This window comes from Propionimicrobium sp. BV2F7 (assembly GCF_000510445.1).
Lineage (GTDB): Bacteria > Actinomycetota > Actinomycetes > Propionibacteriales > Propionibacteriaceae > Propionimicrobium > Propionimicrobium lymphophilum.
The window spans coordinates 402,491-460,161 of record NZ_AZIS01000004.1 but is presented as its reverse complement, the minus strand read 5'-3'; the positions used below and the strand labels follow the sequence as shown (position 1 = coordinate 460,161).

The following is a 57,671-nucleotide window of genomic DNA, read 5'->3' as shown; positions in this document are numbered from 1 at the left end:
CCAGGTGGGAAGCGGATTGGGCGCATACACGCTGCTCATCCTCGCGCTGGCGAAGGCCGGCGATCTGATCGTCGCACCCAAAGACTGCTACGGCGGCACCTGGCGCCTGCTCGACCACCTGGCCAACCGAGGCGACCTGCGAAACGAATTCATCGACACCGCTAACATCGACGAGGTTCGCGAGGCCTGCCAGAAGAACCCGCGGATGGTCTTCGTCGAAACCCCGTCCAACCCGCTTCTCGGCATCACCGATATCGAAGAGGTGACGAAGATCGCCCACGAGGCTGGGGCGCTGGTTGTCGTCGACAACACCTTCTGTTCGCCGCTGCTTCAGCACCCGATCGAGCTCGGCGCGGACATCGTCGTGCACTCCACTACAAAGTTCATCAACGGCCACTCCGACGCCGTCGGCGGTGCCGTTATCGCGGCCGACGAAGAAATTGGCGCCCAGCTTAAGCATTGGGCGAACGTGGCCGGCCTCACCGCGGGCCCGTTCGACTCCTGGCTAACGCTTCGCGGCCTGCGCACGCTATCCACCAGGCTGCGCGCGAACCAAGAAAACGCGAAGGCGCTCGTCGAGCTTCTGGTCTCGCACCCCGCCGTCGAAAATGTCTACTACCCCGGCCTCGAATCGCATCCTGGCCACGATATCGCGAAAAAGCAGATGGAGGGCCCCGGTTCGCTGCTCAGCTTCGACCTGGCCGGAGGGCTGCCGGCTGCGGAACGTCTCGTTGACGGCCTAAAGGTGTTCAACCTGGCGCAGTCGCTGGGTGGAATCGAATCGCTGATCTCGATTTCGGCGCTGATGACGCACAACGGCATGACTCCCGAAGCCCGTGCCGCCGCCGGCCTGAAGGACGGCCTGCTGCGCATTTCTGCCGGCATCGAACCGACGCAAGACCTGCTGGCCGATCTTCGCGCAGGCCTAGATCGCGCCAGTGAAATCGACTGACAGAATTCGGCGCAGTTTTCGCCTAATGTAGATCTAGCTAATACCGACTTTGGAAAGTATTAAGATGCCTCGTTTTCTATCAGCAAAACCCGATTCGCGTCTGCTGCCGCTGCCCTGGCACCTGCCGCTAGTGGAATGGCCGACCGAGCATCTAGTTGCGCTGCCCCGAGGCATTTCCCGACACACAGTGCGATTCATCAGGGTCGGCGACGACGTCTACGCGGCTAAAGAGGTCATTGAACACCTGGCAATCCACGAATACCGGCTGCTGCACGACCTGAGCCGCCTGGGCAAGCCAGCGGTTCAGCCGATCGGCGTCGTAACAGGACGAAAGGATGCCAATGGCGACCCGCTCGACCCGATTTTGCTGACCAAACATCTGGAATTCGCGCTGCCCTATCGCTCGCTGTTCATCCCCGGCACAAGGCGCGAGACCGTTCTTCGTTTGCTGGACGCGATGGTCGTGCTGATCGCCAAACTGCACCTATCCGGCTTCATGTGGGGCGACATCTCGCTGTCAAACGTCTTGTTCCGGCGTGACGCGGGCGAATTCGCAGCTTACCTCGTCGACGCCGAAACCGGCGAACTACACGACGAACTCAGCGAGGGCCAGCGTCTGCACGACATCGAGATCGGACGCATCAATGTATTCGGCGATTTCAACGACCTGGCCGCCGGCGGGCAACTGGACAGCTCCTGGGACCCGCTAGAGCTGGTCGATATCGTCAACGAACGCTACACCGAGCTGTGGAACGAGCTGACCGGTGTCGAAGAATTCAGCGGAAGCGAGCTAGACCGCATAGAAAACCGCGTCCGACGCCTCAACGCGCTGGGCTTCGACGTCGCCGAACTGGACATCGACACCTCCTCAGACGGCCAAAAAATCAGGATCCAGCCGAAGGTCGTGGACGAAGGCCACCACTCCCGTCGCTTGCTGCGCCTGACAGGCCTGGATGCCCAGGAAAACCAGGCACGACGCCTGCTCAACGACCTAGACACCTACCGCGCCTACCACTCGCGAGATAATAAAGACACCGACGAATCCGTCATCGCGCACGAGTGGCTGACCAAATGCTTCGAGCCTGTGATCAAGAGCGTCCCCGAAAAATACAGTCTCAAGCGCGATCCCGCGCAGCTGTACCACGAGGTACTCGACTACCGCTGGTATAAATCGCAGAACGAAAGCCGCAATGTGCCGCTTAAAGAGGCCGTTGAGGGCTACATCAACGACGTCTTGGTAAACCTGCCGGACGAGAAGATGACCGACACGATACCTCCCGAGAGTGCCGAACCCATCAACCCTTACGACCCGTCGCTGGGCTACAAGGACGGCGAAGACGATCTGCCACCCGTCGAAGACCCGTGGGAGAAGGGCCTAGAGGACGTCGACCTGAACGAACTCAACTTCTTCGACATCGACAAGCTGCGCGCGCAGGCCGAAGGCAACTAGCGCCTGCGCCACAGGCAATAACCGAGGCCGACGGCACCCACCGCCAGCCCAGCCAGCGCGGAGTGCACCTGCCAGGCGGGTGCACTGGTCAGCAACAAAACAGCCAGCAAAACCAGGCATGCAACCAGCCCGACGACAAAACAATTAACCCCGTCGGCATCGACCGGTTCAACCTGAGCCTGCTGAAGACGCGGATGCTTTTCGTCAATTGCCATGTCTTAATTCTATGTGAACTCACAGAATGCATAGGATTAGCGCGTGACTGCATCCACAAACACACAAGCCGTCTCCGGCTTCGACAAGTACTTCGAGATCACCAAACGTGGCTCGGACACGAAGAGCGAAGTCCGTGGTGGCTTAGTTACCTTCTTCTCAATGGCCTACATTCTGGCCCTCAACCCGCTAATCCTGGGCACCGCAGCCGATAAAGACGGCCTGCTGATCTCCGGCGAACCTAAATTCACCGATGCAGCCCAGACCATCGTCGACACCGCTGCCGTTGGCCACTCCATCGGCATGGTGGCCGTCGTAACCGCGCTGCTCGCAGGCGTACTGACCGTCCTGATGGGTGTCATCGGACGCTACCCGATGGGCATGGCCGCCGGCCTCGGCCTAAACGCCATGGCCGCATACGTCATCGCCCCCACCATGACCTGGCCGCAGACCATGGGCTTAATCGCCTGGGAAGGCATCATCATTACGCTGCTGATGCTCACCGGTTTCCGCGAGGCGGTTTTCCGCGCCGTCCCGAAATCGCTTCGCACAGCCATCAGTGTCGGCATTGGCCTGTTTATCACGGTCGTCGCATTCAGCAACGCCGGCGTTATCCGCAAGGGCGCCGCCCTGACGACGCTCGGCGTCGACGGCACGCTCATGGGCTGGCCGATCGTCATCTTCTTCGTCACCTTGCTGCTGCTCATCTTCTTGTACCAGCGCAGGGTGAAGGCCGCCATGCTCATCTCGATCGCGGTCGGCACCGTGCTGGCCATCATCGTCGAATACGCAGCTAGCGTCGGCCCACGCACAGACGATGAGCCCACCGGCTGGTCGCTTAACATGCCCGCACCGCCCAGCCTCGACTCGTTCACCACACCCGACTTCGGGCTGCTTGGCCGCGTCGACCTGATCGGCGGTTTCGCTCGCGACGGCCAATTCACCTCGGTCTCCATCCTGACCGGCGTGATGCTAGTGTTTAGCCTGCTACTCGCCGACTTCTTCGACACCGTCGGCACCGTCGTCGCCGTTGGTAGCGAAGGCGGCCTGCTGGACGAAAACGGCGAGCCCCCGCACCTGCGCGAGATCCTGCTCGTCGACTCCGTATCCGCACTGTTCGGCGGCCTCGGCTCAGCATCGTCCAACACGAGCTTCGTCGAATCGACCGCAGGCGTCAGCGCCGGAGCTCGCACCGGTTTCGCATCGGTCATCACCGGCGGCGCATTCCTGCTTTGCATCTTCCTGACGCCAGTCATCAACATGGTTCCGTCCGAGGCAGTCGCCCCGGTCCTGGTTCTGGTGGGCTTCATGATGCTTTCGCAAATCAGCGAAATCGACTTCACCGACATCGAGATGGCGCTGCCCGCGTTCTTCACGATCGTCATGATGCCCTTCGCCTACTCCATCACCGACGGCATCGGCATGGGCTTCATCGCATTCGTGCTGATGAAGACCTTCGCAGGCAAGGCAAGGCAGCTACACCCGCTGATGTGGGTCGTCTCCGCCCTGTTCTTGATCTACTTCCTGCAGGGCTTGATCGCCACAGCGATCGGTTAACTCAAAAACTGTTGGGGTGTCGGGTTTCCGGCACCCCACTTTTGCGTTTACGAGAACCAAAAGGTTCGTACCCGAGCTTTTCTGCACCCGCTAAAAATTCTCTAGTTAGCGGGAACCAAAACATTCGACTACGAACTTTTTCGTTCCCGCTAATACGTCAGAAATTAAAAGGAACCAAAAGGTTCGACTACGAGCCTTTTGGTTCCCGTTATTCGTCAAGCTGGAGTTACATCCGCTCCAACACCCAGTCGAGGCAGTTGATTAGAGCTTCGACATCGGACGGGTCCACCGCGGCAAACGTGCCGACTCGGATCTGGTTGCGGCCAAGCGAACGGTAAGAGTTGATGTCTACGATGCCGTTGTCGCGCATGATGGCCAGCAGATCATCGGCCTTGATGCGCTCGTCCAAATCTAGGGTGACGGTCACCTGTGAACGGATCAACGGGTCGGAAACAAACGGTGTGACCAGCTCGTGCTTCTCCGCCCAGTCGTAGAGCAGCTGGCTGGACTTGGCAGTGCGGTCTGTGGCGAACTTCAACCCGCCATTCTCCAGCATCCACTCCAGCTGCCCCTCAATTAGCAGAAGGTTAGCGATGGACGGGGTGTTCAGCGTCTGGTGCTTTTCGGAATTGTTGATGGCCTTGACCATGTCTAGGCTGGCCGGCACCCATTCGCGGGTCTCCTGCACCTTCCGGGCGCGCTCGATGGCCGCCGGCGAGCAGATCGCGAACCACAGGCCGCCGTCGCCGCCCAGGTTCTTCTGCGGGCTGAAATAGTAGACGTCGGTCTGAGAAACGTCGACGGGGATGCCACCGGCAGCGCTGGTCGCGTCGGTCAGGTAAAGGACGTCCTCGAAACCGCCGATTCGCTGAACCGGAGCGGCGACACCAGTGGAGGTCTCGTTCTGGGCCCAGGCGACGACGTCAACATCGTCACGCTTAGGCAGCGCGAGCTCACCGTTCTCTGCCTTGTTGATGGATGGCTCTTCGAGGAAGGGGGCGCCAGCGGCCTCCTTCGCGAACTTGGCGCCGAACTCGCCGAAGACGCCGTGCGCGGAGCGCTGAATGATCAGGGAAAAGACCGCAACGTCCCAGAACGTCGTGGCACCACCGTTGCCCAAAACGACCTGATAGCCGTTCGGTGCGTCAAATAACTCGGTGAACATTTCCTGCACGTGGGCGACGAGATCCCGAACCGGCTTCGCGCGGTGAGACGTGCCCATGATGTCGTTGCGGGTGCCGAGCTTGGCGAGCACATCCGGGTGTATGCGTGCCGGGCCGGAGCCGAAGCGTCCGTCGACAGGTAAAAGTTCCTTGGGGATCTGCATGTCTTTACCTTTCGGTTGCCTGGGTCGGGTTGAAGGTGAGCCAGTCCGACGAAGTCTCGAACATTGCCGCCTGGGTGGGCTTCTCTTCCACGAGCTGCACGGGCTCATCGTAGTCGCGCTCAACCCGTTTGCTGGGTTCCACCTTTTTCGGTGCCGCGTCGAACGCCTGCATCACGAACTGTTCCAGAGCCGTGTTACCCGATTTGTGTTTGCGAACCTCTGCCATGCTTTCACCTGCTTTTAAGACTTTTGTCCTATTCAACCAGTTCGCGACAAGAATTGACATCTTCCGGCTCCTCAGGTTTCTGGTTTGACCGCGGTCGGAAGATCAGTTTTGAGTGGGATTTTGGTCACCAATTGGGACAGCCTTGGCGGCAGCGTCGTCGGGCGGCAAAATATGCTAGGTCAGGATTTTGGAGGGCACATGAGTAAAAAAGAACACACCACGCTCGAGCGTCGGTTGACCAGCGGCCAAGTGGCCATGATTGGCCTTTCGGGCGCGCTCGGCACCGGTCTTTTCTTGGGGTCCGGCTCGGTTATCGCGCTGGGCGGCCCGGCCACCGTCATCAGCTACGTTCTGGCTGGCCTCTGCGCACTGTCGATCGTCTGGGCGCTAGCGGAGATGGTGACGGTTCACCCCGTCCCGGGTGGCGTTGGACGAGTTGCTGGCAGCTATCTTGGGCCCTTCGGCGGTTATCTCACGCACTGGAATTTCGCGATTGAAATGCTGATCGCAGTCGGGGCCGAGGTGACGGCGTCGGCGACGTACCTGCACTTCTGGTTCCCCAACCTGCACCTGGGCATCGGCACAATCCTCTGTTCGCTTTTCGTGATTGGCCTGAACATGGCCACCGTGCGCCTCTACGGCACGAGCGAATACTGGTTCTCGATGATTAAGGTTACCGCGATCGTCGTGTTCATCCTTCTCGGTCTTTATCTAATCTTCTTCGGTTCCTCCGCCGATCACGCCACCGGATTCGGCAACCTGACTGCAGACGGGGGCTTCTTCGCCACCGGTTTCGGCGGTGTGCTCGCGGCCGCCTGCATGGCCGTGTTCTCCTTCGGCGGTATAGAGAATGTTTCGATCGGTGCGGCCGAGTCCGAGCATCCCGAGCGTGACGTGCCCCGCGCGGCCCACACCATGATTTGGCGTCTGCTGATCTTCTACGTGCTTGCAATCCTGGTTGTGCTCGCGCTGCAGCCGTGGACGGAAACCGCGCAGGGTGGCGGCACCGTCAATGAATCGCCGTTCGTGCGAGTCCTGGAGATGACGGGTGTGCCCGCCGCCGCGCACATCATGAACGCGATTCTTTTGGTGGCCGCGCTTTCGGCTGCGAACGGCTGCCTGTATGCGTCGAGCCGCATGATTCACTCACTCGGCGAGCAGCGCATGGCTCCCCGCTTCACCGCGCGAACCTCCACCCATGGCGCTCCCCGCGGAGCCGTCCTTATCGCGGCTGCGGGCATGGCGATCGCCTCCATCCTGGCACTGACAAGCCCCGACAAGGCGTTCATGTACCTGTATGGCTGTGCGACCGTTGGCATTCTTGTGACGTGGGTCATGGTGATGATTACGCACCTGAAGTTCCGCAGGGACCGCAAGCAGGCGGGCCTCGGCATTCCGAAGGCGCATCTGCTTGGCGCGCCCGTCGTGAACTACCTGATCATCGCAGTCTCCATCGCAATTTTCATCGCACTGCGCTGGCTGCTGCCACCGGTTTGGACGGCCGGCATCCCGTACATCATCCTGCTGTGCCTTTCGTACCTGCTTGTCAGGAACCGGCATTCGGGCATACCGCGCGGAGACCTGCTGGGGCAGTCCGTTCAGCAAGAGAAGAGCCAAAAGGCATAGTCGAAAACCCATATAGATGAAAGGTAGCGTCCCCTGAAATTTTTGGGGGACGCTACCTTTTTCTTGAGTTTTTACAGCAGCATCTGGTTCATCGTCAACGACGGGAATTCCTCGGCAGGTGCGTCGATCACCTTAGCGGGCACGCCCGTCACCGTGGTGTGAGCCTCGACGTCGCGCAGCACGACGGAACCAGCACCGATCTTCGCGCAGTCGCCCACGGTTATATTGCCCAGCACCTTTGCGCCGGCGCCGATCATCACGCCCTTGCCGATCTTCGGGTGACGGTCGCCGTCCTCCTTGCCGGTGCCGCCGAGAGTCACCTCGTGCAGCATCGAGAAGTTGTCGCCGACGACCGCGGTCTCGCCGATGACGACGCTGGTGGCGTGGTCGAACATGATGCCGCGCCCGATTTTTGCGCCGGGGTGGATGTCGACGGCGAAAACCTCGCTGATGCGCGACTGCAGGAACAACGCCAGCGGCTTGTGGCCAAGCTCCCAATAGTGATGGGCGATTCGGTAACTTTGAATGGACTGGAAACCCTTGAAATACAGGAGCGGCTGCGTGTAGCCGAGAGTTGCCGGGTCTCGGGTGACTACCGCCTGCAGATCGCAGAGCACGGCGTCGCGAATATCCGGGTCGATCAAGGCATCGTCGATCAAACATTCCAGCGCCGAGGCCGTCATGGCGTGATTGGCAAGCTTGCCAGCAAGCAGGGAACTCAGCGTGGACTCCAAGCTGGGGTGGCGCAAGATGGCCTCGTTCAGGAAACCAGCTAGTGCTGGCTCGGCCTCGGCATCTCGCTTAGCTTCCAGCCTAACCTGAGCCCAGATTTGATCGTTTGGAACAGTCTTCACATCACTAGGCTACCCGCCAACGGAATGAAGTAACTCTCAGCAGGCGCACAGGCACAAAGTTACTTGTCAACACGCATTTGCGAGCAGGCCAGATGTGCCAGACTGTTTTCATGAAGATCCTCGTCGACACTGACCCAGGAGTTGATGACGCCTTCGCGTTGCTCTTCGCCCTGGCGAACCCAAATCTAGAAGTGATAGGGGTCACGACGGTTGGCGGAAACGCTTTCCTAGACGACGTGACCCGAAACGCATCCGGTCTGCTGGCCCTGGCAAAGCGCTACTACGATTTCACTATTCCGGACCTGCATATGGGGCTGCAATCCCACAGACGCGGGAACGCCGAATCCGTCCACGGCATCGGCGGCCTGGGCGGGGTTCATCTGCACACCGATTTCCCGGTCGGAAATGACGCGATAGGTTTCATCGTAGAAACCTTGAGGGCCAATCCCGGCGAGATCCGCCTGGTCACGCTGGGCCCGCTGACGAATATCGCGGCCGCGCTCGAAGTGGAGCCCGAGCTGCCGAGACTTGCTGCCGGAATCAGCATTATGGGCGGTGCGGAACGTGGCGGAAACTCCGGTAACGATGCCGAATTCAACATCTGGCAGGATCCTGCTGCAGCGGAAAAGGTTTTTGACGCCGCTTGGACATCGTTCTCGATGTGTGGGCTGGACGCAACCGCGTGTACGACTTTCACGCCCGAATTGCGCGAGCTGTGCTTCCAGGTTGGCCGCGAGGGCAACGAGATCGGCACGCTGTTGCACGACATCACCCGCGACTACATCAACCGCGACTGGACCGCGAACCAGGTGCTCGGCTGCCGGGTGCACGACCTGCTTCCCGTTGCGCTTCTCGTCGACGAAACCATCGCAAAATCGGTAAAGGCGCGAGTACGGGTGCAAGTTGGCGGCCCGTTCGACGGGCGAACTATCGTCACCCGGGGCACCGGGGACGTGAACGTCTACACGGACAGCACTGACAATAAGAAGCTGATGAACCTGCTGATGCTTACGCTGTTTCCCCGGCTAAAAAGATTTCTCTAGCTTTCGCTGCTTCGGCTCAACCAGGGAAAGCAGACCGTCTTCGAAACGGTAGTAGCGTCCACACATTGCCTTGATCAGATCGAGGTCGTGCGAAATAAGCATTACGGTAAGCCCGTGCTCTTCATTGAGTCGCCTAACCAGGCCCATGATCTGTGCCTGCACCGAAAGATCCAACATGGAACTGGCCTCGTCCAGCAGAAGGCACGATGGTTCCATCAGGAGGCACCTTGCCAGGGCTAGCCGCTGCAACTGGCCGCCGCTGAGCTGGTGCGGATAGCGTTCGAGCAGAGCTGACTCAAGCCCAACCTCGACGAGCTTCTGCTCAATGAGTTCTTTCCTGTCCTCGTAAATATTGAACAGATGCAGCGGCTCGTACATGCTCCGCTCAATCAGCCACCTGGGGTTGAAAGCATTTCTGGGATCTTGAAAGACCATCTGGACATCCCGGTGCATTTCACGTCTTGCTCGCGGGCTCAAGCTTTTGATGTCCTGACCCAGATATTTTATTTTGCCCTGCGACCAGTCCGTTAGCTGAAAAAACATCCTGAACAGGGTGGATTTGCCGCAGCCGCTCGGCCCGTAGAGACCCAGGATTTCGCCCTTGTGTAGCTCTAGGTCTATATCGGTGAAAACGACCCTTGGTTTAGATGTCAATAGAGACGGATAGGACTTCGTGACTCCCTCATAGCTCAGCAATACTTCAGACATAGCACCTGCCGATCGTCTAAATTCACAAATTCGCTCCAATTGACACACTCCGGCCTTGCATGTGGGCAGCGGGGTTCGAATGGGCAGCCCGACGGGCGCGTATAGAAACTCGGAGACTCACCCGCGATGGCTTTCAATCCTCGGCTCGGTAGAGCGTCTAACAGCCCTTGCGAATAGGGGTGGGCGGGTGCGTCGAAGAAGCTATCCGCATCTGCCATCTCCACGATCTTTGAACCGTAGAAAACCCACACCTGGTCGGCTATTTCTTTAGCAAGTTTGACGTCGTGGGTGATGACCAGCAGGGTCTTACCGGACCTAGCCAGTGCGAGGATCAGGTCTTTGATGCTTTCTGTGTTCACCGGATCTAGGCCCTTGGTGGGCTCGTCAAGAATCAGGAATGACGGGTCCAGACCGATGCCAGTGGCGATTAGAGCGCGCTGAGCCATTCCGCCGCTCAACTCGAAGGAGTAGTTTTCTGCCACCGCCTCGCAAAGGTTGGCTTTGCGCAATTGCTCGTTCGCGAATGCCCGCTTCTGTTTCCACTTGATTCTGCGCTTGTGGAAGGGCGCTTCGGATACGAGTTCTTTGATCTTGAAGCTGGGGTTCAGGGCTGAAATCGCGTTTTGGGCGACCCACCCGATTTGCTCGCCGCGCACAGAATCGTATTGCGTATCGGAAAGCCCGATTAGCTCCCGCCCATCGAAGACGATACTTCCCTCGGCCTTAGCATTCACAGGCAACAGACCCACAATCGCAGAACCGAGCACGGATTTGCCACTTCCCGATTCGCCGACGATAGCGGTCACTTTGTTACGTTCAACACTCGCGCTGACGTCTGTGACTGCATAGCCCTTGCCGGTGCGGGTTTTAAAAGTGACGTTCAGATTAGATATTTCTAGCAGCGCGCTCATCGGCCCACCTGCATTTCATCGTTCTGGTAGACATCCCAGCGATCCCGCAAGATTTCGCCGAGACGAATCGCGAAAAATGCAGCCAACAGCATCATCAATGCAGGGGCGATCAAGGCATAAGGCTGCACCCCGAAATACTGCCTGGCGTCCTGCACCATAACGCCCCAATCCGGAGTGGGCGGCTGCAACCCGACGCCGATGAAGCTCAAGGAACTGATGGTCAAAATCATTCTTCCCATCCGGTTCATTGCGAGCACAACCAGAGTCGGAAATGCCAGAGGCAGCACGTGCCTGCTGACCAGATAGAAGGAGCCGGGCAAATAGAGTCGAGCCGCGTCGACGAACTGCCTGTCCTTGTAGCTTCTGACCTGAGAACGGACGAGTCGAGAAACGCCCGACCACCCGGTTAGCACCATGGCGATGAAGATCGATAAATTGCTGGCACCCAAAACACCGACGATCGCGATCGCGATGCTCAGACCAGGCAACCCCTGGAAAATACTCATGAGCACCTGGACGCCAGCATCAGCCCACTTACCGAACCAGCCCGCCACTGAACCGAAGAAGACGCCGACGACCATGCTGATCAAGGTGGCTGCGAAGCTGATGCTCAAGGCACCCCTGCCGCCATAAATTACTCGGGAGGCGACGTCTCTTCCCAGACTGTCCGTGCCCAGCCAATGGGCAGCACTAGGCAGTTCATTGCGCAGCGACATCTGCGTCTCGACCGGATCCAAAGGCGCGATCAGTGGAGCCGCGATACTCATCACGGCCAACAAAACCAAGACCGCAATGGAGATAATTAGTTTCCTGTTGCCTCTCAATTCAGCCTCCTCAGCTGGGGCTGAACGATCATCTGCAGAATATCGGCTAGCAGGAACACGATCAGGCAGATTATGCCCATCACCAAGACGTAGGCCTGAACCGCCGGATAATCATGAGAATTAATGGACTTGAGCACCCACTGCCCTAACCCTGGAAGAGCGAAAATAGATTCCGCTATGGTGGAGCCGCCCAAAATCCCAACGAAATAGTTACCCCACAAGCTAACGATGCTCGCGAAGGCGTTGGGGATGGCGTGCTTAGCCACCGAAAACTTGTATGAAAAACCCTTCGACCTGGCCATCTCGAAGTATTCCTCACCCAACACCGACAGCAGATCAGAGCGAAAAACCCTGGTGATCATCATCGTCGAACTGAGCGATATGGAGACGGCGGGGAGGATTAAAGATGAAAAACCCGAGAAACCGCTAGTCGGCAGCAGCCTGAGCCCCTCGGCAAAAATGAGCATCAGGATGATCGCCACCAGGAAGCCAGGAATAGCCGAAAACAGGCTTGTGATGCCCAGAAAAATTCGGTCTAGCAAGCTGTCCTTGTGGAGCGCGAGCAAATAACCCAGCGGCAGGGAGATCAACACCAGAATGGCCATGGCCAGCAGCGAAAGCTGCAGCGTCACGGGAATCCTGAGAAGTAGATCGTGCTCAATAGAGCGGCTCGTCATGAACGAGACACCAATATTCCCCCGCAACAGTTGACCAACCCAAAGGATGTACTGCTCGAAGAACGAACGGTCCAGACCAAGCTCGCGACGAACCATAGCGAGCTGTTCGTCGCTTGGTGCGTCCACTCCGTCCGAAGCCAAGATCGCGTAGGCCGGATCTCCTGGGGCAATATGCCCCAGGAGAAAGCTAAGCAGTGTGATACCGAAAAGCGTGAGCAGTCCGGTCACCGCATAGCGGCCAGCGATTCGAAGAATCTTGGACATTAAGCGAGGTACATCTTCGAGAGCGTAACGCCGTAAGACGTAGCCTCATAGCCCTTAAGATCCTTGCTGTGCACAACCAGGTAACTGTCATGGTACAGCGGGATGGTCGGCAGGGTCTCAATAGCGAGCTCCTGCAGTTCCTTGTAGATTTCGATCCTCTTGTTCTCGTCCAGCTCCGCAGCCGCCTTGCTCAGCAGCTCGGTGGCCTCCGGGTTGTCGTAGCGGCCGCCATTATCAGGACCCATGAAGACCTTGAGCATGGTAATCGGCTCGCCGTCAGGCATGCCCTGGGTGTGGAACGAAAGATCGAAGTTGCCTTCCTTGCGGCGCTTCATCTGCTCGGAGCCCTCGAGAATGGTGATCTCGACGTCGATGCCAAGCTCCTTCAGCGCGGACTGAACGTATTCGGCCTGTTCCTTGTAGGGGTAGCGGTCGATGCCGTACTGCGGCACCAACAGTTCGAGTGAGATTCGGTTGTCGCCGAGAACCTCAGCTGCCAGCTTCTTAGCTTCTTCAGGATCGTACTTCGGCTTGTCCTGCTTGTAGCCCAGCTCGCTAGCATTCAGCGGGTTGGAGGTTGCCACCGCGAAGCCGTGGTAGAACTCGTCGACAATCATCTGACGGTCGATAGCCAAAGACATTGCCTTAACCAGACGGGGATCGTTGAGGTATTCCTTCGACTGGTTCACCTGCATGAAGTGGGTGATGGTCGACGGCTTGTACGAAGCCTCGAACTTGCCGGAATCGACGAGTTCCTTAGCCTGCGAGGGCCAGATGGCGCCGATGTCAAGAACGCCCTGGATCTCGCCGGACCTCAGCGCGGCAGCGCGGGTATCGGAGCTAGGCATGGAAAGAACTTTGACGGACTTCGTCTTGGCCTTTTCACCCCAGTAGTCTTCATTGGCCTCGAGAATCGTGTATTGATCCTGCTGGTGCTCGGTGATCTTGAAGGGGCCGGTCCCCTGAACGACGGTGGCGAAATCGCCGTTTTCGTCCAAGCATTTGGGACTAACCATCGGGCTACCGAAGTTCGTCAGACGCTGAATAGCGGTGGGCGAAGGCTCGCTGAAGACCAGCTTGACGGTGTTATCGTCGACCTTTTCGGTGTGGTCGAGGCCAGGGTAGGTCTTCTTGGCGTCAATGGTGTAGAACGGCGATTTCTTGGGGCTGTGCTTCACAACGCGCTCGATATTGGCGATCACAGCGTCAGCATTAAACGGCTCACCATCGTGGAATTTGACGTTCTCACGCAGCTTGATTGTCCATTCTTTACCATCTGGGGACATTTCCCAGCTGGTTGCAAGGGACGGAGCTGCGTGGCCGTCCTCGCCAAGGAGCACGAGTGGCTCCCAAACCTGCATGATCAGGCTGGTGTAATAGCCGTCCTTTTCACCGGGGGTTAGATCACGGGGAGCAGCGAGGACTACCTGCTTGTCACTCTGACCGGCATCACTTTCAGCGGAGGTTTTGGCACCAGTGCCACATCCGGTAAGAGCCAGCAGAACGGCCATCGCCGCGGCCAGCATCTTTAAGATACGTTTCACCTTTTCTCCTAGTTTTTTGAGATGAGCTTGCGGCTATGCGGCAAAACGCGAATGAAATACAGCCATCCTCGTGGCCGCAAAGCACTTCTTCAGTTAGAGAGGTATCTGACTTAGCTCATCGCATCACAGTTACGGGATAGTTCGGGGTTCTCACCCGATTCCCTCTTGGCAAGGAAGCCTATATTTATTCCACAGGATTTGCCACCGTGTAGGGCATTTTCGGGGCGGATCGAAGTTTGATTTAGCCGACCGGCGCTGTCTTCGATTCGTCCAGGACGATGCACACTTCGTCGCCTGGGCACAGGGTGGCGGCACGGTCAATGAATCGCCGTTCGTGCGAGTCCTGGAGCTGACCGGTGTGCCCGCCGCACACATCATGAACGCGATCTTTTTGGTGGCGGCTCTGTCCGCAGCGAACGGCTGCGTGTAGCCGAGAGTGGCCGGGTCACGGGTGACTACCGCCTGCAGATCGCAGAGCACGGCGTCACGAATATCCGGGTCAATCAAGGCATCGTCGATCAAACATTCCAGCGCCGAGGCCGTCATCGCTTGATTGGCAAGCTTGCCAGCAAGCAGAGAACTCAGCGCGGACTCCAAGCTGGGGTGGCGCAAGATGGCCTCGTGCAGGAAACCAGCTAGTGCTGGCTCGGCATCGCGGTTGGCCTCTACCCGAACCTGAGCCCAGATTTGATCGTTTGGAACAGTCTTCAAACCACCAGGCTACCCGCACATCAAGAAATTTAACGCTGTGTTTTAACCCCAAAATGGTTACGGTCACCTGCCTCTTTTATACCAAACTGATTTTCGCAAAGGCGCTATTCATGGCGCTCATCCTGAACCACTGCTGAGCGGCTATTTTCAGCTATCCGGTAACTAAAAAAGCAGCCTAGCGGCATCAAATTTCTTTTGACGATGCTGCTAGGCTGCGTTAATTTAACCAGTTGCTTTAGTCTTTACGTCTGCGGGCCACCACATAGCTGGCGCCAGCAGCAGCAATCAGCAAAGCAGCTGCATTAGCATTGCCCTCTGCCCCGGTGTTAGGCACACCACGCTTTGCTTTATGCTTCTTGTCTGCCATCTTCTCGGAAGTCTGGTTAGCAGAATCCTGCTTATCAGTTTCTTTGTTTCCTTCAGATTTTTTGCTTCCTTCAGGTTGTCCAGCATTCTGTGGACCCTTGGCAGCGTTAAGCTGTGCCTCCAACACGCCGAGCTTTACTCGAGCGTCTTTCAACTCAGCCTGGAAAGTGTCTAGGTCTTGCTTAGCCTTTTGGACTGCTTCAGTCTTCTCAGCAAGAGTTTTTTCAGCTTGCTGCAGTTCTGGTGAAGCTGGCAGAGCGTCCATTAGCGCCTGGAGCCTGGCTGAAGCATTTTTCACAATAGCTTCAGCATCTTTCAGATCTGCTTCAGCTCCGTCTACCTTAGCGGTGGCAGCAGCTAATTTCTGGGCTGCTTGCGGATCTTTTGCAGCAATACCATCGTATTCCTGCTGGGCTTTGGTAAAGTTCTTTTCAGTTTCTTGCTTTAGCTGATTTGCCTTGTCCAGGTTGGCTTTAGCAGCTTTAGCCACCTGATCAGCAGTCTCAACCGCCTTAACCAGTTCGTTAGCCTTAGCTACCTCTTGACGTGCTGTGTTAAGCTCATTGTTCTTTTGTGAAACTTCCTGATTTGCCTTTATCGCAGCGGCATTCGCAGATGTAACCTTTGGCTTCAGCTCATCACGCTTTTGTTCTGCCGCGACTAGCTGCTCTCGGACAGCTTCAGTTTCAGTAGTAAGATCTTGCTGAATTTTCTTCGCATCTTCCAAAGCCTGTTCTGCTTGCCTTACCTGCGCAGCGAAATTGATTACTTCAGTGGAAAATTTGTTGTATTCAGCCTTGACAGTTGCCTCATGCTCTTTAGCTTTGGCAAGTTTCTGATTGGCGGCTTCCATAGCTGCCTTTGCAGTCTCGGTCTTGCCAGCATCACTACCCTGCTTTGCAGCTTCATATTCCTGCTTAAGCTGATTTGCCTCAGCTTCAGCATCCTTAACATCCTGCTGAGCTTTTTTCAGCTCAGTATCTTTTTCCTGGATTTTGGCTGGCAGTTGCTGCTGCTTGGCCTTGAGCTCCTGATACTTTTCACTAGCCTGGATGGTATTTTTGCTTGCTTCTGAAACCTTATCCTTTTTGGTTTCGAATTCAGCATTAAGCTTTCGAGCCTCTTCATTTGCGTCTTCATAGTCTTTCGCAATTTTGTCGGCCGTTTCTTGAGCTTGCTGAGCTTCGTTCTGTTTCTGCGCTAACTCTTTTTCAAGGTCAGTAACCTTTTGTTGTAGCGCAGCAACGTCTGCCTTAGCCGCAGCATCTTTAGCCTTGGTTAAATTAGCGTCAGCTTCATTAGCTAGCTTGGTTTTTTCGGTGACGCTATTCTTAGCTGCTTCATCAGCTTTTTGAGCAGCGCTTAGCTTTTCCTGGGCTGCTTTAAGCTGCTGCTCGTTAGCACCAAGCTCATCCTTAATTTTTGCCAGATCAGCCTTAGCCGAAGCCAATTTCTTGGCTGCATCATCGCGCTGAGTGGTAGCTGCGTTAAGTGCCTCGGCAGCTTCCTTATACTTAGGATCATTCTTTTGGGCATCAATAGCAGCTTTTTTCTTCGCTGCTAACGCATCCTGCGCATCCTTTTCAGCCTGCTTGGCCTCTTCATAGCTTTGCTTAGCTTGAGCAACTTTCTGCTCCAGCTGAGCAACCTTCGCGCTTTGCTGGTCGCGAGCTGCTTGGGCATTTTCGACAGCGTCGTTTGAAGCCATAGCCAAAGTGTTTGAAGTATTTTGCATGGATTCGACAGCCAAAACACTGGGAGCCGACTGGGCAACTAGGGTTAGGGCGGCTGTAACCGAGACAGCGGACGCCAGTGCAGCACGCCTAGACATTGGATTCACTTTTGTCTCCTAAAAAGATTCAAAATAAATGGGAAAGCAACTGTGGATTGCTGGTAAGAAATTACAGAAAAATAAAAATTACCGTCAACCGAAATGAGCGATATCTGCCATTTTCTAAGGAAACACCCAGAAAATCTAAGGTCCAAGTAAAAGCTAAGACTCAGTCTGTTTTACAGCCGTTAAGGCGTCACTGGGGCGGTCTTAGAAAGATCAAAACTTAATGTCACTTGCGCACCGACTTGTAGTGCTTCCGCCTGTCTAGAAAGCGGTGTTAGCGCATCAACAAGTTGGCCATCAGGCAGCATTACTTGCACCCCGATATCGCCACGACGAACATTAACTGCGCAAACTTTGACCCTCATCCCACCATCAGCTAATTGGAAAGCTCCGGGGGCACACGCTATTAAATGGCCAAAGTTATCTAGCGAATCCGCCAGACCCCAATCACGTATGTCACTTGGTTTAAGGAAAGCCCCGTAACCCAAAAATTCTGCGACCTGTCTAGTACCCGGATTAGTCCAAACTTGAGCTGGTGTGCCAAGGGCTAAAAGCCGTCCGCCGATCAACACGGCGATACGGTCCGCCACCGCGAATGCCTCGTCCTGGTCGTGAGTGACGTAAAGGGCAGCGGTCTTCGACGCGGTGAGGATCTCGCGCAAATCACCGCTCAACCGCTCGCGCAAGGAACGATCTAGCGCGGATAACGGCTCGTCCAACCCCAGGAGTTTGGGCTTCGGGGCGAGCGACCTAGCCAAGGCGACTCGCTGAGCCTCGCCGCCAGACAGCTGGGTGATCTGGCGGTCTGCATAGCCCGAAAGGCCAACCAGGTCGAGGAGTTCGGCGACGCGTTTCTCGCGGGTTTGGGCGTCCACACCGGCGGCCCGCAGCCCGTATGCGACGTTTCCGGCGACATTCTGATAGCCGAACAGCTGTCCCTCCTGGAACATCAAACCAAAACCGCGCTTGTGCGTGGGCACACGGGAAAGATCGACCCCGTCCCAAGAGATCGCACCGTCCGCGATCGGCTCCAACCCGAGCACAGCGCGCAGCAACGACGACTTGCCCGAACCGCTGGGCCCGAGCAGGGCGACCACTTCGCCGGGGGCGACGCTAATGCTCACCCGGTCAACCGCGATCTTCTCGCCGTACTTCACGACGGCCTGGCTGATATCAAGTCCGCTCATCATCCCTCACATCATCGTCGAACCCGGCGGCCGGAACCGCTCAACAAGAACCATGATCGCCGCGGTAACAACCGCCAACAGCACAGACGCAGCCATCGCCATGCCCTGCTCGGTCGGGCTTGGACGCGACGCCAGCGCAAAAATCGCCACTGGCAGGGTCGCAGTTTGGGGCCTTGCCAAGAACGAGGTGGCGCCGAACTCGCCCATCGAAATGGCCAGCGCGAAACCGGCCGACACCAGACCGCAGCGAAGCAGGTATGGGCCGTCGATCGTGGTCAACACTCGCTCGGGGCTGGCACCGAGAGCCCGCGCGGCCTCCCGCTGACGGGGATCTATCGCGCGCAGAGTCGGCAACATCGTGCGGGCAACCATCGGGATCGCCACCACCGCCTGCGCGATCGGAACCAGCCACCTGCTCGTCGCCATCCGGAAGGGCGGCCCAGAGAGCGTAACCAAAAAACCGAAACCGACAGTGACCGCTGAGACGCCCAGCGGCAGCATGAAGATCGCGTCCAATACCTTGCTGCCGAGCCGTCCCATCCGGCTCTTCGGCCGCCTGGAAAGGACGACAGAAAGCGTACCGCCGACGGCCAGCGCGATCAGGGCCGCAACAATCGCCGTCTGCAGCGAGATGCCCAACGACGCGAACACGCTGGTGTGCAAGGCTTTAGTGGCATGGGGGTCCGCCAGGGCGGTGTAGTTTTGCAGCGTCCAACGTCCGGAGCGGCGAAGCGACCTCGCGATCAGCCCCACCATCGGGGTGGCGAGCAGAAAGACTACAGTCGCTGCGGTGACTAGGATTGCCGGCAGATCAATCAGCTTCGGGGCGCGAGTTGTGCCCGCGACAAGCTTCTGCCCTCTTTCAACGCGCCCGCGCAGCCGCTCGGAAATGATCAGTGCAACCACGACGATCGCGATCTGCAGGATGCTCAACACGGCTGCCGCCCGATAATCCATGTAGGCGACCGTTTCGTTGTATATCTCGGCCTCCAGCGTCGTCGCGCCGGGCCCGCCGAGCACCTGGACCAGCGCGTAGCTGGACGCGCAGAACAAAAAGATCAAGCTGGCCGCTGAGCAGATCGCCGGCACCAGCCTGGGCAGCGTCACCGTCAGAAACACCCTGGCGGGACCAGCACCCAGCGCAGCCGCTGCCTGCTCGGCTCGAGGGTCCAGGCCAGCCCACATCGGCCCGACGACGCGCACCACCAGCGAATAGTTGAAGAACGTCATCGCGATGATCACCAGGGTCTTCGTTCCCATCAGGCCCCAGCTCTCCAGCGGCGCGCCCGGCCCAAACAGAGACGTGAACCCCACAGCCACCGCCATCACCGGCAGCACGAACGGGATTGAGACAAAAGCGCGCAGCCCGTTCTGGCCGGGGATCCGCAGCCGATACAAGACGTATGCGCCCGGCAGTCCCAAAAACAGCGAGCCGAGGGTGCCGCCGAACGCCATGCCGACGGTCATTGCCGTGACCTCCCACAACCGTGGGCGGCCAAGGATTTCCCCTAGCCCGTCGCCGGAATCTCCCAAGAAACCCATCGAGACCATCCGTCCCACGGGCCACATGAAAAAGATTCCCAAGAATGCGAGCGGGGCGAGCACCGCCAAGGTGACGACGAGCACCCGCCCAGCGTTGAGTAGACGGTCCGGACGTGCGCAAGCCGCGATCGAGCGATTAAAACGCACGTTTCTTCTCCACTTATCTACTCACTTTCAGACCGGCTTAGGGCTATCGGCCCATCGTGTCTGCCCAAGTCTTGAGCCATTCGGTGCGGTTGTCGGCGACCTTCTTGGCGTCAAGGCTCAGCGCGTTTTCCACCTCAGGGCCATACTTGGCGAGAGCCTCCGGGAGCTTCGCTGCCGGGTTGACCGGGTACATGTAGTTGGCCTCAGAAATGATCTCCTGAGCCTCGGTGGTCACCAGGTACTCGATCAGCGCCTTAGCGCCGTCAACGTTCTTCGCACCCTTCAGCAGGCCCATATATTCGACGGCGTCGTAGCAGCTACCGGCGAGGGTCTTCATGTTGTAGATCTCGTTGCCGGCCTCGTCCTCGCCTGTGGGGTAGGCGGAGCTGGAAGCGAATCCGGCCATCATCGGCTTCGTGCCGCCCTCGTTGGAGGAGAACTTGGCGAACGCCTCGGTCCAGCCGTCGGCGATCTCAACGCCGTTATCCTTCAACGCACTCCAGTAGCTGGTCCAATCTTCGCCCTGAGCCGCGATCGTGGCGGTCATGAAGCCCATGCCCGGCGTCGACTTGCGCGGGTCCTCGACGATCAACATGTCCTTGTATTCGGGCTTAGTAAGGTCGGCCAGCGACGTAGGCGCAGTGATGTTCTTGTCCTTCAGCCATTTTTCGTCGTAGTTGATGCAGTACTGCGAGCGGTCGAACGGAACCAGATGGTCGGCGTCCGCAAGCGAATACTTTTCCACGCCCTCGGGCAGCTTGACGCCGGAATCGTCAAACACGCCCTTCTCGTACGCGGTCAGCGCGGTGTTGTTGTCCATACCAACGGCCACGTCACCCAGCGGGTTGTCCTTGGAAACCACCAGCTTGTTGGTGAGTTCGGCGGAGTCGCCGCCCTCAATCACGTTCAGCTTGTAACCGGTCGCAGCCTCGAAACCCGGCTGGATGTCCTTAGCCGGGAAAGAATCGTATGCGACAAGCGTCACCTCTTTGGTGGCCTGCGCAGCGGACTGCTCGGCGCCGGTTTCCGAAGCGCCGCAGCCGCTCATGACGAAAGCGGTACACACCGCCAGCCCAGCGGCGACAAGTTTGAATGATTTTCCTGCTAGAAACAAGACTTCCTCCGTTTCATCGCAGAGGGCCACGAAATTGTGGCAGAGCTCGACTACCTCCGCCGGCATTACCCGGTTCAGGTTCGAGGGTCTGCGGACTTTCCGCACTCTCAGCCTTAACGGCTCCCCTGTCGTACCAATGCATCTTAGCCACATTCGACACACAGTTGCCCACATGGCCTGGCTGCTGTGGCTGTTTCGTGACAATTCGTGCGCATTTTTTTGACGCAGCGCGATACTGGAAGGTGATGAGTTTTATTGAGCCTCAGAATTCGCCAGGGCCGCTGATCGTGCAGTCCGACCGCACGCTGCTGCTCGAAATCAACCACCCCGACGCTCCCGCCTGCCGCGGCGACATCGCCCAGTTCGCGGAGCTCGAAAGAGCACCCGAGTACGTCCACACTTACCGCATCACGCCACTAGGGCTGTGGAATGCGCGCGCCGCTGGTCTAGACGCCGAGCAGGTGGTGCACGCGCTGCTCACCTGGTCGCGCTACCCCGTGCCCGCTCACCTGCTCATCGAAATCACCGACACCATGAGCCGCTACGGCGTGCTCACCATTGAACAGCACCCCACCCAAGGCTTGATCCTGGCGTCCAAAAACGCAGGCGTGCTGAAAGAGATCGTAGAAAACCCCAAAACCGACGGGCAGCTGGGCGCGCAGATCGACGACACCACCGTCATCGTGCACCCGTCCGAGCGCGGCGAACTGAAGCACACGCTGCTTAAGCTGGGTTGGCCGGCCGAGGATCTGGCCGGGTACGTGGACGGTGAGGCCCACCCCATTAGCCTTCTGGAGGACGGCTGGCAGGTTCGCGACTACCAACGGGAGGCCGCCGATAGCTTCTGGGCGGGCGGTTCCGGAGTCGTCGTGCTGCCGTGCGGGGCGGGAAAAACCATCGTCGGTGCGGCTGCGATGGACCTGGCCAAAGCCACCACGCTAATTCTTTGCACCAACACCATCGCCGCCAGGCAGTGGCGCGACGAACTGATTGCGCGCACAACACTGACCCCCGACGAGATCGGCGAATACTCCGGCTCGCTCAAGCAGATTCGTCCGGTCACCATCGCCACCTACCAAGTGCTCACCACAAAGCGCGACGGCGTCCACCACCACATGGAGCTTTTCGGCGCCCGCGACTGGGGCCTGATCATCTACGACGAGGTGCACCTGCTGCCCGCGCCCGTTTTCAGGATGGTCGCCGACCTGCAGGCCAGGCGACGTCTCGGGCTCACCGCAACCCTGGTTCGCGAGGACGGCCACGAGGCCGACGTCTTCAGCCTCATCGGGCCGAAACGCTACGCGGCGCCCTGGCGCGAAATCGAGAAACAGGGCTACATCGCCCCTGCCGACTGCGTCGAGGTGCGGGTGGACCTAGACCCCGACGAAAAGATGCTCTACGCCACCTCCGAGAAGGACGTGCGCTACCGGCTGGCAGCCAACGCGAACGCTAAAACCCACGCGGTGCAAGACCTGCTTGCGCTGCACGAGGGCGAGCCGACGCTCGTCATCGGACAATACCTAGACCAGCTCGAGGCGCTGGCGGACAAGATCGGAGCCCAGCTCATCACCGGCAAAACCCCAAACAAGCTGCGCGAGGAATATTACGCACAGTTCCGCACCGGCCAGATCAACCTGCTGGTGGTCAGCAAAGTGGCCAACTTCTCCATCGACCTGCCCGCTGCTCAAGTGGCCATCCAAGTATCCGGCACGTTCGGGTCCCGCCAAGAGGAAGCCCAACGGCTGGGCCGGCTGCTTCGTCCCAACCCGGAGGAGCCCGAGAAGGTGGCTCACTTCTACAACGTCGTCACCCGCGACACATCCGACGCCGAATTCGCCGCCCACCGCCAGCGCTTCCTGACAGAACAGGGCTACTCGTACCGCATCGTGATGGCGGATCAGATTTTCCAGCAAAACAACTAGTTGCTGGTTACCCTTTTTCCCTTGGCAACAAAAGGTAACCAGCAGCAACCGCGCGGCATTTGGATTAGCTTCTATTACATTAGGCGGCGCCGATGACGGCGTCTTCTGGTCTCGACTATGACAGTCGGCAAGGAGTAAGTGCAATGGCGCAAAAATCGGTTGCCGAGGCTAAACCGGCAAATAAAGGCGGCAAGGGCGTCGCAGGCAAAAGACTTTCGGGCGGAACAGTCCTGGCATATTCGCTTGGCGACGTAGCCAACAACCTTTCGTTCCTGATGACGTCAATGTTCCTCATGATCTTCATGACGGACATCGCGGGCATCAGCGCGGGAATCGCGGGAACCATTTACCTGATCACCAAAGTGTGGGCAGGCATCTGCGACCTGACCGCTGGCCAAGTGGTCGACAGGCCGCGAACCAGATGGGGCACGCTGCGGCCGTGGCTGCTCTGGGTGTCCGGGCCGCTAGCACTAGTTTTCGTGCTGCTGTTCAGCGTCCCCTACGGTTGGGCACCTGACGGCAGCGCCCGCGTAGTTGCGTGGGTTCTGCTCTTCGACTGCGCCTTCCAGCTGTGCTACTCGTTTACCAACATTCCCTACGGCTCGCTGTCCGCCGCCATGACGCAGGACCCCGTCGACCGGTCCAGGCTCTCGGGCGCGCGCTCGATCGCCTCCTCAGCCACGGGCGTCATCCTGTCCCTGGTCGTCGCACCGCAGTTCCAGGACACCGCTGCCGACGGCATCCGCCAGAAATTCACGATAATCATGGCGGCGATCGCCGTCGTAGCGATCATCCTCTACCTGATCTGCTTCGCAAAGAGCAAAGAAGTCGTGCCGCGCTCCACCGGCAAGATGTCCATGAAGCGCACCTTCAAGATGGTCGGCCAGAACAAGCCGCTCCTGATTCTGTGTTCTGGCGCGTTCTTCGTCCTCGCCGCAATGTTCACGATGAACGCGGTCGGCATGTACTACGCACGAGAAATACTTGGCAGCGCCGGCTACTGGGTATTCCTGATGCTCTCGCAGACCGTCGGCACAATCATCGTTGCGTCGATCGTGCCCACCATCACGGTTCGTTTCGGCAAGCGAAACGGCTACCTGTGCTGCGCGGTTTTGACGGCCATCTCGTTCGTGCTCATCTTCTTCGTGCCCAACGGTGGCCTACCCATCGCGATCATCGCCTGGTTCCTGTTCGGTTTCGCATCCGGTGGCACCAACGCGCTGATGTTCTCCATGCAGGCCGACACCGTCGACTATGGCGAATGGAAGTCCGGCGTCCGCGCGGAGGGCGGCTCCTACTCCGTGCTGTCGTTCATCCGTAAGTGCGGCCAGGGCCTCGGCGGCTGGGCTGGTGCGTTCGTCATCGGCCTGTTCGGCTACAACAAGACCGGAGCAGACATTGAGCAAGTGCAGCTGGGCATCAGAGTGGCGATCGGCCTGCTGCCCGCAGCGTTAGCGCTGATCGCGGTGATTATCATGCTGCGCTACCCGCTTTCCGCCGACTTGCACGCGCAGATCGTCAGCGAACTCAACGAGCGACGCACCCAGTCCGCGGTCTCTGAGGCTGCGGGTGTCGAAACCGAGGCCGTCGTCGTCGAAAAAGAGGTTGGTGACGGACGCACCACACTGCTACGCAAGGCAGGCACCGGGGCTCCCCCAATCGTGACGCTCTTCGGGCTACGTGGTTCGGGCGCCACCGACATCGGCCCGATGGTTGCGAAGGAATTGGGCGTGCCGTTCGTCCAGCAGGCGTTCAGCTCCGAACAGCTCGCCAAGGTGGACGCTTCCGCGCTCATCTCGGACTCCGGCTTCGACCGCTGGCTGCGAAAGATCAGCTACACGGGCACGCAGGATTCGTTGCTTTCTGCGGCCGCAGACCAGGCATACGACCACACCATGGCCAGCAACAACACGCAGACCGTGCTCAAGGCGGTGTCGAACGGCGGTGTCCTGCTGGGACGCAACGGCGCGCTGGTGCTCGGCAAGGTGGTCGGCGCAATGCACATCCGGCTCGTCGCTCCGATCGGCAAACGCATCGAGCGGGTCTCGCAGCAGACCGGACTGCCCGCGTATGAGGCTCAAGAACAGTGCGAGGCTGAAGACCGCATCCGCGCCGAAATGTCCCACAAGCTGTACCAGTGGGACCCGAACTCCGACGAGTACTACGACATGGTGATAAACACCGCAACCGTCACATACGAGCAGGTCGCCCGCATGATCGCCAGGTTCTACCTCAGCAAGTACCCCGACGCGAAGCCGACCATCGAGGCGGCGACCTCCGGGGTCTCGCCTGCCATTAAAGAGGAGGAAGACTTCGAAGACCGCAAATAACCAATAGCTAGATATCGCCGGTCACATGCCCTAGTGGCCGGCGATATTTTGTGCCCCGATTGTTCTAGACTGCGATGCATGAGAGGCGAAAAAGTGGTGGAACCGAGCCTGCGCCCCATAAAACGACGCAAGGCCGCAAGGGTCCTGGTCGTTGCCGAGGGCACCGTCCTTTTGGAGTCCGATTCTGACCCGGGCATTCCCGGCAGCGGCTGGTACGTGACCCCGGGTGGCGGCATCGACGAAGGCGAGGACGCAGTCACTGCCGCCGTTCGCGAGATGAAGGAGGAGACCGGGCTGGACGTCGAGCCGGGCCAGCTACTCGGGCCCATCGCCAGGCGACTCGTCAAGCACGGCTACTCCGACCGGATCCTGATCCAGGAAGAGTTCTTCTACCGCCTAGACCTCGAGGCGAAATTCACCCCCTCCGACGCCGGCTTCACCGCGGACGAAAAGGAGTCCGTTAAAGGTTTCGCCTGGCTTAGCCCCGACGAGATCGCCCGCAACGAGGTATGGCCGGCACGTTTGCTGGAGCTCTTCGATACCGACCCGTCCACAGACGACGTCCTAGACCTAGGCGAAGAAGAAGAATCCACCATCCCGGTTTAGATCCGGCTCCCATATCGGACATCAACAGATCAGTGGGAACCAAAATGTCCGTACTCGAGCTTTTCTGCAGTCGTTAATAATTCTCTAGTTAGCGGGAACCAAAACATTCGACTACGAACTTTTCTGTTCCCGCTAATGCGTCGGAAATTAAAAAGAACCAAAAGGTTCGACTACGAGCTTTTTGGTTCCCGTTATTTTCGACTACGTGTTGGTTGGCCTTGGGTGCTCTTGGTTTGTGGCTGGTCTGAGTGCTAGCGGCTGGTGGTTGGCTTGTCTGGGTTTCGTCGGTTGTGGGATTCGGGTCTTTGCGTCACTGGCAACGTGTCTCCGCTCCTCATCCAAGCGCTTTGGCGCTTGGATATCGTCGCTCCCGCCACGCCTTGATGTTCCTTCAAAGACCCGAACTCCCACAACCTCATACCTTTAGGTGGTCATCCGAATTATTGCGTCGAAAAGGGCTCGTCTACGAGCCAAATCTGCCGCAATAATGTCGCGACCACTTAATAAGCGAGGCTGGTGGAGCTGGGGCGGCGAGCATCGAGGCGTGGCGAGAGTGATAGCTCGTTAATCGCGAAAGCGATGAGAGCTGAGCGAAGACACGGCGACTCGCTCGACAACCCAACCCAGGCCAGCAGCAGACCTCGAGCAGCCAGACTAACCACCAACCAAGAACATCCAGACCAGCCACAAACGTCACTAGGAACAACGATGAAAAAGGTTCGGCGTCGAACTTATTTTCTGTCTTCGAGACACGTGACTAATTGTTTTGAGTAGCCAAGGTTATTTTTAGGCCTAGGGCCTTCATTATCTTGGTGATCGCAGCAAATGACGGGTTGCCGTCCTTCGAAAGAGACTTATACAGCGACTCTCGGTTTAGCTCAGTCTCTCTGGCGAGTTGGCTCATGCCATGCGCCCGAGCGATATCACGTAAAACAACTTGCACAGTTTTTGTGTCTCCATCTTCAAGTGCAATAGCCAAATAGTCGTTAACTGCCTCATGGCTGTCCAGATATTTACTTGCGTCAAAAGCCGAAAACGTTACGTCCTTCATTCCTGCTCCCTCCTAACCTTCCTAGCAAGTTCTTGAGCGATACGAATATCTCTTGCCTGGCTGGACTTGTCGCCGCCGGCCAGAAGAAAAATCGTGACGGCTCCAAGCTGGGTGAAATAAACCCGATACCCAGCACCAAATTGAAACCTCATTTCGCTTACTTTTTCGCCAACAGGTTTGATGTCTCCAAGCATCTTTCCGTGCGCCTCGCACCTAGCAATTGCATGCAGGATACGACGCTGAGCGTGCCTGTCTTTCATCTTGCCAAGCCAGGCATCAAAAATGCTGCTGGAAAGTATCTCCACACCCCAATTGTAGCTTAAAGGCTACACACAGCGAATAATTTACGCCACAATAGTTCTTAATCGAGCTTTTGTCCACGTTATTTTCGGTGACATGGACGTTGGCTCGGCTGCTTCATGGATGTGGTTTCTCTTTTACTTTCGCCGGTTGTGGCTGGCATGGCAGCTTCTGGTGGTTGTGGGATTCGGATTTAGCCCCTGGAGTACAGGCGTCCTTCAAGGGTGGTGACGAAATTATCCAGGCTGGCCGGCAGGTCCTGCAGCTGCCAGTTGGCTGGGCCGTGGTACCAGTCGATGTCGTTGGGATCGGCGACGCCGGGGTCGTCGTCGGCTTTGCCGAACGCGTTCACCCAACGGTCCTGAGAACCTAGGACAACGGAGTACGGAAGTACCTTCGAGTATTCCTTCAGCTCGTCTTCGCCGAACATCTGCGTCGACTGAGTCTGAAGCTGGAGAGATAGCAAGTCGAGGCCGTGAAGAATCGCGCTGCCCTTCGCCGAGCGCCTAGGCATCACCTGGGCAAGAAAAAGCAGGCCAATCGCGAAACCAACAAACGCGATTCCTGTTAGGCCATATTTGGTAAACGCAACCAGCAGGCCGAGCGTCACCAACGAAATAATCAGGGTGATGACGCCCACGGTCTGGAATCCGCTCCGCACCCGGTCGGGGCGAGACTTGAACCAGCCCTGCTTGACGACCTCTTCGTAAAGTTTGTCCTGAACACCTTCAATGGAGTCACTGATCGTTTTCGGCAGAGCAGACAACCTGACGGGCGCAGCGCCAGCCGGAACGATGGCGTCCAGCAGCTCCCTCTCGTAGTCGAGAAGATGATCGGAGCCTTCGAGACGATCCAGGCGCCACTCGGTGCTGGAGAATTCACGTTCGCGTGGCAACTCCGTGATCAGCAGATGCCCGCGCTGTGCCAAATCTAGAATCGTCGCGGTCACGTCCACCGGATCAACCTGCTCGTCGAGCAGCGTACCGATCATGCCCGGACGGACGGCCTCGTGCAGCATGAACGAGACCTGGCCCTCCGCCACTGGAGAAAACTCGGCGATCAGGGCCGGCTCGGTGTCGCGGTTGTTGTCTCTGCCGCGGTGCCAGTGCAGCAACAGCAGAGCGCCCGCGCCAGCCAGAGCAACTGCCAGCGCCACCAGCGAATACGGCATGTTAGCGGAGAAGGCACGGTCTAGCGTCCACTCCTCCTCGAGCACCTCGTTAGGTTTGACGATCGACTCCTTCAGCTTGAACTCCAGCTGAACGACCTGCCCGGCGCCCAAAGCCCTATTGGTGAAGCTCGGGTAGCGCGATTGATAGGTGGAGGCCGCAAAAGTGTCACAGCTGACCAGGGCTGCCGGGGCGCCAGCCTGGCAATCGACGTCAGCAACGAGTGCCCTGCCGGTGCTGACCTCGCCCGTCACCTTCTTAGCACCAACGGACAGGCCCTGGACGACCCGCCAGTTGACTGTCGTCAACGGGTCGGAACCCTCGACGCGCTCACCTTTGAAAGCCGCGCCGCGAACCGAATAGCTGATCTCGATCGGCTTTTTGCCGGCCTTGGAGCCGCTAACCTGGATGACCGTGTAGCCCTCGTCCTCGCTCACCTCGGCACCCAAATCGGTGCCGTCAGCTGTGGCGGAGACATCAAAAATGTCGAAAACGTAGTTCGCGTAGTCGTAGGCAGGCAGCGTGTTTTCGATGCGCTGGGTAATATCTGGAGCCGCGTCCGCGAAAGTCAGTTTCTGATTGACGTGCAGCGTGCCGTCCTCGTCGACGGAACCCGACACCTCTAAAGTTTCTGCAACGCTCGGATCGGCGTGGGCCACCGGCACACAGAAAAGCGCCAGCAGGGCACACAAAAATACGGCCAGCTGCGCGGTGACGCCGCGGCGGTGCTTGAAAGACACGATGGCTCCTAGATAGCACGAGCAATTATCAACCAGATTAACAGCATCGCTCGCCCGGACGATCAATAACTAAGCCGTGTAGTCTGGTTGGGTGAGCAGCAGAAATCCGTGGGCGACTTTCCCGTCTGGTTCGGCAGGTGGGCGGCGTCGGCGAGTCAGCACCCAATCTTGGCCTCTGCCCACACAACAACGCGGACGCAGCCGGAAAGGCAGCAACCCGCTCGCCAAACTACTCAGGTGGATCGGCACCGCGCTGTTCATCATCTACACTTTCCTGAACCTGGTGGGCATGCTGACCGACGGGGACGTCTCCAGCGACAGCCGCATCCAAGAGCACTACAACAACGAGAGTTACCAGATTCCGCAGGCCGATTCGCGCCCGCCAGCACTGCCGTCCCCCGCTACGTACGAGCAGGCGAAGTCGTTCTTGGTGGACAATCCCATCTATGATCAGCAGGTGCTCAGCCCGGTTCGCTGCGACATAAACCCGATAGATTTATCCCGCGCCTCCGCAAGACAGATCGAACAGCACCTGAACGACTACACCTCATGCCTCATGCGGGTCTTCGGCCCGGCCATCGAGGGGGCCGGCTTCACCGCAGTGCGCCCGCCCGTCACCGTTTATGACGGGACCATCTACACCGCATGCGGAGAGATGCCCGAATACAACGCCGCCTACTGTGCCGCCGACCAGCAGGTGTACTTCGCCAAGCGGCTCGCCGACATTTTCCCCCGCGAATACCTCGACGTGCCGTTCGTCGCGGAAAGCGTCCTGGCCCACGAGTTTGGCCACGCCATCCAGGGACGCACAGGCATTCTTATCTCCGAGCGCGCATACGAGCAGCAGTTGAGTGAGCTCGACGCCCTCGAATTTTCCCGCCGCACCGAAGTGCAGGCCGACTGTTGGGCGGGCCAGTTCAATTCGTCCGTCAACGATTCCATCGGCATCGGCGCAAGCGACCAGCGACGCCTCGCCAGCTTCTTCTCAACCCTCGGCGACGACGCCCTAACCGGCGACCCCAACGCCGTCGGCAACCATGGGCGCGGCGAAAGCCGTCAACGCTGGTACACCACCGGAACCCAAGAGACTTCCATGGGCGCATGCAACACGTTTGTCGCGCCAAGCAACACGGTTAAATAGCCGCTTCTAACTCTGGTTTCGTTGGACGGTTTCCGACGGCTGCTGGACTGAATGCTCAAGGTCGACTGGCGTCATGGCTGCTTCTGGTCGGCTGTTGGACTGGGTTGGCTTGTCGAGCTCTTTCGCCCGTGTCTTCGCGACGAATACGTTGTATTCATCTGGCTCTCGCCACGCCTCCAATGCTCGCCAACCCAACTCAGCTCCACCAGCCTTGCTTATTAAGTGGTCGCGGCATTATTGCGGCAGATTTGGCTCGTAGACGAGCCTTTTTTGACGCAATAATTCGGATGACCACCTAAAGGCATGAGGTTGTGGGAGTTCGGGTCTTTGAAGGAACATCAAGGCGTGGCGAGAGCAACGATATCCAAGCGCCAAAGCGCTTGGATGAGGAGCGGAGACACGTTGCCAGTGACGCAAAGACCCGAATCCCACAACCGTCTAAAATCGTTCAGCGAAACCACAGACGAGTAGCAACCAAACCATCAACCGACCTGCAGCTACAAAGTCAGCCACAAGCAGCAGCCGACGAGAACGTATCGGAAAGAAAAGTTAAATACTCTGCACTAGCGCGGTGGCGATTGCTGCTACACCCTCGCCGCGTCCGGTCAGGCCTAGGCCATCAGTTGTGGTTGCTGACACGGCTACCGTCGCACCGAGTGCGTCGGTTAGGACGTCTTGCGCCTCGACACGTCGGGCAGCCATGCGCGGACGGTTACCAATGACCTGCACCGCGACGTTGACCGGCGCAAAACCGGCTTCGGCGAGACGTCTAACGGTCTCGCGGATGAAGGCGACGCCGCTGGCACCGGACCACTGTGGCTCGTAGGTGCCGAAGTTGGAGCCCATGTCGCCAAGCCCGGCGGCGCTGAACAGCGCGTCACACATTGCGTGGGCGGCGACGTCGCCGTCGGAATGGCCGGCCAGGCCCTTCGGCTCGTCGGGAAAATGCAGCCCTGCGACGTGCATTTCTACACCGTCCTTCAACTGATGTACGTCGGTGCCGATGCCAACTCGAATCATGCTTTCCTAGCTTTCGAAAGGTTCGCCAATAGCACCGGAGGCGGCGAGCGCCTCGGCGATAGCGAAATCCAGCGGATGGGTGATCTTCATGGCAAGCTGATCGCCCTCGACGAGCTTCACCTCGTAGCCCTCAACCTCGCACACGCCGGCGTCGTCGGTGAGCGTGGAGCCAAGGTTTTTGCCGTGGCAGGCGATGAGCACCTTCGGGTCGAAGCCCTGCGGGGTTTGTACGGCACGCAGATACGAACGGTCGACCACCTCGGAGCCTTCATCGGTGAGGCGACGAATGGTGTCGGCAACGGGGATCACGGGGATGACCACGGGGTTGCCGGCTGCGACGGTATGCGTCACGCGCTCCACGACGCTCGGCGGAACCAGCGGACGGGCGGCGTCGTGCACCAACACGACATCGCAGTTTTCGTCGACGTGTTCCAGCCCCGAAATCACGGATTCCTGGCGGGTGTTTCCGCCCTCGCAGAAGACCAGCTCGACGCCAAGATCACGCAGGCAGCTCTCGAAGCGCTCGGCGTGCTCCGCCAAGCAAACGATGATGAGCTTCTGCACCCCGCCGGCCACCAGGCGTCGCGCGCTCCAACGAACCAGCGGATGCCCGGCCAGCAGCCTCAGCGCCTTTGGCCCGCCGCCACCGACCGTCGATTTACCGAGCCTAGTGCCGGAACCTGCCGCGACGATGATTCCAGTTACGTTCATTAACCCTCGTATTTGTAGCCCAAACCACGAACGGTTACGAGGTTAACCGGATTAGACGGGTCTTCCTCGATCTTGCTGCGCAGCCTCTTGACGTGCACGTCGAGAGTTTTGGTGTCGCCAACGTAGTCCATGCCCCAGACGCGGTCGATCAGCTGATTCCTGGTCATGACGCGGCCGGCGTTTCGCAGCAGCAACTCAAGCAGCTCGAACTCCTTCAAGGCGAGCTTCACCGGCTTGTTGGCCACGGTTACTTCGTGGCGGTCGATGTCCATGCGGACGTCACCGACCTCCATCACCTCGGGGTTCAGCTCGGTCTCGTTTCCGCGGCGTAGAACGGCCCGGATTCGGGCGACGAGCTCGCGGTGGCTGAAGGGTTTCGTCACGTAGTCGTCCGCACCGATTTCCAGCCCGACGACCTTGTCAATTTCGGAGTCGCGGGCCGTCACCATGATCACCGGCACGTTGGACTGTTGACGGATCTTCTTGCACACCTCGGTGCCGGACATGCCCGGCATCATCAGGTCCAGCAAAACAAGGTCGGCGCCTTCGCGCTCGAACTCGGTCAGCCCGGAAGTGCCGTCGGCGGCCTCGAGAACCTCGTAGCCTTCCCGCTGCAGCATGTAGGAGGTGGCTTCACGATAAGACTCTTCGTCCTCAATGATGAGAATCCGGGTCATTTGGTTTAGCTCCTGACTATCTGGTTTCCAAGTTAACGATAATCGGATTCGGCAACGAAATTGTCGATTACAAGCTCAATATACTTCGGCAGGCGCATCGTGAATGTTGAGCCTTGCCCCGGCTTGCTCCACACGTTCACTGTGCCACCGTGCGCATTCATGACGTGTTTGACGATCGACAGCCCCAGCCCGGTGCCGCCAGTTGCACGAGATCTGGCGTAGTCAACCCGGTAAAAACGCTCGAAGATTCGGTCCATTTCTTCGGCCTCGATGCCGATGCCGTTATCGGCGACGCTGATCTCGACGAACTCGTCGTCGGACTCGTTGACGAGCCTCGTGCTGACTGCTATTCGAGACCCCTTGTCCGAATAGTTGATGGCATTTTGGATCAGGTTGGTCAACGCGCTGGTCAGCTGGGTGGCGTCTCCGAGCACCTGCAGGCCGCGTCGGCCGGCCGTCGACATGTGCACCTCGCGGTCGTCAGCCAGCACCTTGCACTGGTCGATTGCCGAGGAAGTGACGTCGTCCACCTCCACGATCTCCGCGCGCGCCAGCGGATCGTTCGACTGCAACCTGCTCAGCTCGATGATCTGACGAACCAGCTCGCCGAGCCTGGTTGCTGACTCTGACATTCTGGTGGCGAAGTGACGAACCGCTTCCGGGTCGTCGGCGGCCTCCATGACGGCCTCGGAAAGCACCTGCAGCGCACCCACCGGCGTTTTGAGCTCGTGGCTGACGTTGGTGGTGAAGTCCCGTTTGATCTCGTCGGCCCTGGCCTGCGCCGTGCGGTCATCGGCGATGACGATCACCATGCCTTCATCAATCTGCACCGCGCGGATGGCCAGCTCCTGAACCACCTGGCCCAGCCCGCGTCTAATAGTCAGGTTGGTGCCCACCGGATGCGTCTTCTCGCGGACCTTACGCACCAGATCCAGCATCTCTTGATCTTTGATCCTGTTGCCGCGAATCAGGCCGCTGGTCTGCGCGGCCGAGGTGGCGTGAATGACCTGATCGCCGGCGTCCACGATTATCGCGGCGCTGCGCAGCAAATCGACCACATTCAGCGTCTGCTCACTGAGCGCCGGTTCTTCAACCGGCTGAGTCTCGTCGGAAGAATTCTTTATGCTGACGACGATCGCGCACGCGACCACCCCCACGAACAGCCCCAACAATGCAGCTACCCAGATATTCACAGTTTCATCATACGGTGCAGATTAACCACACTCACGACGGCGGAATGTAGGCTGAAGTCGTTAGACCAAAGAAAGGCCTCCATATGCGCGAGCTATACCGCAGCGAACTGCAAGAGATCGTCAACGATCTCGTCGTCATGTCCGACTCTGTTCAGATCGCGGTGCGCGACGCCACTACTGCTCTCTTGGACGTGAATCTGTCCGTCGCCGAACGGGTCATCTCGTCCGACGTCCGTATCGACCAGGTGCACGACCACGTTGAGTATCAAGCGTTCAGCCTGATGGCGACACAGGGCCCGGTGGCCGGCGAGCTGCGCACGCTCGTTGCGTCCATCCAGATGGTCGCCGAGCTAGGCCGCATGGGAGACCTGGCCGCTCACGTCGCCAAGATCGCCCGCCTGCGCTACCCCAACCGAGCGGTTCCGGACGGCCTGGTGGAGAATTTCCGCAACATGAGTTCCATCGCCCAAGACATGGTTGGCATTGCCGGCCGCGTGTTGGCCGAGCGTGACGCGGACGAGGCCGAGAAGCTCGTCACCGAGGACGACCAGATGGACAAATTGCGCAGCGACCAGTTCCGCATGATGGTCGGCAACGACTGGCCATACAGTGTGGAGGAGGCCGTTGACGTCGCCCTGCTTGGCCGCTACTACGAGCGCATCGCCGACCATGCCGTCGCCATCGGCAAACGCACCATCTACATCATCACCGGCGAAATGCCCGAGGGTGAAGACTGGCCGACGACGTAACCAGCCGTACTTTTTTTGGCTGGACGCACATGGTCGGTTGTTGGCCTGGAAGCACAGGGACGTCTGCTGTCTTGGCTGCTCAAGGCCAGCTGCCGGCCTGGAAGCTTAAGGTCGGCTGCTGGCCTGGATTGGGTTGGCCTGTTTATGGTCACCCCGATAGCTTCTTGTCGGTTGTGGGATTCGGGTCTTTGCGTCACTGGCTACGTGTCTCCGCTCCTGATTCAAACGCGTTCGCGTTTGAATGTCGTCGCTCTCGCCACGCCTTGATGTTCCTTCAAAGACCCGAACTCCCACAACCTCAGCTAAATAGGTGCCCACCCCGGCTCATCTGGAGATAGCGAGGAGAAAAAGATTCGACGTCGGACTTTTTTCCGCGATGATTTCTGAGGATTTAACGGGAACGATAAGGCTCGACGTCGAACAATTTCCTCCACGTTGAGTCGCCAAGATTTAACGGGAACCAAAAAGCTCGACTACGAACATTTTCTTCCTCACTAATCTCGACGACGCCCAACTCGGTGCCCACTTTTAACAGTGAGGATGCTGGGCTGGGTTGGTTTGGAGAGCATCGAGGCGTGGCGAAAGAGAAATCTCGATATCGCGCAAGCGACAAGAGATAAACGAAGACACGGCGACTCGCTCGACAAACCAACCCAGACCAGCAACCGACCAACACCGTCCAGGCAAGCAGCCGACCACAAGCAACCGGGCAAACCACAAACGTCACCAGAAACAACGAGGATAAAAAGTCCGTAGACAACTTTTTCTTCCACGCTAATTAGCCAGAAAACAACGGGGATGGAAAAGCTCGACAACGAACCTTTTCTTCCTCACGAATACGTTTTGGGCATAAAAATATCCCGCGCAGGTTAGCGCGGGATATTTTTGTTGGCTTACTTGCCCTGGTTGGCTACGGCCTTGACGCCGGCCTCTGCCGCCTCGGGGTCGAGGTAGCGGCCACCCTTTGTGACAGGCTTCAGGTCGTCATCGAGCTCGTAGTAAAGCGGAATACCAGTCGGGATATTCAGCTTGCTGATCTCGTCGTCGCCGATGCCATCGAGGTGCTTAACCAGCGCGCGCAGCGAGTTTCCATGTGCGGTGATCAGGACGGTCTTGCCGGCACGAAGATCGGGGACGATCTGGTCGTACCAGTACGGAAGCATGCGCTTAACGACGTCCTTTAGGCACTCGGTCAGCGGACGAATCTCGCTGGGCAAGTCGGCGTAGCGTGGGTCGTCGAACTGGCTCCACTCGCCGTCCTTGTCGATTGCGGGCGGCGGCTGGTCGAAACTACGACGCCAGGCCATGAACTGATCTTCGCCGAACTGGTCGCGGATCTCTGACTTGTCGAGGCCTTGCAGCTTGCCGTAGTGGCGCTCGTTGAGGCGCCAGCTGCGCTTGACGGGGATCCAGTGACGGTCGCAGGCGTCCAGCGCCAGGTATGCGGTGTGAATTGCGCGGCGCAGCACGGAAGTGTGAACGACGTCAGGCAGCAAGTTCTGCTCGGCGAGCAGTTCGCCACCACGAGTGGCTTCGCTGACGCCCTTTTCATTAAGGTCTACGTCAACCCAGCCGGTGAACAGGTTTTTCTTGTTCCATTTGCTTTCGCCGTGGCGAAGCAGAATCAACTTTGCGGTCATGCTCCTAGCATATGCGCACACCCGAATGGAGGTCTTGCCCACAGCCACTTTCACCCAATTTAGGCCCAGGGTTGCACGAATATTAACCGTACGTGTCACGCGGGCCGCGGCCGTCGCGAACGGATCTTGGCCCGTGATTCCAGTTCGGCGCCGCCGGCCCCTTGATGTCGATCCTGGTGACGGATCCTTGACCAAGAGATTCGTTAAGTGACGCGATGACTTTGGGGGCTAGTGTCCGGAGCGCGGTGGCCCATGTGGTTGACTCGGCCTGCACCTGCAGCACGCCCTCTCGGAATCCCACGGGTTTGCAGTGGTCGGCTACGGCCGTGCCGACGAGCTGCGGCCACTGGGAAAGCAGTGTGCGCACCCCGATCTGGGTCTGCCAGCCCTGGCGTTGGACAAATTTGCCGAACGCTTTGCCGAGAGGTTGCGGGTCGCGCGCGTCGGATGCGGAACCCGAATACTGCGGGGCAACGTTTTTGCGGCGCCGAACCTTCTTCTTTACGATGCCTTTGGGCGGGGGCAGGACGCCGGCCACCTCGCGGGAGATTTTCAGCGCCAACTCGATGCCGGTGGGGTCGAAGCCGGGGACTGTTTCTTCGTCGCTCATTTTGATGCCTCGTCGGAATCGGTGACGTCTTCGGCAAAGTTAGACGTCATTTCGTCCTCGGGAGAGCTCTGCGTTTCCTCGAACGATTCGTCCCTAACGGTTTCCGGGCCGTCGGCGGGTTCTACGTGGCCAGTTGTGACATTGAAGTATTTTCCGTTCAGCTTTTCGGGCACGTCGGTTCCGACGGCGGCGGTAACCAGAACCTGTTCGGCGTCCAGCACGGCGTCGGCTAGGCGCTGCCTACGCACCTGGTCGAGCTCGGCGAAGACGTCGTCGAGAATCAGCACGGGGTTGATGCCGTCGCAGCGTAGCAGCTGGAACGTGGCGAGGCGCAGGCTCAACGCGAGCGACCACCCCTCGCCGTGACTGGCGTATCCCTTCGCAGGCAGCGGGCCGATACTCAGGGCGATGTCGTCTCGGTGCGGCCCGAGCAGCGTGATTCCCCTGGCCAGTTCCTCGCTGCGTCGGGCAGTCAGCTGGGCGCGCATCGCATCGCGCAGGCTGGCAACGGTGGACTCCTCGGGCAGTTCGAAGGAGCACTTGTACTGGGCGTTTACGGAGTTGTTAGTGGGCGCGATCTGCTCGTAGGCGCCGGAGGCGAACGGGATCATTTCGGTGAGCGAGTCCAGGCGGGCTGCCAGCAGCTCGGCCCCGAATTCGCTCAGCTGCTCGTCCCAGATTGCCAGGGTGTATTCGTCGTCCAGACCCTCGGGGGAGCCGGATCTAGCACCGATCTGCTTCAGCAGAGTGTTGCGTTGGCGAAGCACCCGGTCGTAGTCGGACTTCACGCCGGCCATCCTCGGCCAGCGTGAAACCACCACCTCGTCGAGGAATCTGCGGCGGTCGGAGGGGTCGCCTTTGACGAAGTTGAGGTCGTCGGGGCTGAACAGCACGACGCGGAGCATGCCGAGCATGTCGGAGGCTTTGGTTAGCTGGCCACGGTTAAGTTTCGCGCGGTTTGCTTTGCCTTGGTTGATCTCCAGCTCCAGCAGGATTCGACGCGGGTCGTCCAGGCCTGCGACCACCTGGGCGCGAATGACGGCCTGCTGTCGACCGAACCGAATTAGCGGAAGGTCTTGCGAGACGCGGTGGCTGGCGAGCGTGGAAATATATTCCACGGCCTCAACCAGGTTCGTTTTGCCCTGACCGTTTCGTCCCTGAAACACGGTGACGCCCGGCTCGAGCTCAAGACGGGCAGACTCGTAGCTGCGAAAATCTGCGAGTTCCAGGCGGTCTACGTACACGGTTGCCAGTCTAGTTGAGCTTAAAACTTGCCGGTCACTGGTCCAGTTCGGCCAGTTCTTCCTTGTCGGCGGCGGGCAACACGACGGTGAACTTGGCGCCGCCGGTGGAATTCGAGTTGCTCGCCCACACCGAACCGCCATGCGCCTCGATGGTGTGCTTAACGATAGACAGCCCAAGACCCGTCCCCGGAGTGTTTCTTGCCTTGTCGGAGCGGTAGAAACGGTCGAAGATGTTATCGAGGTCCTCCTCGGCGATGCCGGGGCCCTCGTCCTCGATGGTAAGGGTCTCGTCATGCAGCCGGACGAAAATGTGGCCTTCCCTGGGCGAGAATTTCACGGCGTTGTCCAGCAGATTGGTGACAGCTCGGCCGAGAGTATCTTGTTCGCCGACGATGAACAGCGGCTCCAGTTTGACGTCGAAAGTGATGTGCGGGCCACGACGCTTCGCTCTGGTGACGGCGTCGGTGACCACCTCCGCGAAGTCGAGCACCTTTCGGCTGACATTGACCGCATCGTCGCGGCTTAGCTGAACCAGATCGCCAACCAGCGAGGTGAACTCGGCGAGCTGGGCGGAGACGTCGGCGAGGATCTCGTCCTTTGCTCCAGGAGGCAGCATTCCGGACTTCTGATCGGCCACCAACAGTTCGATGTTGGTGCGCATGGAGGTCAGCGGCGTGCGCAGCTCGTGACCGGCGTCCGCGATCAGCCGTTTTTGCCGCTCGCGCGAGCTGGAAAGCGAGTGGATCATCGTGTCGAAGTTCCTGCTGAGCATGCCAATCTCGTCGTCGCTGTGGATGCCGATGGGCACCAGCTCGTCGGTCTCGGTCACGCGCGAAACCGCCTTCGCCATAGTGTTCAGCGGAACCATCAGGGAACGGGAGGCGAAGTATCCGACGACAATGCCGCCCACCAACACGAGCGCCGAAACCCAGAAGATGTTGAAGCTCATGTCGCCGATCACCGCGTTCGCCTGCGAAAGCGGACGGGCGATGACGACCGCCAGCTTGTCGTTGCTTGTCGTCATCGGAACGGCCACCTGGCGGTACTTCTGACCGTCGACGCCGAGCACCGTCCTGGCGGAAATCCCCATCTGGGTGCGGGCGATGGCCAGCTCTGCAGCCCCCGTCTTCACGGGCACGGATGCACCAGAATTACCCCGCAGTGTGCCGTCGGAACGAACCAAAACCATCGATAGATTGGCGGCGTCCAAGGCGGTCGAGTTGATGCCCGCCATGCCGTCCAGGTCAAACTGCAGATAGATCGACGCGTCGATTGCCGCGTCGGCGAGCTCGCCGTCCATCTGGTCGTAGATGGACGACTTAGCCGTGAAGAAGCTGGTCGCCCCAACCAGAAGCAAACCGACCGCGATCGAAAGGGCAATAATCTGCGTGATTCGTCCAGGCAGCGACCTGCACTGCGCCAGCAGATCGGCCACCCAACCGCGGATTTTGTTGCCTATCACGGCGCTGTTTCACGCAACACGTAGCCCACGCCGCGGATGGTGTGGATGAGCCTCGGTTCACCTTCCTGCTCTGTCTTGCGCCTCAGATAGCCGATGTAAACCTCAAGCGAGTTAGCGGTGGTGGGGAAATCGAAGCCCCACACCTCGTTGAGCAGCCAACCACGCTCAAGCACATGATTCGGGTGCTCCATGAACACCTGAAGCAGCGCGAATTCCGTGCGGGTGAGGCTGATGCGTCGCCCGCCCCTGCTAACGCCGCGCGTGGCCGTGTCGAGCTCGAGATCACCGAAGTGCAGAATCTCGCTGGGCTCCTCGTGCTCGGGTTTGGTGCGACGAGTTAGCGCCCGGATCCGGGCCAGCAGCTCGTCCAGGCTGAACGGCTTAACCATGTAGTCGTCTGCGCCTGCGTCCAAACCATCGACGCGATCACCCACCGCATCGCGGGCGGTGAGGATGAGGATCGGCACGTCGTTGCCGTTCTCACGAAGCATCTTGGTGGTTTCGAGGCCGTCCAGGCGGGGCATCATGACGTCCATGACGACGGCGTCGACGTTCTCAGACGCGAGCTTGGCCAGCGCGTCCAGGCCGTCGGTTGCCGTGCTGACCTCATAACCGTTGTACTGCAGCGACCGCGCCAGCGAATCGCGGACGGCCTGGTCGTCGTCAACAACTAAAATCTGCATTCTCTAACCTCTGGAAAGATCTGGTGCCGATTCAAACCGGATGTCGATGTGCGCGCCGGCCCTCGACAACCAGGCTACCCTGCCCTCGCCTGCCAGCTGCGTGCGCCCATTAGGAGTTACGGTCAGGCAGGTGGTCTCGTCAATTGCGGCTACGTTGGCCATTTTACCAACGAGCATGGCCTCAATGGCCCTGCCCATTGCAGAACGCGCATCGACGTGGGTCTCGACGCTCGGACCGATAAGCCCAAGGCCGTCGGTGATTGTCAACTCGTCGAACCCGTAGGCGCATTCGGGTGTGGTGATTTGGCGTCCGTTGCTCTTCCAGCCGCCCACGATGGCGTACTTTCCGACGATCGCGGCACCGGCTGAAAAGCCCAGGTACGGCACTCCTGCGCTGACCAGCCTGCCAATGGTGGACTTGTTTCCAGCCAGATAGCTGAGCACCGACGACGGCATTCCCGGCCCGACGATCATCGCGCAGATGGATTTTTCGTCGGGGAACTCGAACGTCTCCGGATCGCCGTTCAGCCAGAAAGTTTCGATCTGCGCCTCCGGCCAGCGTTCACGCAGCACCTCTTCGTACTGGGCGCGCTCCTTGACGTTGCGGTCCTGCTCGTCGGCCGGATCGCCCACCAGAAACAGGGCTACTTTTTCCTCAGCTGTGAAAAAATCCTTGGCCTGGGTGACGAACGCGTCGAAAACAGGGGCGAGCGAAGGCTGATTCGGAAACGGCCTGCCACCCACTAGAAATAAGCTCATGTCTATAAGGTTAGACGCAGCAGCTGACAATTCTCACCTGCAAACTCTTCTCGAGGCGCAACGAAAGGCAAACACATGGATTTGCGGGGACGCAGTTTCCTAAAAGAAACGGACTTTTCGATCGAAGAATGGGCTCACCTTCTAGATGTCGCGGCCAAGTTGAAGGCCGATAAGATGAATGGGCGGGAATGTCAGCAGCTGGTCGGCAAGAATGTCGCACTGATCTTCGAGAAGACCTCCACCCGCACTCGTTGCGCGTTCGAGGTTGCAATTCACGACCAGGGCGGCCACTGCACCTATCTAGATTCGGTTGCCTCGCAGATCGGCCACAAGGAATCGATCGCCGACACGGCTCGGGTGCTTGGGCGCATGTTCGACGGCATCGAATACCGCGGCTTCGGGCAAGGGCGCGTCGAAACTTTGGCCGAATACGCTGGTGTGCCAGTGTTCAACGGCCTGACCGACGAATGGCACCCCACCCAGATGCTCGCTGACCAGCTCACCATGCTCGAACACAGCGGCAGGGACTTGTCGGAGGTCTGCCTGGCATACCTAGGTGACGCCAGAAATAATGTCGCTAATTCTCTGCTGGTTTCTGGCGCGATGATGGGTATGGACATTCGGCTACTGGCACCCAAGAGCCTGCAGCCGGCAGCCGACGTGCAGCGAACAGCCGCAGAAATCGCAGCTAAGTCGGGGGCGCGGATCACAATAACCGACGACATCGACGCGGTAGAGGGCGCGGAGTTCGTCTACACCGACGTGTGGGTTTCCATGGGTGAGCCCGACGAAATCTGGACGCAGCGCGTCGACGAGCTGCTGCCCTACCAAATCAACCAGAAGCTGCTGAACAGAGCCGGCGAAAACGTGCGCGTGTTGCACTGCCTGCCCGCATACCACGACTCCAACACAAAGATCGGGCGCAAAATCACCCAGCTAACCGGCATCACCGGTGGCCTGGAGATCACCCACGACGTCTTCGAGACCCACCCGGAAATCTTCGATCAGGCCGAAAACCGGATGCACTCAATCAAGGCAGTGCTGGTGGAGATGCTGCGCGCCTAGATCCGTCCGCCGATGGAACGCACCCAGTTCATCGCGTCGGTGTATTCGGGGTCGGTTCCGCCGCGCTGATTCATCGGTTCGACGCCATTCGCCCGTTCATAGCTGCCCAGGAAAATCACGTCCTGGCAGATCCTCTTCAGACCGATCAGTGTGTCGGCCAGGCGCAGATCCTCGATATGGCCCTCGGCGTCGATGCTGAAGCAGTAGTTACCCAAAGATGTCTTGGTGGGACGCGACTCGATGCGACACATATTGACCCCGCGCACGGCGAACTGCTGCAAAATGTTGAGCAGAGCGCCAGGTTCGTCGCGGTGCATGTAGGCCACCAGGGTGGTCTTGTCGTGGCCGGTGCGCGCCGGGGACTTCTGCCTCTTAGTAACCAAAACGAAACGGGTGGTGGCCGACGGGTTATCGGCGACGTCGCTGACTTGTGCTTCTAGCCCGTTTAGATCGCCGGCGATGGCCGAGCAGACGGTGGCGTCCGCCTTGCCCTCGGCGACGAAGTTGGCGCCCTGAGCCGTGGACCCGACCCGCATGATCTCGGCCTCGGGGAAGTTCTCGTCAAGCCAGTTGCGCACCTGCGCAAGAGCGTGCGGGTGGCTGGCGATCGTCTTAATTTCGGACAGCTGCACACCCGACCTTGTGCACAGGTTGAAGCGGATGTTCAGCACCGTCTCGCGGACGATCTGCAGCGGATTAGCCGGGTCACCGATGTCGTCAAGCGTTGCCGTCACGCCGCCCTCGACGGAATTCTCAATTGGCACCAAGGCGGCCTCGACAGAGCCATCTCGCACCGCCTCCAGCGCCAAACCGACGCTGGCGTACGGCCTCATGTCGTCACCGGAAACTAGCTGCAGCAACGCCTGATGAGTGAAAGTTCCTTCGGGGCCAAGGTATCCAAGCATGGGAACTAGACTAACCCGGCCATCGGCCGGGCCAACTATTTCTACCCGCGCTTGTTGCGCTGCACCCAGTGATTCTGCGGCTTGCCGATGTAGAGCTGACGCGGGCGGTAGATGCGCTGGGAGGTGTTGTCGTTGATTTCCTTCCAGTTGGCGATCCAGCCGGGCATGCGCCCGATCGCGAACATGACGGTGAACATGTTCAGCGGAATACCGACCGCGCGCAGGATGATGCCCGAGTAGAAGTCCACGTTCGGGTACAGGCTGCGCTCGATGAAGTAGTCGTCGGCCAGCGCCTCGGCGGCGACCTCCTCGGCCAGCTCCAGGAGCGGATCGCTGCTTTCCATCGTGTTCAGCAGCTTGCCGGCGGCCTTACGCAGGATTTTCGCGCGCGGATCCATGTTTTTGTAGACGCGGTGGCCGAAGCCCATCAGGCGGCTACCGTTCTCGCGCTTCTTAACCTCTTCGAGGAACTGCTTCGGCGTGATGTGTTCGCGAAGCATCCGCTGCAGCATCTGCACCACGGCGACGTTGGCGCCACCGTGACGCTGACCCCAGAGGGCCACGACGCCCGCAGAACAAGCCGCGTACATGTTCGCCTGGCCGGATGCCACCATGCGCACTGTGGACGTGGAACAGTTCTGCTCGTGGTCTGCGTGTAGTACCAGGAATTGGTTGATTGCCTGGCTCACCTCGGGCAGTGGCTCGTAGAGATCGTAGGTCTTCGAGAACATCATGTGCAGGAAGTTATCGACGTACTTCAGCGAGTCCTTAGGCTGAATGATCGGCTCGCCGCGGCTCGACTTGTATGCGGCGGCCGCGATCGTGCGAACCTTGGAAATCAGGCGAGCGGCATAGTCAATCAGGGCTTCCTCGTCGCCGTGGACGATCAACGGACGCTCGTGCATCGAAAGCGAGTTGATCATCGCCGACATGATCGCCATCGGGTTCGAGTTAGCCGGGAAGGCGTCGAAATGCTTCAACATCGCCGTAGGCAGCGCAGAGTATTTCGTGAGCAGCGAACGGAAATGTTCGCGCTGCTCGGTGTTGGGCAGCTCGCCGAAAATCAGCAGCCAGGCGGTCTCGACGAAGCTGGCGCGCTCGGCAAGCTCCTCGATCGGGATGCCGCGGTAGCGAAGCGTGCCCTCCTCACCGTCGATGAAAGTGATCTTTGATTTGCAGGAGCCGGTATTTGCGTAGCCGTCGTCAAGCGTGATGCAGCCAGTCTTTGCACGCAGCTGGCTGATGTCGATGGCCTTCTCGCCCTCGGTCCCCACAACTATTGGGAGCTCGTAGGTGGTGCCGTCGATCTCTATCTTTGCGGTATTAGCGCTCATCTGTACTCCTATTCGTCTAGGCAATTGTAGGCAATATGAATGCACTGATGAGCACCCGCCCAAATGCGTGCGCGTTAATCTTGAATGAAGGGGCTAGCCGTGCACACAACAGAGCGGCTAATTGGTCACATAACGGAAGTTTTTGACGTCCAACAGCGTTAAAGCTGCAGAGGCCATGAAAGTTTAGGAGGCCGACAATGTCCAGATCCGCAAGCGAAATTGGAAAATCTATCATCGCCGTGCTGCCCAGCGCCGCCCCAAACTCTGTGGGAAAAATGTTCCATTGGCTAATCGACCAGGCCATAAACGGAAACAAAGTACTGCCCGGCGCTAAAAAAACAGCCGGGCATCACCTGCGCAAACGACGCGGCGACGTCGAGAAGGCAATCGACAGGCTGGTTAACCTGCACGTCTCGCTTGCTGGGACGCAGGGTTTCGTGACGAGTCTTGGCGGTGCGGTGGCTAGCGTCGTCGGAATGCCGGCGGGAATGGTCGCAATTTCCATAATTCAGGGACGAATGGTGGGCGCAATCGCGCACCTGCGCGGCTACGACATCGAATCGGGCCAGGTCCAGCAGGCCATCATGATGTCTCTGCTGGGCGAAAAGATCGTCAACGAGCTGGTGGCTTCCGGGGATCTTCCCGGTTCGCCGCTCGTCATCGCGACAGCCCCCGTTTTGGACGACGAACTGTCTGAATCCATTTCGCGCAGGGTCGCCACCTCGCTACTCAGCCAATCCGGCGGCAAGCAGATGGCCAGCATGGCCGGCAAGAGGGTGCCGATCGTGGGTGGCGGCATCGGCCTGGTAACGGATTCATACAACACGCTCGCGATCAGCCGCTACGCACGCGCACAATTCGTCAGCAGGCGTCCCGCGCTCGACGATTAAGCCAACTAAGCAAAAATGCCCGAGATTATCTCGGGCATTTTTTATGTCTTGAATTCTTTAATTCGGCAGTCTCATCAGCATGATGACGTGCTTGTAATCGGGCTCCGGTGTGCCGTCGAGCGACTCGAGGCCCTGAACAAGACACGGCTTGCCGGCCGCGGTGAATGCGAAGTAGACGTACGGCGTGGTCAGCACCGAAAGCGCATCCTGCAGGTAGTGCGGGTTGAAGCCGGCCGCGGACAGGCTCAGCTCGCCACCGATCATGTTCTCGACGACGGCCTCCACTGCTTCTGAACCGCGAGCCTGGTCGCCAGTCGCGGCCTCCAGCGCGATCTGGTCGTCGGCAATCAGCATCCGCAATGGAGTGTTGCGCTCGGCCACCAGCGAGACGCGTTTAACCGCCGAAATCAGGTCGGAAGTCTTTGCCTTAACCGTCACCTTCGGGGTGATGTCCATCAGGTGACGAACCTTCGGGAACTCACCGCCCAGCAGACGGGTGGTGAGCTCACGCTTGCAGCCGGAACTTTCGCCGGTCAGGCCGATGATTCCGTCGCCGGTGCCCTCGCTGTGGGAGATAGCCACGGAAACCTGCTCACCGCCGGTCAGGGAACGCGAAACCTCGCTCAGCACCCTGGCCGGAACCAACGCAGACCCCTCGATCTGAGTCTTCGACGGGTTCCAGGTCATTTCCTTTAGCGCCATGCGGTAGCGGTCGGTGGCCAGCATGGAAAGCTTGTCGTCCTCGATCTCGATACGCACGCCCGTGAACACCGGCAGCAGCTCGTCGCGACCCGCGGCGACCGCAACCTGGTTGATGGCCTGGGAGAACTTGCTGGACTCTACAGCGCCGCTGGCCGAAGGCATCTCGGGAAGCGACGGATAATCCTCCACCGGAAGCATCTGCAGCGTGAAACGCGCAGAGCCACAAACCAGCTGAACGGTGGATTCGTCGCTGGAAATATCCACCGGTTTCTTCGGCAAGCTGTGAGAAATATCGGCCAGCAGCTTACCGCTGACCAACACTAGCCCCTCGTCGATGACCTCAGCCGGGACGGAAACCTTAGCGCTGGTCTCGTAATCGAAGCAGCTCATTTCGACGCCGTCAGCGTCCGCCTTGATCAGCAGACCCGCCAGGATCGGAACGGACGGGCGGCTGGGAAGACTGCGCGCTGCCCAAGCTACGGCTTCGGCCATCGCGTCGCTTTCGATGCGAATTTTCATCAGTTCTCCCTCGCTTCATTTAAAAACTGGTTAGGCATAACGCCTATCACTACGAGCATACCCGCTTGGTCCCTGCTCTTCACCTAACAGCATTGAGTTGATCTTGAGGGTCTTGCTTTGTTGATTTAAAGAATTCTATTTGGTCCGGTTACGGCCATTTTCCAGATTTCCACACCGGTTACTTTTATTAACTAAGAGATTTATAAATCTAGTAGTAGTAATAACTTCTGTGAATTAGTGGATAACCACCCATAAAACCTAGTCAACTGTATTTTTATACTTGTTATTCGCGGTGTTAATAACTTGTGGAAAACTTCTGGTGAATGTGGATACCGAAAACTCTTAACAGCTGTACACAAGCTACGCACAGGAAAGTAACAAGGTTTTCACACCCGCTGTGGACGTATTTCGTGACCAAACAATTATCTCAATCCACAGAGCAAACCAAGAAGTCGATTTTGAGCGTGGAAAAACGTCACCAGCTTGTGGATAACTCTGTGGAATTTAGCCCCAGAGAGCAATTCTGAAGCCCTTTGTCACCCACAAGTGCCATTATGGTTTCATGCTTTATGCCACGCACGCCATCATCGACCTGCAGCAGCTGGGGGCTAATGTCTCCGCCGTGCGGTCAAAAATAGGTGACCGTGCGCTGCTTGTGCCCGTCAAAGCTAACGGTTACGGTCACGGAGCCGTCCAGGTTTCGCGTTACCTGCAAGATAACCGGTTGGCTAATCACTTAGCCGTCGCGAACACGCCCGAGGCGCTGGAACTGCGCGAGGCGGGCATCACGCTGCCGATACTTAGGCTTTCCCCGGCATTCCCCGAAGAGCTATCGGCATTGTCCGACGCCAACGTGTCCATCACTATCGTCGACGAAGACGGCGTACGCCAGGCAGCCGAAGTCGGGTTCCGAGCCCCTGTACACATTGCCCTCGACACAGGTATGCACCGAATCGGAGTCGATCCGTCCGGCGCCCTCGGTCTCGCGACGAAAGCGCAGCAGGCCGGCCTCAATATTGAAGGCCTGTTCACTCACCTGCCCGTATCCGACGTCGAAGACGGGCGGGAATTCACCGTCGCCCAACTCAAAGCGTTCAACTCCGCCGCGACCCTAATCCAGCAGAATCGCCGGGACGCAGGTCTGCCGCCAATCAAATACGTGCACGCGGCGAATTCCGGTGCTGTCCTCGGCCACGACCTGAGCGGCATTAACATGGTGCGTCCCGGAATAATCATCTACGGCTACTATCCCGATCCGGCCAGCGGCAAGAACCTTGACATCAAACCCGTCCTGACCTGGAAGACGAAAGTTTCCGCGCTCCGCAAAATTGGTCCAGGCGAGACTGTCGGCTATGGACGCACTTGGTGTGCCGATACCGACCGCTGGATCGCCACAGTCCCCGTCGGTTACGCCGACGGCTATTCCAGGCTGCTCAGCAACCGTGGCCGGATGCTTTCGGGCGGGGTTTCGTATCCCATCGCCGGACGGGTCTGTATGGACCAAACCATGCTCGATCTCGGAGATTGTGAAAATTCTCCGCTCAAAGTTGGCGACGAGGTGACCCTCCTCGGCCGCGATGGCGACGAACAAATCACCGCCGACGAACTCGCCGACGCAATGGGCACCATAAACTACGAGGTTCTCTGCCTAATCGCCAAGAGAGTCCCCCGGGTCTACAAATAGAGTCACTACACATCCTTGAGTCCTCTAGCTACCGATTCGCGTGACGCGGCGGCCTGGGTGCCTGCCTCTGGTGGCTTGTCTTGGGTGCTCTTGGTTGGTGCTTGGTCTGGACATTCTTGGTTGGCGGTTGGCTGGTTGCTTTTCGGCGGTTGTGGGATTCGGGTCTTTGCGTCACTGGCAACGTGTCTCCGCTCCTCATCCAAGCGCTTTGGCGCTTGGATATCGTTGCTCTCGCCACGCCTTGATGTTCCTTCAAAGACCCGAACTCCCACAACCTTATGCCTTTAGGTGGTTATCCGAATTATTGTTTCAAAAAGGGCTCGTCTACGAGCCAAATCTGCCGCAATAATGTCGCGACCACTTAATAAGCGAGGCTGGTGGAGCTGGGTTGGGTTGGCGAGCATTGGAGGCGTGGCGGGAGCCAGATGAATACAACGTATTCGTCGCGAAGACACGGGCGAAAGAGCTCGACAAGCCAACCCAGGCCAACAGCCGACCTTGAGCTGCCAGGCCAGCAGCCGACCTTAAGCATCCAGGCCGTCAGGCGACCAGAAGCAACCAGACCAGCCACCTCGAGGATGGTTACCAACTGATAGAGCTAGGTTGGCGTCCACGTAAAGGTAGCCACCTAGCAGGTTGGCGGTCACGCAAAGGTAGCCAACTGGGCTAGCAGGTTGGCGTCCACCGGGCGGCGGCCTCACGAACGCGCATCCCCGTCAGAAGCATTTGGGCTCCGTAGCAGGCACCGACGCCTTCGCCAGCGCGCATCCGCAGCTCGAGGAGTGGTTCGAGGCCGAGCTCGTCGAGAACTTTCTGGTGGGCGTGTTCGCGACTGACGTGGGACGCGATCAGCCAGCCTTGCACTCCGGCGCTGATCTGGACGGCAGCCAGCGCGGCGACGCTCGTCGCGAGGCCATCTAAAACTACGACGCTGCCGGCCTTTGCTGCGCCCAACACGACGCCCGTCAGCACGGCGAATTCCGGGCCACCGACGGCGGCGAGAGCCTCGATCGGGTCGCGCAGGTCGCGTCCCTGAAGGCGCTCGAATGCGCCTATCAGAACCTTGATTTTGCGTTCAACCATCGAGGAGTCGCTGCTGGCACCCAGGCCGACGGCATCCTCGGGGCTCAGGCCGGCGAGCGCGCACGCCAGCGCGGAGGCCACGGTGGTGTTTCCGATTCCGATTTCGCCCAGGCATACCAGGCCATCGCCGGATAGCTTCTCGCCCAGCTCGATGCCGCGCTCTACCAGCAATTTAGTTTGTTCGAGGCTCATTGCGTCAGTGGTGACGATGTCGCCGCGCTGGCCGGGCAGTCGCAGGTCTATTGCGCCCTCGATAGGCCCCTCGTTCACGCCTGCGTTTACTGTCACCGAGGTCAAGCCGATAGTTTTTGCGGTGGCTGCACCCAGCGAAGAGCCGGCCGCCGAAGCACGCATAACCTCGTATGTGACGGATGAATCGAACGCTGAAATCCTGTGCGAGGTGATCGGGTGATCTGCGCCAACGATGACCAGCGTGCCGGAATAAACCTTGTCCATCGCGGCACCCAGCCTGTCGAGCGCCTGGTCGAGCTTGCCCAATGATCCCGGAGGCGTCAACAGCTGATCGGCCTCGTCGCGGGCGCCGACCACGTCCAACCTGCCGGGCGCGCTGACCTGCATGTTCGCGTACTTTTCGGCCAGATCCTCGCGTAGCCCAGAAACGGGTGCGGACGGCTCGTCGGACTGCGGCCAACGGTTTCTCAGCACGACTTCTTCCAGCGGCAGGCGTTTCGACCAGCCGCGGCGCTCCAAGCCGGGCGACGGCGGGCGCTCGTCCGGCCAGCCCAGGCACATCCAACCTAGCGTCTCCACGCCCTCGGGTAGCCCGAGCATTTCGGCTAACTCTGCCGGGTCGAACAGCGTCACCCAGCCCATGCCAAGCCCGCGCGCCCGGGCGGCAAGCCACATGTTCTCGATCGCGGCCGCGCAGCTCCACATGTCCGCGTCGGTGAACGTGTTCCTTCCTAGCACTCCCGATGACGGGGTTCGCCTATCGCATGCCACCACAATTCCAAGCGGGGCCTCGCGAATGCCCTCCAGTTGAAGATCCAGCAGTCTCGCCGCGCGGTCCTGAGTTAGCAGCTTCGCCTGACGTAGCCTCTCGCGGTCTGCCATCACTGCTGCCTGGTCGCGGATGTCTTGGTCGCTGACCACAATGAAGCGCCAGGGTTGCGAATGTCCAACCGAAGGGCCCCTATGCCCCGCAGTCAAAACCTGTTCGACCAGTTCCTGTGGCACCTCGTCGGCGCGATACCTTCTGATATCTCGCCTTGCAGAAATAACCTCATCCAGCGCGGCGGTAACTGCCTCACCCATGCTCCACGCTTCCGGATCCTGCTGGCGGTCTACATGGCTCGTCGCGTCTCCGATGTTCGGCACCGGACGTTCGTACTTATCATTGCTCATGGCTAAAGACTATCTTCACCCCTTTTTGATTTTTCCGGCACTCCATTGGAGCTGGTTGATCTTTTAGCTTCTGGTCGGTTTCTGACCTGGCAGCTCCCTCTTGTGGCTGGTTTGCACGTCGACGGGATTAGCGTGGAAGAAATTGTTCGACGTCGAACTTTTTCCTCCTCGTTTTTTGCACTTGGGCCTGGTGGCCACTTTTCAGGCTGAGGTTGTGGGAGTTCGGGTCTTTTCGTCACTGGGCACGTGTCTCCGCTGCGTTCTCATCGCAAGCGATGAATCACTTCGCTCCCGCCACGCCTTTACGTTCCTTCAAAGACCCGAACTCCCACAACCGTCGAGATGTTCCCAGGTCAACCACCACGTCACCAGGATCAGCCGGATACAAAAACCGGCATAAATCGACAGTCACGCGTAAACACACAGAGTTATCCACAGGATTATCCCCAGAATGGGGATAATTACATGCATGTAATTACAGCGATGTTGGTAACCCTGTGGATAACTGTGGATAAATGGTTATTTCCCACACGAGTGTTTGAGGGGTTCCTGTCGCAATGGGCGGCATCGTGGGCTTGTCGGGGACGTGCGAAGATGAAGATATGAACGATTACCTGGGCGCGCTTTTTGCCACGCTTGGCGCATCCCTGAGCCTGAACGGGGATGGCGGCAATGTGCGCGGCTGGGCGGTGTCGGTTGGCATCGGATTGGTTGCGGGCGTCTCCACCATGCTCGGGCAGTGGGCGGTGCTGGCTATTAATAGGGTGCGTGGGCTTCGCATGGCCATGACGTTGTTGACGTCGGCCGCAGGGATGCTCCTGAAAGGCGCCATCCAGTCGGCGCTGTTCATCTTGCTCGGAAACCTGTTTTTGGGTGTCGATCTGTCGCTGAGTCAGGTGCTGCCCCTGGTGCTCGCGTCGTACGGTCCGTTCTGGTTCGGTTTCTTAGTCGTGCTGCCCTACACGGGCCCGGGTATCGCGCGAATTTTGAACGTCTGGGTGCTGCTGGCGATGTGGTCGTTTGCCATAGTCAGCCTGGGTTTGACCAGGCCAAACGCGTTGCTTCTGACGCTGGGCGCTTGGCTCGGCGCGCAGCTCATCGACTGGTGTTTCGAGTTGGCCCCGATAAGGCTCGCCACCCGCGTTTTCAGGTGGGTCAGCGGGAGCGAAGGCGTCACGTCCGACGATCTGATGAGGGCTGCAGAGGATAGGCGAGTCTGATGATCGTTTTGCAGATTATTTTGGTCATGGTTTTGGGCCTGGTGATCGCCGGCCTATTCGCCCCCGGCGAGGCCCTGTCTTGGTGGCAGCGCAACTATGCTCATATGGATTCTTCGCCGGCCGCCCCAATTATCGACTGGCCTAGACTCGAGCAGGCAAAGCAGGCCCCGCTCGAGCAAGAAATAGAGCTACCGGCCGAGGTGGCGGATAATGTTGCCCGGCCGAAACCGGTGGTTGCGGAGGATGGCGACGAGCACTATCTGGTTTACCTTTCCGGCATCGGCACTAGCGGGCCCGACCAGCTGCCCGTTTTTGAGGTTCCAGTCGTCGATGAGTTAGCCAAGCGCCTCGGAAAGACCACCGTTATTTGGGATATCTACCCATATTCTGTGGAAAACCAGGCGTTGACCACCGGCAGACGCTTCTCGGGGCTTTGGCAGAAGCTGAGAATCTGGAAATTCGAGAAAAAACCGGGGCGCTTTTTGGCGGTCATGATCAACGTGCGTAACGCCTTCCAGATGCTCGTCAGTTCCGACCGTAGATATGGACCGGTGTTCAACCTGGCGGTCGCCGAACAGATCTCGGCGGCGCTGCTTCGTCATGGCTACAAGCCCGAGGAGAAGAAGCCGGTCACTTTGCTCGGTTGGAGCGGTGGTGCGCAAATAGCTCTCGGCGCCACCTGGTATCTGTCCGCGCTCGGCGTGCCGGTTCGGGTGATTTCGATGGCCGGCATCACAAGCTCCGACCCCGGAATCGATCGTGCAGTGAAAATCTGGCACCTGCGTGGGCACAAGGATAACGTCACCAAGGCAGGGCTGCTGTTGTTTCCGCGGCGCTGGCGGATTTTTAAGAACACGTCGTGGAATCGTGCTATCAGGGACGGCCGGATTCAGCTCGTCGACCTGGGCGCGCTCACCCACACCGGCGAGTTCGGCTACTACTCGGCCAAAACAACCCTGCCCGACGGGCGCCAACCCCGACAGGCCAGCATCGACCATATCGTTAAGGTGCTCGTCGACGAGGGCCTGGCCACGGACACCGACGGCAAGTTTTAGCCAACGGCTCCGGGGCTAGCGGCTTTGGGTTAACGCGGCGAGCGTATTGGGTAAGTTGTGGGTAACGCTGATAGTTTTGCCTGCATGAGCGAGTCGAAATCTAGTAATGGCGCAGGCGACTTCATCGCCGACATGGTTGCTGCTGACATCGAGGCGGGCACCTACGGCGGCAGGGTGCAGACGCGCTTCCCACCCGAGCCTAACGGCTACCTGCACATCGGTCACGCGAAGGCCGTGACGGTTGACTTCGGCATCGCCGAGCAGTTCGGCGGCATCTGCAAGCTGCGTTTCGACGACACTAACCCGGACACGGAGGACGTGGAATACGTCGACTCCATCATCGAGGACATCGAGTGGCTCGGCTACGAACCCGACGAGGTGATTTACGCCTCCGACTACTTCGAGGACTTGTACGAATGGGCGGTGCTGCTCATCAAGAAAGGCCTGGCATACGTTGACGATCAGGACGGCGAAACCATCTCCGCCCAGCGCGGCCGCTTCGGTAAGCCGGGAGTGAATTCCCCCTACCGGGACCGTTCGGTGGAGGAAAATCTTGACCTGTTTAAGCGGATGCGTGATGGCGAATTCGCTGACGGCGAGCGAGTGCTGCGCGCAAAAATAGACATGTCTGCGGACGAGATGAGCCTGCGCGACCCGGTCATGTACCGCATCCGTCACGTGCCACACCACCGCACCGGCACCAAGTGGTGCATCTACCCCAACTACGACTGGGCGCACGGCCAGTCGGACGCGCTCGAGCACGTCACCCATTCGCTTTGCACGCTCGAATTCGTTTCACACCGCCCGCTTTACGACTGGTTCCTGTCCCACCTGCCGCTGCCCGCGGAGCAGCCCCGCCAGACGGAGTTCGCCCGCTTGGAGTTGACGCACACCGTCACCAGTAAGCGCAGGCTGCGCAAGCTGATCGAGGATGGCATCGTTGATGGCTGGGACGACCCCCGCATGCCTACTCTTTCGGGTCTGCGCAGGCGCGGCTACCCGCCGGCGGCGATCAAGAATTTCTGCCGCGACATCGGCGTTTCCCGCACCAATTCCAGGCAGTCCATTGAGGAGTTGGAGAGCTACGTGCGTCGCGAACTGAACAGGACGGCGCAGCGGCGCATGGGTGTTCTGCACCCGTTGAAGCTGACGCTCACCAACTGGCCCAAGGACGAGGCCGGCAACCCTGTGGTCGAGTATTTCGAGGTGGTTAATAACCCGGAGAACCCCGACGACGGCAAGCGCAAGGTTGCTTTTACCGGTGATCTGTATATCGAGAATGACGACTTCGCCGAGGTTCCCCCGCCCAAGTTCTTTAGGCTTTCGCCGGGCCGCGAGGTGCGTCTGCGTGGCGCATACTTCGTGACCGCCACCGACGTGGTTAAGGACGCCGACGGTAACGTCGTCGAGGTTATTGCCACCTATGACCCCGAGACAAAGGGCGGCGATGCACCCGACGGCCGCCGCGTGAAGTCCACGATGCACTGGGTGTCTGCCCCGCACGCCGTGGATGCCACCGTGAACCTCTACGACAAGCTGTTCACCGCCGATCTTCCCGGAGCCGAAACTGGCGAGCCGCTGGATGATCTGAACCCGAACTCCCGCGAGACACTGACCGGCTGCAAGGTCGAGGCATCTCTGAGCGACGTCCCCGGCGGCGAGGTCGTGCAGTTTGAGCGCCTCGGCTATTTCGCCAAGGACAAGTTGGCCGAGATGACCTTCCACCGCACGGTCGGCCTGCGCGACGAGTGGGCCGCAATTCAGCGGCGCGCCCAGAAGGCGAAAAAGCAGTAACCGCGCGTAATCAAGGTGGTTAGTCTTTTCGAAGACTAACCACCTTTGTTTTGTTCAGTTTGATTTACTGGGCAGGCCGTTTTGTGCTTTATTTGGCTGCTCAAGTTCGGCTGCTGCCATGGTTAGGTTTTTCGAGCTCTTTCGCCGTGTCTTCGTTTCGCTCTCATTGCTTGCGCAATGTCGAGCTTCGCTCCCGCCACGCCTTCAATGCTCTAAAACCTAACCCTGCCAACAGCCTTGCCTGGAAGATCGGAAACGAAACGAGCCAATCATCGTTAGCCTTCCATACCAGGTTTCGGATTCTAGAAGCTGATGGTTTTGTGTAGCTCAACTCTCCGGCCGAAGCACAGCGAACGGGTCTGTCACCACGAGTTCGTGTACCGCGAAGCGGTACAGCTGCGCGGGGCGTCCACCCTTGGAGCCGGCCGTCGTCTTTTTTGGCAGCTTTTCTAGCTGGCTGCGACGGGTCAAGACTCTCTGTAGGTTCGTCGGGGCGACGTCGTGGCCTAGCGCTGCGGTGTAGATTGCCCGCAGCCCGGCGATGGTGAATTCGTCGGGTGCCAGCGCGAAGGCGATGTTGGTGTAGCTGAGTTTTCCGCGCAGCCGTTCCACGGCGTAGTTGACGATTTCCGCGTGGTCGAAGGCCATGTCTTTCAGCTTCGAAACTGGCAGCCAGTAGGCATTGTCGGGAAGGTCGATTTCTTGCTCGGCCGGAATCAGGCCGAGGTAGCTGGTGCCGATTGTGCGCTGGGCCGGGTCGCGGAATGGGTCGGATCTGGTGTCTAGCTGCTCCAGGTATGCCACGCTCTTCAGGTTTGTGCGCCGGTTCAAGTGGCGCAGCACGGAATCGCCGATCTGTTCGTCAATCTCCACCGGCCCGCTCGGCAGCGCGGGGTGGCCGGAAAATGGTTCGCGTGGGCGTTCCGAAACCAGCACACTGAGGCTTTCGCGCACTTGCAGAACAGCCGCGATCGCCTCGTGGCGATACAGGGCAACTCCGCTGTTGTCTCTGGCAGGTTGTCTCGTCACAACAAGGATGATAACCTAAAATCCGGTTTTAGCCTATAAGGCGAAAACCCAAGGATTGGAGTTTCGATTATGACGCAGACACTGAGCGAAAACCGTCTCGCCACCTCTTGGCAGGACGAAGTGCGACGACTAGCCCGTGAGCGCGATGCCGTTATTCTTGCGCACAACTATCAGGCGCCGGAGATTCAGGATGTGGCCGACCACGTCGGCGATTCCCTGGCGCTGTCCCGCATAGCTGCCAGCTCGGATGCGTCGACGATCGTCTTTGCTGGCGTCCACTTTATGGCCGAGACGGCGAAGCTGCTCAGCCCTCAGAAGCGCGTGTTGATTCCGGAACAGCAGGCCGGCTGTTCGCTTGCCGACTGCATCACCGCAGACCAGCTTCGCGCCTGGAAGGCAGAGCATCCGGGCGCGGTTGTGGTTTCTTACGTCAACACCACCGCCGAGGTTAAGGCAGAGACCGACATCTGCTGCACCAGCTCCAACGCTCTCGAGGTGGTCCGCTCGATTCCCGAGGACAAGGAGATCCTCTTCTGCCCCGACCAGTTCCTGGGCGCGCACGTTCGTCGTCGCACCGGCCGCGACAACATCCACATCTGGATGGGCGAGTGCCACGTGCACGCGGACATCTCCCCCAACAGCCTCATCGACGCCGTCCACTCCAACGACGGCGCGAAGCTCTACATTCACCCCGAGTGTGGTTGCACAACCAGCGCGCTTTGGCTTGCCGGTAAGGGCGATCTGCCGGAGGAAGACACGAAGGTTCTTTCCACCGGCGGAATGCTCACCGCGGCCCGCAACGAGACCGCAAAGAAGGTGCTCGTCGCCACCGAGGTCGGCATGTTGCATCAGCTGCGTGCGGTCAACAAGAACACCGACTTCCAGCCGGTGAACGCCGGCGCGGTCTGCCCGTTCATGAAGATGATCACTCCCGAAAAGCTGCTCGCCTGTTTGGGTGAACCCAGCGAAACGAGAGTCTTTGAGGTGGACGTCCCGGAGGACGTCGCCGTCAAAGCGCGGGCCGCCGTGGAGCGCATGATTCAGATTGGAAACCCCGGAAGCGCGGAGTGATGCTCAAGCTAACTGCCAACGCAACTAAACACTGTGACGTCGTCGTAGTTGGCACCGGTGCCGCTGGCCTTTCGGTCCTGCTGCACCTGGCCCGGGCGGGTGTGGAGACAATAGCGGTTACCCGCGGCTCGCTGCGGGACTCGTCGACGGATTGGGCTCAGGGTGGTCTGGCTGCGGTTTTCGACCGGAACGACGACTTTGAATCGCACATCGCCGACACGCTGGAGGCCGGAGCCGGGCTGTGCGACCCTGTGGCGGTTCGCGAGTTGGTGACGGCTGCCCCTAGCGCCATCAACAGGCTCGTCGAGATGGGCGCGATCTTCGACCGTGAACCCGACGGCAGCTTCGATCTGCACCTGGAGGGTGGCCACAGCGCCAACCGAATAGTGCACGCCTACGGTGACGCGTCCGGCGCGGAGGTCGAGCGAACCCTAGCCGCCACTCTCGCCGGTGTGCTGAAGGATTCGCGCGCCCAGGTGTGGGAAAACACCAGGGTCGCTGATATTTTGACCAACGATTCGGGCGTCGCCTGTGGAGTGCGAGTAATAAACGACGACGGCGTAACGGACGTCCTGGCCAGCGTCGTCGTGTTGGCAAGCGGGGGCATCGGTCAGCTTTGGCCGGTGACGAGCAACCCGCAGGTGGCCACGGCAGACGGAATCGCGGCCGCTTTCCGTGCCGGCGCCCGCGTTCGCGACTTGGAGTTCACCCAGTTTCACCCCACCGTTCTGTTTGATTCGCAGGCCACAAAGCGCGGAATGCTGATCTCCGAGGCCGTGCGTGGGCATGGCGCAAAGCTGATCAATTCTGCCGGTGAGCGGTTCATGGTTGGTAAGCATCCGCTGGCTGAGCTGGCGCCCCGGGACGT

General features: G+C 59.0%; 50 protein-coding genes, 1 pseudogene and 2 riboswitches (2 of these 53 running past the window's edge). Of the genes and pseudogenes, 19 read left to right on the top strand and 32 right to left on the bottom strand.

The window, feature by feature from the left end:
- Both HMPREF1255_RS06425 and HMPREF1255_RS06420 read left to right on the top strand, forming a co-directional pair.
- Positions 1–952 carry the 3' portion of a PLP-dependent aspartate aminotransferase family protein gene (locus HMPREF1255_RS06425; protein ID WP_024111158.1) on the top strand. It extends 239 nt beyond the left edge of the window, so only the last 952 of its 1,191 coding nucleotides appear in the window; its start codon lies beyond the left edge, outside the window; its stop codon occupies positions 950–952.
- A 64-nt stretch (positions 953–1,016) separates the two neighbouring features.
- Positions 1,017–2,402, top strand: coding sequence for a DUF4032 domain-containing protein (locus HMPREF1255_RS06420; protein WP_024111059.1), 1,386 nt, complete (start codon positions 1,017–1,019; stop codon positions 2,400–2,402).
- On the opposite strand, the gene HMPREF1255_RS06415 is transcribed toward HMPREF1255_RS06420, so the two are convergent.
- The gene (locus HMPREF1255_RS06415; RefSeq protein WP_016454951.1) at positions 2,399–2,617 is read right to left on the bottom strand and encodes a DUF2530 domain-containing protein; all 219 of its coding nucleotides are present in this window, start codon (positions 2,615–2,617) and stop codon (positions 2,399–2,401) included. The two genes, HMPREF1255_RS06420 and HMPREF1255_RS06415, sit on opposite strands and share 4 nt — an antisense overlap.
- Positions 2,618–2,660: 43 nt before the next feature.
- Between HMPREF1255_RS06415 and HMPREF1255_RS06410 the strand changes: the two genes are divergently transcribed.
- Positions 2,661–4,172 carry an NCS2 family permease gene (locus tag HMPREF1255_RS06410; protein WP_024111124.1) on the top strand — a complete coding sequence of 504 codons (1,512 nt, stop codon included), beginning with the start codon at positions 2,661–2,663 and terminating at the stop codon, positions 4,170–4,172.
- A gap of 226 nt (positions 4,173–4,398) precedes the next feature.
- Here HMPREF1255_RS06410 and serC read toward each other — a convergent pair whose 3' ends face one another.
- A complete protein-coding gene (gene serC / locus HMPREF1255_RS06405; protein ID WP_024111193.1) occupies positions 4,399–5,499 on the bottom strand; it encodes a phosphoserine transaminase in 1,101 nt (366 codons plus the stop codon).
- A 4-nt stretch (positions 5,500–5,503) separates the two neighbouring features.
- A complete protein-coding gene (locus HMPREF1255_RS06400) occupies positions 5,504–5,785 on the bottom strand; it encodes a hypothetical protein (RefSeq protein WP_016454954.1) in 282 nt (93 codons plus the stop codon).
- 138 nt (positions 5,786–5,923) lie between these two features.
- On the opposite strand from HMPREF1255_RS06400, the gene HMPREF1255_RS06395 reads away from it, so the two are divergent.
- The gene (locus HMPREF1255_RS06395; protein ID WP_016454955.1) at positions 5,924–7,351 is read left to right on the top strand and encodes an amino acid permease; all 1,428 of its coding nucleotides are present in this window, start codon (positions 5,924–5,926) and stop codon (positions 7,349–7,351) included.
- A gap of 71 nt (positions 7,352–7,422) precedes the next feature.
- Here HMPREF1255_RS06395 and cysE (HMPREF1255_RS06390) read toward each other — a convergent pair whose 3' ends face one another.
- On the bottom strand, positions 7,423–8,205 hold the full coding sequence (gene cysE, locus HMPREF1255_RS06390; RefSeq protein WP_016454956.1) for a serine O-acetyltransferase: 783 nt from the start codon (positions 8,203–8,205) through the stop codon (positions 7,423–7,425).
- A gap of 92 nt (positions 8,206–8,297) precedes the next feature.
- Here cysE (HMPREF1255_RS06390) and HMPREF1255_RS09440 point away from each other — a divergent pair, with 92 nt between their 5' ends.
- Positions 8,298–9,248 carry a nucleoside hydrolase gene (locus HMPREF1255_RS09440; RefSeq protein WP_024111002.1) on the top strand — a complete coding sequence of 317 codons (951 nt, stop codon included), beginning with the start codon at positions 8,298–8,300 and terminating at the stop codon, positions 9,246–9,248.
- On the opposite strand, the gene HMPREF1255_RS06375 is transcribed toward HMPREF1255_RS09440, so the two are convergent.
- The 10 genes and pseudogenes from HMPREF1255_RS06375 to HMPREF1255_RS06330 form a co-directional block, all read right to left on the bottom strand.
- On the bottom strand, positions 9,231–9,956 hold the full coding sequence (locus HMPREF1255_RS06375; protein ID WP_016454958.1) for an ABC transporter ATP-binding protein: 726 nt from the start codon (positions 9,954–9,956) through the stop codon (positions 9,231–9,233). The two genes, HMPREF1255_RS09440 and HMPREF1255_RS06375, sit on opposite strands and share 18 nt — an antisense overlap.
- Complete coding sequence (locus tag HMPREF1255_RS06370) at positions 9,938–10,867, bottom strand: ABC transporter ATP-binding protein (RefSeq protein ID WP_016454959.1); 930 nt, start codon at positions 10,865–10,867, stop codon at positions 9,938–9,940. The genes HMPREF1255_RS06375 and HMPREF1255_RS06370 overlap by 19 nt, the downstream gene beginning before the upstream one ends.
- Complete coding sequence (locus tag HMPREF1255_RS06365; RefSeq protein WP_016454960.1) at positions 10,864–11,691, bottom strand: ABC transporter permease; 828 nt, start codon at positions 11,689–11,691, stop codon at positions 10,864–10,866. The genes HMPREF1255_RS06370 and HMPREF1255_RS06365 overlap by 4 nt, the downstream gene beginning before the upstream one ends.
- Positions 11,688–12,632 (bottom strand): ABC transporter permease, encoded by a 945-nt coding sequence (locus HMPREF1255_RS06360; RefSeq protein ID WP_016454961.1) that lies wholly within the window; start codon positions 12,630–12,632, stop codon positions 11,688–11,690. The genes HMPREF1255_RS06365 and HMPREF1255_RS06360 overlap by 4 nt, the downstream gene beginning before the upstream one ends.
- Complete coding sequence (locus HMPREF1255_RS06355; RefSeq protein WP_016454962.1) at positions 12,632–14,176, bottom strand: ABC transporter substrate-binding protein; 1,545 nt, start codon at positions 14,174–14,176, stop codon at positions 12,632–12,634. Before HMPREF1255_RS06355 ends, HMPREF1255_RS06360 begins: the two co-directional genes overlap by 1 nt.
- 78 nt (positions 14,177–14,254) lie before the next feature.
- Positions 14,255–14,384: riboswitch (cobalamin riboswitch) on the bottom strand.
- Positions 14,385–14,650: 266 nt separating this feature from the next.
- Positions 14,651–14,887: pseudogene (gene cysE, locus HMPREF1255_RS06350) on the bottom strand (serine O-acetyltransferase); the annotation flags it as partial.
- Between the two features lie 235 nt (positions 14,888–15,122).
- Positions 15,123–17,093, bottom strand: coding sequence for a hypothetical protein (locus HMPREF1255_RS06345; protein ID WP_016454963.1), 1,971 nt, complete (start codon positions 17,091–17,093; stop codon positions 15,123–15,125).
- A gap of 179 nt (positions 17,094–17,272) precedes the next feature.
- Positions 17,273–18,277, bottom strand: coding sequence for an ABC transporter ATP-binding protein (locus HMPREF1255_RS06340; RefSeq protein ID WP_051395011.1), 1,005 nt, complete (start codon positions 18,275–18,277; stop codon positions 17,273–17,275).
- Positions 18,278–18,283: 6 nt separating this feature from the next.
- Positions 18,284–19,966, bottom strand: a complete 1,683-nt coding sequence (locus HMPREF1255_RS06335; protein WP_024111054.1) for an iron ABC transporter permease — start codon at positions 19,964–19,966, stop codon at positions 18,284–18,286.
- A 43-nt stretch (positions 19,967–20,009) separates the two neighbouring features.
- Positions 20,010–21,080, bottom strand: coding sequence for a thiamine ABC transporter substrate binding subunit (locus tag HMPREF1255_RS06330; RefSeq protein ID WP_024111079.1), 1,071 nt, complete (start codon positions 21,078–21,080; stop codon positions 20,010–20,012).
- A gap of 34 nt (positions 21,081–21,114) precedes the next feature.
- Positions 21,115–21,217, bottom strand: a riboswitch (TPP riboswitch).
- A 108-nt stretch (positions 21,218–21,325) separates the two neighbouring features.
- On the opposite strand from HMPREF1255_RS06330, the gene HMPREF1255_RS06325 reads away from it, so the two are divergent.
- The 3 genes from HMPREF1255_RS06325 to HMPREF1255_RS06315 all read left to right on the top strand — a co-directional run bounded on the left by HMPREF1255_RS06325 (position 21,326) and on the right by HMPREF1255_RS06315 (position 25,938).
- Positions 21,326–23,002: a DNA repair helicase XPB gene (locus HMPREF1255_RS06325; protein ID WP_024111257.1), complete on the top strand. Its 1,677-nt coding sequence runs from the start codon at positions 21,326–21,328 to the stop codon at positions 23,000–23,002.
- Positions 23,003–23,145: 143 nt separating this feature from the next.
- Positions 23,146–25,332: a cytidylate kinase family protein gene (locus HMPREF1255_RS06320; RefSeq protein WP_016454968.1), complete on the top strand. Its 2,187-nt coding sequence runs from the start codon at positions 23,146–23,148 to the stop codon at positions 25,330–25,332.
- 78 nt (positions 25,333–25,410) lie between these two features.
- Positions 25,411–25,938 carry an NUDIX hydrolase gene (locus HMPREF1255_RS06315; protein WP_036917278.1) on the top strand — a complete coding sequence of 176 codons (528 nt, stop codon included), beginning with the start codon at positions 25,411–25,413 and terminating at the stop codon, positions 25,936–25,938.
- 757 nt (positions 25,939–26,695) lie between these two features.
- Here the strand turns inward: HMPREF1255_RS06315 and HMPREF1255_RS06310 are convergent.
- From HMPREF1255_RS06310 to HMPREF1255_RS06300, 3 genes are all read right to left on the bottom strand, one after another.
- Positions 26,696–26,989, bottom strand: coding sequence for an addiction module antidote protein (locus HMPREF1255_RS06310; protein WP_024111244.1), 294 nt, complete (start codon positions 26,987–26,989; stop codon positions 26,696–26,698).
- Positions 26,986–27,249, bottom strand: a complete 264-nt coding sequence (locus HMPREF1255_RS06305; RefSeq protein ID WP_051395009.1) for a type II toxin-antitoxin system RelE/ParE family toxin — start codon at positions 27,247–27,249, stop codon at positions 26,986–26,988. Before HMPREF1255_RS06305 ends, HMPREF1255_RS06310 begins: the two co-directional genes overlap by 4 nt.
- 233 nt (positions 27,250–27,482) lie before the next feature.
- On the bottom strand, positions 27,483–29,198 hold the full coding sequence (locus tag HMPREF1255_RS06300) for a DUF2207 domain-containing protein (protein ID WP_024111071.1): 1,716 nt from the start codon (positions 29,196–29,198) through the stop codon (positions 27,483–27,485).
- Positions 29,199–29,289: 91 nt separating this feature from the next.
- Here HMPREF1255_RS06300 and HMPREF1255_RS06295 point away from each other — a divergent pair, with 91 nt between their 5' ends.
- Positions 29,290–30,339 (top strand): neutral zinc metallopeptidase, encoded by a 1,050-nt coding sequence (locus HMPREF1255_RS06295; RefSeq protein ID WP_024111163.1) that lies wholly within the window; start codon positions 29,290–29,292, stop codon positions 30,337–30,339.
- 549 nt (positions 30,340–30,888) lie between these two features.
- On the opposite strand, the gene ispF is transcribed toward HMPREF1255_RS06295, so the two are convergent.
- The 4 genes from ispF to HMPREF1255_RS06275 are packed head-to-tail and all read right to left on the bottom strand — an operon-like array spanning position 30,889 to position 33,940.
- The gene (gene ispF, locus HMPREF1255_RS06290) at positions 30,889–31,359 is read right to left on the bottom strand and encodes a 2-C-methyl-D-erythritol 2,4-cyclodiphosphate synthase (RefSeq protein ID WP_024111095.1); all 471 of its coding nucleotides are present in this window, start codon (positions 31,357–31,359) and stop codon (positions 30,889–30,891) included.
- A gap of 6 nt (positions 31,360–31,365) precedes the next feature.
- Entirely contained in the window at positions 31,366–32,070 is a 705-nt protein-coding gene (ispD, locus tag HMPREF1255_RS06285) for a 2-C-methyl-D-erythritol 4-phosphate cytidylyltransferase (RefSeq protein WP_024111171.1), read from the bottom strand.
- The gene (locus HMPREF1255_RS06280; RefSeq protein WP_024111062.1) at positions 32,070–32,747 is read right to left on the bottom strand and encodes a response regulator transcription factor; all 678 of its coding nucleotides are present in this window, start codon (positions 32,745–32,747) and stop codon (positions 32,070–32,072) included. The genes ispD and HMPREF1255_RS06280 overlap by 1 nt, the downstream gene beginning before the upstream one ends.
- Before the next feature lie 32 nt (positions 32,748–32,779).
- On the bottom strand, positions 32,780–33,940 hold the full coding sequence (locus HMPREF1255_RS06275) for a cell wall metabolism sensor histidine kinase WalK (RefSeq protein ID WP_024111273.1): 1,161 nt from the start codon (positions 33,938–33,940) through the stop codon (positions 32,780–32,782).
- Positions 33,941–34,023: 83 nt separating this feature from the next.
- Here HMPREF1255_RS06275 and phoU point away from each other — a divergent pair, with 83 nt between their 5' ends.
- On the top strand, positions 34,024–34,689 hold the full coding sequence (phoU, locus tag HMPREF1255_RS06270; protein ID WP_016454976.1) for a phosphate signaling complex protein PhoU: 666 nt from the start codon (positions 34,024–34,026) through the stop codon (positions 34,687–34,689).
- Positions 34,690–34,704: 15 nt separating this feature from the next.
- Entirely contained in the window at positions 34,705–34,956 is a 252-nt protein-coding gene (locus HMPREF1255_RS09840) for a hypothetical protein (protein WP_155948504.1), read from the top strand.
- A gap of 626 nt (positions 34,957–35,582) precedes the next feature.
- Here HMPREF1255_RS09840 and HMPREF1255_RS06265 read toward each other — a convergent pair.
- The 6 genes from HMPREF1255_RS06265 to HMPREF1255_RS06240 all read right to left on the bottom strand — a co-directional run bounded on the left by HMPREF1255_RS06265 (position 35,583) and on the right by HMPREF1255_RS06240 (position 41,087).
- Positions 35,583–36,329, bottom strand: coding sequence for a phosphoglyceromutase (locus HMPREF1255_RS06265; protein ID WP_036917274.1), 747 nt, complete (start codon positions 36,327–36,329; stop codon positions 35,583–35,585).
- Between the two features lie 82 nt (positions 36,330–36,411).
- Entirely contained in the window at positions 36,412–36,939 is a 528-nt protein-coding gene (locus tag HMPREF1255_RS06260) for a DUF721 domain-containing protein (protein WP_024111241.1), read from the bottom strand.
- A complete protein-coding gene (recF, locus tag HMPREF1255_RS06255; protein ID WP_024111005.1) occupies positions 36,936–38,183 on the bottom strand; it encodes a DNA replication/repair protein RecF in 1,248 nt (415 codons plus the stop codon). The genes HMPREF1255_RS06260 and recF overlap by 4 nt, the downstream gene beginning before the upstream one ends.
- A gap of 34 nt (positions 38,184–38,217) precedes the next feature.
- A complete protein-coding gene (locus tag HMPREF1255_RS06250; protein ID WP_024111087.1) occupies positions 38,218–39,645 on the bottom strand; it encodes a cell wall metabolism sensor histidine kinase WalK in 1,428 nt (475 codons plus the stop codon).
- The gene (locus HMPREF1255_RS06245) at positions 39,642–40,328 is read right to left on the bottom strand and encodes a response regulator transcription factor (protein WP_024111151.1); all 687 of its coding nucleotides are present in this window, start codon (positions 40,326–40,328) and stop codon (positions 39,642–39,644) included. Before HMPREF1255_RS06245 ends, HMPREF1255_RS06250 begins: the two co-directional genes overlap by 4 nt.
- 3 nt (positions 40,329–40,331) lie before the next feature.
- On the bottom strand, positions 40,332–41,087 hold the full coding sequence (locus HMPREF1255_RS06240; RefSeq protein ID WP_155948502.1) for a hypothetical protein: 756 nt from the start codon (positions 41,085–41,087) through the stop codon (positions 40,332–40,334).
- A gap of 75 nt (positions 41,088–41,162) precedes the next feature.
- On the opposite strand from HMPREF1255_RS06240, the gene argF reads away from it, so the two are divergent.
- Positions 41,163–42,152, top strand: coding sequence for an ornithine carbamoyltransferase (gene argF / locus HMPREF1255_RS06235; protein ID WP_024111246.1), 990 nt, complete (start codon positions 41,163–41,165; stop codon positions 42,150–42,152).
- Here argF and pheA read toward each other — a convergent pair.
- Positions 42,149–43,057, bottom strand: coding sequence for a prephenate dehydratase (gene pheA, locus HMPREF1255_RS06230; RefSeq protein WP_024111194.1), 909 nt, complete (start codon positions 43,055–43,057; stop codon positions 42,149–42,151). The genes argF and pheA overlap by 4 nt on opposite strands.
- A gap of 41 nt (positions 43,058–43,098) precedes the next feature.
- Positions 43,099–44,391, bottom strand: a complete 1,293-nt coding sequence (locus tag HMPREF1255_RS06225) for a citrate synthase (RefSeq protein ID WP_016454985.1) — start codon at positions 44,389–44,391, stop codon at positions 43,099–43,101.
- 197 nt (positions 44,392–44,588) lie between these two features.
- Between HMPREF1255_RS06225 and HMPREF1255_RS06220 the strand changes: the two genes are divergently transcribed.
- Positions 44,589–45,281 (top strand): hypothetical protein, encoded by a 693-nt coding sequence (locus tag HMPREF1255_RS06220; protein ID WP_016454986.1) that lies wholly within the window; start codon positions 44,589–44,591, stop codon positions 45,279–45,281.
- Between the two features lie 57 nt (positions 45,282–45,338).
- Here the strand turns inward: HMPREF1255_RS06220 and dnaN are convergent, their stop codons facing one another.
- On the bottom strand, positions 45,339–46,502 hold the full coding sequence (dnaN, locus tag HMPREF1255_RS06215) for a DNA polymerase III subunit beta (RefSeq protein ID WP_024111001.1): 1,164 nt from the start codon (positions 46,500–46,502) through the stop codon (positions 45,339–45,341).
- Positions 46,503–47,064: 562 nt separating this feature from the next.
- Between dnaN and alr the strand changes: the two genes are divergently transcribed.
- Positions 47,065–48,186 (top strand): alanine racemase, encoded by a 1,122-nt coding sequence (gene alr, locus HMPREF1255_RS06210; RefSeq protein WP_024111143.1) that lies wholly within the window; start codon positions 47,065–47,067, stop codon positions 48,184–48,186.
- Positions 48,187–48,852: 666 nt separating this feature from the next.
- Here alr and bluB read toward each other — a convergent pair.
- Positions 48,853–50,634, bottom strand: a complete 1,782-nt coding sequence (bluB, locus tag HMPREF1255_RS06205) for a 5,6-dimethylbenzimidazole synthase (RefSeq protein WP_024111196.1) — start codon at positions 50,632–50,634, stop codon at positions 48,853–48,855.
- A gap of 602 nt (positions 50,635–51,236) precedes the next feature.
- Here bluB and HMPREF1255_RS06200 point away from each other — a divergent pair.
- The 3 genes from HMPREF1255_RS06200 to HMPREF1255_RS06190 all read left to right on the top strand — a co-directional run bounded on the left by HMPREF1255_RS06200 (position 51,237) and on the right by HMPREF1255_RS06190 (position 54,703).
- Positions 51,237–51,854, top strand: coding sequence for a hypothetical protein (locus HMPREF1255_RS06200; protein ID WP_155948500.1), 618 nt, complete (start codon positions 51,237–51,239; stop codon positions 51,852–51,854).
- Positions 51,854–52,909, top strand: coding sequence for a hypothetical protein (locus tag HMPREF1255_RS06195; protein WP_024111115.1), 1,056 nt, complete (start codon positions 51,854–51,856; stop codon positions 52,907–52,909). The genes HMPREF1255_RS06200 and HMPREF1255_RS06195 overlap by 1 nt, the downstream gene beginning before the upstream one ends.
- Positions 52,910–52,993: 84 nt before the next feature.
- Positions 52,994–54,703: a glutamine--tRNA ligase/YqeY domain fusion protein gene (locus tag HMPREF1255_RS06190; protein ID WP_036917270.1), complete on the top strand. Its 1,710-nt coding sequence runs from the start codon at positions 52,994–52,996 to the stop codon at positions 54,701–54,703.
- Between the two features lie 327 nt (positions 54,704–55,030).
- Here the strand turns inward: HMPREF1255_RS06190 and HMPREF1255_RS06185 are convergent, their stop codons facing one another.
- Positions 55,031–55,732, bottom strand: a complete 702-nt coding sequence (locus tag HMPREF1255_RS06185; protein ID WP_024111269.1) for an NUDIX domain-containing protein — start codon at positions 55,730–55,732, stop codon at positions 55,031–55,033.
- Positions 55,733–55,801: 69 nt separating this feature from the next.
- Here HMPREF1255_RS06185 and nadA point away from each other — a divergent pair, with 69 nt between their 5' ends.
- Both nadA and nadB read left to right on the top strand, forming a co-directional pair.
- Positions 55,802–56,803 (top strand): quinolinate synthase NadA, encoded by a 1,002-nt coding sequence (nadA, locus tag HMPREF1255_RS06180; RefSeq protein WP_016454994.1) that lies wholly within the window; start codon positions 55,802–55,804, stop codon positions 56,801–56,803.
- Positions 56,803–57,671, top strand: partial view of an L-aspartate oxidase gene (nadB, locus tag HMPREF1255_RS06175; RefSeq protein ID WP_036917268.1) — the 5' portion only. Its footprint extends 727 nt past the window's final position; only the first 869 of its 1,596 coding nucleotides appear in the window; it begins with the start codon at positions 56,803–56,805; its stop codon lies off the right edge, out of view. The genes nadA and nadB overlap by 1 nt, the downstream gene beginning before the upstream one ends.

Bases quoted from the DNA above. Each gene is read 5' to 3' on its own strand.
- HMPREF1255_RS06420 (WP_024111059.1), top strand. From the start codon at position 1,017: ATGCCTCGTTTTCTATCAGCAAAACCCGATTCGCGTCTGCTGCCGCTG.
- HMPREF1255_RS06415 (WP_016454951.1), bottom strand. From the start codon at position 2,617: ATGGCAATTGACGAAAAGCATCCGCGTCTTCAGCAGGCTCAGGTTGAA.
- serC (WP_024111193.1), bottom strand. From the start codon at position 5,499: ATGCAGATCCCCAAGGAACTTTTACCTGTCGACGGACGCTTCGGCTCC.
- HMPREF1255_RS06400 (WP_016454954.1), bottom strand. From the start codon at position 5,785: ATGTCAATTCTTGTCGCGAACTGGTTGAATAGGACAAAAGTCTTAAAA.
- HMPREF1255_RS06395 (WP_016454955.1), top strand. From the start codon at position 5,924: ATGAGTAAAAAAGAACACACCACGCTCGAGCGTCGGTTGACCAGCGGC.
- HMPREF1255_RS09440 (WP_024111002.1), top strand. From the start codon at position 8,298: ATGTGCCAGACTGTTTTCATGAAGATCCTCGTCGACACTGACCCAGGA.
- HMPREF1255_RS06375 (WP_016454958.1), bottom strand. From the start codon at position 9,956: ATGTCTGAAGTATTGCTGAGCTATGAGGGAGTCACGAAGTCCTATCCG.
- HMPREF1255_RS06370 (WP_016454959.1), bottom strand. From the start codon at position 10,867: ATGAGCGCGCTGCTAGAAATATCTAATCTGAACGTCACTTTTAAAACC.
- HMPREF1255_RS06360 (WP_016454961.1), bottom strand. From the start codon at position 12,632: ATGTCCAAGATTCTTCGAATCGCTGGCCGCTATGCGGTGACCGGACTG.
- HMPREF1255_RS06340 (WP_051395011.1), bottom strand. From the start codon at position 18,277: ATGAGCGGACTTGATATCAGCCAGGCCGTCGTGAAGTACGGCGAGAAG.
- HMPREF1255_RS06325 (WP_024111257.1), top strand. From the start codon at position 21,326: ATGAGTTTTATTGAGCCTCAGAATTCGCCAGGGCCGCTGATCGTGCAG.
- HMPREF1255_RS06320 (WP_016454968.1), top strand. From the start codon at position 23,146: ATGGCGCAAAAATCGGTTGCCGAGGCTAAACCGGCAAATAAAGGCGGC.
- HMPREF1255_RS06315 (WP_036917278.1), top strand. From the start codon at position 25,411: ATGAGAGGCGAAAAAGTGGTGGAACCGAGCCTGCGCCCCATAAAACGA.
- HMPREF1255_RS06310 (WP_024111244.1), bottom strand. From the start codon at position 26,989: ATGAAGGACGTAACGTTTTCGGCTTTTGACGCAAGTAAATATCTGGAC.
- HMPREF1255_RS06305 (WP_051395009.1), bottom strand. From the start codon at position 27,249: ATGAAAGACAGGCACGCTCAGCGTCGTATCCTGCATGCAATTGCTAGG.
- ispF (WP_024111095.1), bottom strand. From the start codon at position 31,359: ATGATTCGAGTTGGCATCGGCACCGACGTACATCAGTTGAAGGACGGT.
- ispD (WP_024111171.1), bottom strand. From the start codon at position 32,070: ATGAACGTAACTGGAATCATCGTCGCGGCAGGTTCCGGCACTAGGCTC.
- HMPREF1255_RS06280 (WP_024111062.1), bottom strand. From the start codon at position 32,747: ATGACCCGGATTCTCATCATTGAGGACGAAGAGTCTTATCGTGAAGCC.
- phoU (WP_016454976.1), top strand. From the start codon at position 34,024: ATGCGCGAGCTATACCGCAGCGAACTGCAAGAGATCGTCAACGATCTC.
- HMPREF1255_RS06265 (WP_036917274.1), bottom strand. From the start codon at position 36,329: ATGACCGCAAAGTTGATTCTGCTTCGCCACGGCGAAAGCAAATGGAAC.
- HMPREF1255_RS06260 (WP_024111241.1), bottom strand. From the start codon at position 36,939: ATGAGCGACGAAGAAACAGTCCCCGGCTTCGACCCCACCGGCATCGAG.
- HMPREF1255_RS06245 (WP_024111151.1), bottom strand. From the start codon at position 40,328: ATGCAGATTTTAGTTGTTGACGACGACCAGGCCGTCCGCGATTCGCTG.
- HMPREF1255_RS06240 (WP_155948502.1), bottom strand. From the start codon at position 41,087: ATGAGCTTATTTCTAGTGGGTGGCAGGCCGTTTCCGAATCAGCCTTCG.
- argF (WP_024111246.1), top strand. From the start codon at position 41,163: ATGGATTTGCGGGGACGCAGTTTCCTAAAAGAAACGGACTTTTCGATC.
- pheA (WP_024111194.1), bottom strand. From the start codon at position 43,057: ATGCTTGGATACCTTGGCCCCGAAGGAACTTTCACTCATCAGGCGTTG.
- HMPREF1255_RS06225 (WP_016454985.1), bottom strand. From the start codon at position 44,391: ATGAGCGCTAATACCGCAAAGATAGAGATCGACGGCACCACCTACGAG.
- HMPREF1255_RS06220 (WP_016454986.1), top strand. From the start codon at position 44,589: ATGTCCAGATCCGCAAGCGAAATTGGAAAATCTATCATCGCCGTGCTG.
- dnaN (WP_024111001.1), bottom strand. From the start codon at position 46,502: ATGAAAATTCGCATCGAAAGCGACGCGATGGCCGAAGCCGTAGCTTGG.
- alr (WP_024111143.1), top strand. From the start codon at position 47,065: ATGCTTTATGCCACGCACGCCATCATCGACCTGCAGCAGCTGGGGGCT.
- bluB (WP_024111196.1), bottom strand. From the start codon at position 50,634: ATGAGCAATGATAAGTACGAACGTCCGGTGCCGAACATCGGAGACGCG.
- HMPREF1255_RS06200 (WP_155948500.1), top strand. From the start codon at position 51,237: ATGAACGATTACCTGGGCGCGCTTTTTGCCACGCTTGGCGCATCCCTG.
- HMPREF1255_RS06195 (WP_024111115.1), top strand. From the start codon at position 51,854: ATGATCGTTTTGCAGATTATTTTGGTCATGGTTTTGGGCCTGGTGATC.
- HMPREF1255_RS06190 (WP_036917270.1), top strand. From the start codon at position 52,994: ATGAGCGAGTCGAAATCTAGTAATGGCGCAGGCGACTTCATCGCCGAC.
- nadA (WP_016454994.1), top strand. From the start codon at position 55,802: ATGACGCAGACACTGAGCGAAAACCGTCTCGCCACCTCTTGGCAGGAC.